This window comes from Escherichia sp. E13S3 (genome assembly GCF_004212325.1).
Taxonomy (GTDB): Bacteria; Pseudomonadota; Gammaproteobacteria; order Enterobacterales; family Enterobacteriaceae; genus Escherichia.
Window position 1 is genome coordinate 173,014 of record NZ_RHJR01000015.1, and the last position, 57,671, is coordinate 230,684.

General features: G+C 50.5%; 54 protein-coding genes (1 of these 54 running past the window's edge). 18 read left to right on the forward strand and 36 right to left on the reverse strand.

All coding sequences use genetic code 11. The annotated features are described in order from the left end of the window. From thiL to nrdR, 5 genes are all read right to left on the reverse strand, one after another. Positions 1 to 766, reverse strand: the 5' portion of a protein-coding gene (gene thiL, locus D9597_RS15375; RefSeq protein WP_130223241.1) for a thiamine-phosphate kinase. The gene continues 212 nt to the left of window position 1, outside the view; 766 of the gene's 978 nt are visible here — the first part of the coding sequence; its start codon is at positions 764 to 766; its stop codon lies off the left edge, out of view. Between the two features lie 78 nt (positions 767 to 844). After that, on the reverse strand, positions 845 to 1,264 hold the full coding sequence (nusB, locus tag D9597_RS15380) for a transcription antitermination factor NusB (RefSeq protein ID WP_000801125.1): 420 nt from the start codon (positions 1,262 to 1,264) through the stop codon (positions 845 to 847). 19 nt (positions 1,265 to 1,283) lie between these two features. After that, positions 1,284 to 1,754 carry a 6,7-dimethyl-8-ribityllumazine synthase gene (gene ribE, locus D9597_RS15385; protein WP_001021161.1) on the reverse strand — a complete coding sequence of 157 codons (471 nt, stop codon included), beginning with the start codon at positions 1,752 to 1,754 and terminating at the stop codon, positions 1,284 to 1,286. A gap of 88 nt (positions 1,755 to 1,842) precedes the next feature. Then, complete coding sequence (gene ribD, locus D9597_RS15390) at positions 1,843 to 2,946, reverse strand: bifunctional diaminohydroxyphosphoribosylaminopyrimidine deaminase/5-amino-6-(5-phosphoribosylamino)uracil reductase RibD (protein WP_130215428.1); 1,104 nt, start codon at positions 2,944 to 2,946, stop codon at positions 1,843 to 1,845. Positions 2,947 to 2,949: 3 nt separating this feature from the next. Continuing rightward, positions 2,950 to 3,399 (reverse strand): transcriptional regulator NrdR, encoded by a 450-nt coding sequence (gene nrdR, locus D9597_RS15395; RefSeq protein ID WP_064527125.1) that lies wholly within the window; start codon positions 3,397 to 3,399, stop codon positions 2,950 to 2,952. A 150-nt stretch (positions 3,400 to 3,549) separates the two neighbouring features. Between nrdR and D9597_RS15400 the strand changes: the two genes are divergently transcribed. Together D9597_RS15400 and tsx are read left to right on the forward strand one after the other, a co-directional pair. After that, positions 3,550 to 4,092 (forward strand): DUF3251 domain-containing protein, encoded by a 543-nt coding sequence (locus tag D9597_RS15400; RefSeq protein ID WP_130223243.1) that lies wholly within the window; start codon positions 3,550 to 3,552, stop codon positions 4,090 to 4,092. A gap of 297 nt (positions 4,093 to 4,389) precedes the next feature. After that, positions 4,390 to 5,274 carry a nucleoside-specific channel-forming protein Tsx gene (gene tsx, locus D9597_RS15405; protein ID WP_116836751.1) on the forward strand — a complete coding sequence of 295 codons (885 nt, stop codon included), beginning with the start codon at positions 4,390 to 4,392 and terminating at the stop codon, positions 5,272 to 5,274. Positions 5,275 to 5,669: 395 nt separating this feature from the next. On the opposite strand, the gene yajD is transcribed toward tsx, so the two are convergent. The 6 genes from yajD to queA all read right to left on the reverse strand — a co-directional run bounded on the left by yajD (position 5,670) and on the right by queA (position 11,610). Next, on the reverse strand, positions 5,670 to 6,017 hold the full coding sequence (gene yajD / locus D9597_RS15410; protein WP_000974823.1) for an HNH nuclease YajD: 348 nt from the start codon (positions 6,015 to 6,017) through the stop codon (positions 5,670 to 5,672). Positions 6,018 to 6,145: 128 nt separating this feature from the next. Continuing rightward, positions 6,146 to 7,117 (reverse strand): protein translocase subunit SecF, encoded by a 972-nt coding sequence (gene secF / locus D9597_RS15415; protein WP_130206230.1) that lies wholly within the window; start codon positions 7,115 to 7,117, stop codon positions 6,146 to 6,148. A 10-nt stretch (positions 7,118 to 7,127) separates the two neighbouring features. Next, positions 7,128 to 8,975 (reverse strand): protein translocase subunit SecD, encoded by a 1,848-nt coding sequence (secD, locus tag D9597_RS15420; RefSeq protein ID WP_130215424.1) that lies wholly within the window; start codon positions 8,973 to 8,975, stop codon positions 7,128 to 7,130. A gap of 27 nt (positions 8,976 to 9,002) precedes the next feature. Continuing rightward, positions 9,003 to 9,335 carry a preprotein translocase subunit YajC gene (gene yajC / locus D9597_RS15425; protein WP_000007629.1) on the reverse strand — a complete coding sequence of 111 codons (333 nt, stop codon included), beginning with the start codon at positions 9,333 to 9,335 and terminating at the stop codon, positions 9,003 to 9,005. A 22-nt stretch (positions 9,336 to 9,357) separates the two neighbouring features. Then, the gene (gene tgt / locus D9597_RS15430) at positions 9,358 to 10,485 is read right to left on the reverse strand and encodes a tRNA guanosine(34) transglycosylase Tgt (protein ID WP_000667317.1); all 1,128 of its coding nucleotides are present in this window, start codon (positions 10,483 to 10,485) and stop codon (positions 9,358 to 9,360) included. A 54-nt stretch (positions 10,486 to 10,539) separates the two neighbouring features. After that, positions 10,540 to 11,610 (reverse strand): tRNA preQ1(34) S-adenosylmethionine ribosyltransferase-isomerase QueA, encoded by a 1,071-nt coding sequence (gene queA / locus D9597_RS15435; RefSeq protein WP_130223245.1) that lies wholly within the window; start codon positions 11,608 to 11,610, stop codon positions 10,540 to 10,542. 92 nt (positions 11,611 to 11,702) lie between these two features. On the opposite strand from queA, the gene acpH reads away from it, so the two are divergent. Beyond that, positions 11,703 to 12,284 (forward strand): ACP phosphodiesterase, encoded by a 582-nt coding sequence (gene acpH, locus D9597_RS15440; protein WP_130223247.1) that lies wholly within the window; start codon positions 11,703 to 11,705, stop codon positions 12,282 to 12,284. A 4-nt stretch (positions 12,285 to 12,288) separates the two neighbouring features. On the opposite strand, the gene malZ is transcribed toward acpH, so the two are convergent. The 5 genes from malZ to phoB form a co-directional block, all read right to left on the reverse strand. Beyond that, positions 12,289 to 14,106 carry a maltodextrin glucosidase gene (gene malZ, locus D9597_RS15445; RefSeq protein WP_130223249.1) on the reverse strand — a complete coding sequence of 606 codons (1,818 nt, stop codon included), beginning with the start codon at positions 14,104 to 14,106 and terminating at the stop codon, positions 12,289 to 12,291. A gap of 154 nt (positions 14,107 to 14,260) precedes the next feature. Next, positions 14,261 to 15,634, reverse strand: coding sequence for a proline-specific permease ProY (gene proY, locus D9597_RS15450; protein ID WP_130223251.1), 1,374 nt, complete (start codon positions 15,632 to 15,634; stop codon positions 14,261 to 14,263). A gap of 76 nt (positions 15,635 to 15,710) precedes the next feature. Next, complete coding sequence (gene brnQ / locus D9597_RS15455; RefSeq protein WP_130206217.1) at positions 15,711 to 17,030, reverse strand: branched-chain amino acid transporter carrier protein BrnQ; 1,320 nt, start codon at positions 17,028 to 17,030, stop codon at positions 15,711 to 15,713. Positions 17,031 to 17,435: 405 nt separating this feature from the next. Then, a complete protein-coding gene (phoR, locus tag D9597_RS15460) occupies positions 17,436 to 18,731 on the reverse strand; it encodes a phosphate regulon sensor histidine kinase PhoR (RefSeq protein WP_130223253.1) in 1,296 nt (431 codons plus the stop codon). A 57-nt stretch (positions 18,732 to 18,788) separates the two neighbouring features. Further along, the gene (gene phoB, locus D9597_RS15465) at positions 18,789 to 19,478 is read right to left on the reverse strand and encodes a phosphate response regulator transcription factor PhoB (RefSeq protein WP_000113933.1); all 690 of its coding nucleotides are present in this window, start codon (positions 19,476 to 19,478) and stop codon (positions 18,789 to 18,791) included. Between the two features lie 189 nt (positions 19,479 to 19,667). Between phoB and sbcD the strand changes: the two genes are divergently transcribed. The 3 genes from sbcD (at position 19,668) to araJ (ending at position 25,320) form a co-directional block, all read left to right on the forward strand. After that, positions 19,668 to 20,870, forward strand: a complete 1,203-nt coding sequence (sbcD, locus tag D9597_RS15470) for an exonuclease subunit SbcD (RefSeq protein ID WP_130223255.1) — start codon at positions 19,668 to 19,670, stop codon at positions 20,868 to 20,870. Next, on the forward strand, positions 20,867 to 24,010 hold the full coding sequence (gene sbcC, locus D9597_RS15475) for an exonuclease subunit SbcC (RefSeq protein WP_130223257.1): 3,144 nt from the start codon (positions 20,867 to 20,869) through the stop codon (positions 24,008 to 24,010). Before sbcD ends, sbcC begins: the two co-directional genes overlap by 4 nt. Positions 24,011 to 24,135: 125 nt before the next feature. Next, entirely contained in the window at positions 24,136 to 25,320 is a 1,185-nt protein-coding gene (gene araJ, locus D9597_RS15480; RefSeq protein WP_130223325.1) for an MFS transporter AraJ, read from the forward strand. Positions 25,321 to 25,458: 138 nt separating this feature from the next. On the opposite strand, the gene mak is transcribed toward araJ, so the two are convergent. Beyond that, on the reverse strand, positions 25,459 to 26,367 hold the full coding sequence (gene mak / locus D9597_RS15485; protein WP_130223259.1) for a fructokinase: 909 nt from the start codon (positions 26,365 to 26,367) through the stop codon (positions 25,459 to 25,461). A 124-nt stretch (positions 26,368 to 26,491) separates the two neighbouring features. On the opposite strand from mak, the gene rdgC reads away from it, so the two are divergent. Further along, complete coding sequence (rdgC, locus tag D9597_RS15490; RefSeq protein WP_130206205.1) at positions 26,492 to 27,403, forward strand: recombination-associated protein RdgC; 912 nt, start codon at positions 26,492 to 26,494, stop codon at positions 27,401 to 27,403. Between the two features lie 144 nt (positions 27,404 to 27,547). Here the strand turns inward: rdgC and D9597_RS15500 are convergent, their stop codons facing one another. The 6 genes from D9597_RS15500 to D9597_RS15525 form a co-directional block, all read right to left on the reverse strand. Then, on the reverse strand, positions 27,548 to 29,827 hold the full coding sequence (locus D9597_RS15500; protein WP_130223261.1) for a DUF2773 domain-containing protein: 2,280 nt from the start codon (positions 29,825 to 29,827) through the stop codon (positions 27,548 to 27,550). A gap of 144 nt (positions 29,828 to 29,971) precedes the next feature. Further along, positions 29,972 to 30,256, reverse strand: coding sequence for a pyrimidine/purine nucleoside phosphorylase (ppnP, locus tag D9597_RS15505; RefSeq protein ID WP_064527100.1), 285 nt, complete (start codon positions 30,254 to 30,256; stop codon positions 29,972 to 29,974). Between the two features lie 71 nt (positions 30,257 to 30,327). Beyond that, complete coding sequence (locus tag D9597_RS15510; protein ID WP_130206197.1) at positions 30,328 to 31,005, reverse strand: AroM family protein; 678 nt, start codon at positions 31,003 to 31,005, stop codon at positions 30,328 to 30,330. A gap of 253 nt (positions 31,006 to 31,258) precedes the next feature. Further along, complete coding sequence (gene yaiA / locus D9597_RS15515; RefSeq protein ID WP_130206195.1) at positions 31,259 to 31,450, reverse strand: protein YaiA; 192 nt, start codon at positions 31,448 to 31,450, stop codon at positions 31,259 to 31,261. A 28-nt stretch (positions 31,451 to 31,478) separates the two neighbouring features. After that, the gene (aroL, locus tag D9597_RS15520) at positions 31,479 to 32,024 is read right to left on the reverse strand and encodes a shikimate kinase AroL (protein ID WP_130223263.1); all 546 of its coding nucleotides are present in this window, start codon (positions 32,022 to 32,024) and stop codon (positions 31,479 to 31,481) included. A 182-nt stretch (positions 32,025 to 32,206) separates the two neighbouring features. Further along, on the reverse strand, positions 32,207 to 32,665 hold the full coding sequence (locus tag D9597_RS15525) for a YaiI/YqxD family protein (protein WP_130223265.1): 459 nt from the start codon (positions 32,663 to 32,665) through the stop codon (positions 32,207 to 32,209). Between the two features lie 119 nt (positions 32,666 to 32,784). Between D9597_RS15525 and proC the strand changes: the two genes are divergently transcribed. Further along, positions 32,785 to 33,594 carry a pyrroline-5-carboxylate reductase gene (gene proC / locus D9597_RS15530; RefSeq protein ID WP_130215404.1) on the forward strand — a complete coding sequence of 270 codons (810 nt, stop codon included), beginning with the start codon at positions 32,785 to 32,787 and terminating at the stop codon, positions 33,592 to 33,594. A gap of 16 nt (positions 33,595 to 33,610) precedes the next feature. On the opposite strand, the gene adrA is transcribed toward proC, so the two are convergent. From adrA to iraP, 4 genes are all read right to left on the reverse strand, one after another. Beyond that, the gene (gene adrA, locus D9597_RS15535) at positions 33,611 to 34,726 is read right to left on the reverse strand and encodes a diguanylate cyclase AdrA (protein WP_130223267.1); all 1,116 of its coding nucleotides are present in this window, start codon (positions 34,724 to 34,726) and stop codon (positions 33,611 to 33,613) included. Between the two features lie 100 nt (positions 34,727 to 34,826). After that, positions 34,827 to 35,147, reverse strand: a complete 321-nt coding sequence (gene psiF / locus D9597_RS15540) for a phosphate starvation-inducible protein PsiF (RefSeq protein ID WP_064527085.1) — start codon at positions 35,145 to 35,147, stop codon at positions 34,827 to 34,829. Positions 35,148 to 35,265: 118 nt separating this feature from the next. Continuing rightward, complete coding sequence (gene phoA, locus D9597_RS15545) at positions 35,266 to 36,681, reverse strand: alkaline phosphatase (protein WP_130223269.1); 1,416 nt, start codon at positions 36,679 to 36,681, stop codon at positions 35,266 to 35,268. A 100-nt stretch (positions 36,682 to 36,781) separates the two neighbouring features. Next, entirely contained in the window at positions 36,782 to 37,042 is a 261-nt protein-coding gene (gene iraP, locus D9597_RS15550) for an anti-adapter protein IraP (protein WP_064527081.1), read from the reverse strand. 462 nt (positions 37,043 to 37,504) lie between these two features. On the opposite strand from iraP, the gene ddlA reads away from it, so the two are divergent. Then, on the forward strand, positions 37,505 to 38,599 hold the full coding sequence (gene ddlA, locus D9597_RS15555; RefSeq protein ID WP_130215396.1) for a D-alanine--D-alanine ligase: 1,095 nt from the start codon (positions 37,505 to 37,507) through the stop codon (positions 38,597 to 38,599). Between the two features lie 205 nt (positions 38,600 to 38,804). On the opposite strand, the gene D9597_RS15560 is transcribed toward ddlA, so the two are convergent. Further along, positions 38,805 to 39,017, reverse strand: coding sequence for a DUF2754 domain-containing protein (locus D9597_RS15560; RefSeq protein WP_130206179.1), 213 nt, complete (start codon positions 39,015 to 39,017; stop codon positions 38,805 to 38,807). A gap of 259 nt (positions 39,018 to 39,276) precedes the next feature. Between D9597_RS15560 and D9597_RS15565 the strand changes: the two genes are divergently transcribed. Further along, positions 39,277 to 39,585: a YaiY family protein gene (locus D9597_RS15565; RefSeq protein ID WP_064527077.1), complete on the forward strand. Its 309-nt coding sequence runs from the start codon at positions 39,277 to 39,279 to the stop codon at positions 39,583 to 39,585. 52 nt (positions 39,586 to 39,637) lie between these two features. Here the strand turns inward: D9597_RS15565 and yaiW are convergent, their stop codons facing one another. Both yaiW and sbmA read right to left on the reverse strand, forming a co-directional pair. Beyond that, positions 39,638 to 40,732, reverse strand: coding sequence for a surface-exposed outer membrane lipoprotein YaiW (gene yaiW, locus D9597_RS15570; protein ID WP_130215392.1), 1,095 nt, complete (start codon positions 40,730 to 40,732; stop codon positions 39,638 to 39,640). A gap of 12 nt (positions 40,733 to 40,744) precedes the next feature. Continuing rightward, positions 40,745 to 41,965: a peptide antibiotic transporter SbmA gene (gene sbmA / locus D9597_RS15575; RefSeq protein ID WP_130223271.1), complete on the reverse strand. Its 1,221-nt coding sequence runs from the start codon at positions 41,963 to 41,965 to the stop codon at positions 40,745 to 40,747. A gap of 351 nt (positions 41,966 to 42,316) precedes the next feature. Between sbmA and ampH the strand changes: the two genes are divergently transcribed. Further along, complete coding sequence (ampH, locus tag D9597_RS15580) at positions 42,317 to 43,474, forward strand: D-alanyl-D-alanine-carboxypeptidase/endopeptidase AmpH (protein WP_130223273.1); 1,158 nt, start codon at positions 42,317 to 42,319, stop codon at positions 43,472 to 43,474. On the opposite strand, the gene iprA is transcribed toward ampH, so the two are convergent. Both iprA and ehaB read right to left on the reverse strand, forming a co-directional pair. Beyond that, the gene (gene iprA / locus D9597_RS15585) at positions 43,475 to 44,098 is read right to left on the reverse strand and encodes a hydrogen peroxide resistance inhibitor IprA (RefSeq protein WP_130215386.1); all 624 of its coding nucleotides are present in this window, start codon (positions 44,096 to 44,098) and stop codon (positions 43,475 to 43,477) included. An 87-nt stretch (positions 44,099 to 44,185) separates the two neighbouring features. Further along, entirely contained in the window at positions 44,186 to 47,203 is a 3,018-nt protein-coding gene (ehaB, locus tag D9597_RS15590) for an autotransporter adhesin EhaB (protein WP_130223275.1), read from the reverse strand. A 525-nt stretch (positions 47,204 to 47,728) separates the two neighbouring features. On the opposite strand from ehaB, the gene hemB reads away from it, so the two are divergent. Beyond that, positions 47,729 to 48,703, forward strand: a complete 975-nt coding sequence (hemB, locus tag D9597_RS15595; RefSeq protein WP_130223277.1) for a porphobilinogen synthase — start codon at positions 47,729 to 47,731, stop codon at positions 48,701 to 48,703. Positions 48,704 to 48,743: 40 nt separating this feature from the next. On the opposite strand, the gene tauD is transcribed toward hemB, so the two are convergent. From tauD to tauA, 4 genes are read right to left on the reverse strand one after another with little or no spacing between them, the layout of a single operon-like run. Continuing rightward, positions 48,744 to 49,595, reverse strand: coding sequence for a taurine dioxygenase (gene tauD / locus D9597_RS15600; protein ID WP_130223279.1), 852 nt, complete (start codon positions 49,593 to 49,595; stop codon positions 48,744 to 48,746). Beyond that, positions 49,592 to 50,419, reverse strand: coding sequence for a taurine ABC transporter permease TauC (gene tauC, locus D9597_RS15605; protein WP_130223281.1), 828 nt, complete (start codon positions 50,417 to 50,419; stop codon positions 49,592 to 49,594). The genes tauD and tauC overlap by 4 nt, the downstream gene beginning before the upstream one ends. After that, a complete protein-coding gene (tauB, locus tag D9597_RS15610) occupies positions 50,416 to 51,183 on the reverse strand; it encodes a taurine ABC transporter ATP-binding subunit (protein ID WP_130223283.1) in 768 nt (255 codons plus the stop codon). The genes tauC and tauB overlap by 4 nt, the downstream gene beginning before the upstream one ends. A gap of 12 nt (positions 51,184 to 51,195) precedes the next feature. After that, positions 51,196 to 52,158: a taurine ABC transporter substrate-binding protein gene (tauA, locus tag D9597_RS15615; RefSeq protein ID WP_130223285.1), complete on the reverse strand. Its 963-nt coding sequence runs from the start codon at positions 52,156 to 52,158 to the stop codon at positions 51,196 to 51,198. 622 nt (positions 52,159 to 52,780) lie between these two features. Between tauA and D9597_RS15620 the strand changes: the two genes are divergently transcribed. From D9597_RS15620 to frmA, 6 genes are all read left to right on the forward strand, one after another. After that, entirely contained in the window at positions 52,781 to 53,452 is a 672-nt protein-coding gene (locus tag D9597_RS15620; RefSeq protein WP_130223287.1) for a PIG-L deacetylase family protein, read from the forward strand. A gap of 9 nt (positions 53,453 to 53,461) precedes the next feature. After that, positions 53,462 to 54,658: a glycosyltransferase family 2 protein gene (locus D9597_RS15625; RefSeq protein ID WP_130223289.1), complete on the forward strand. Its 1,197-nt coding sequence runs from the start codon at positions 53,462 to 53,464 to the stop codon at positions 54,656 to 54,658. After that, the gene (locus D9597_RS15630) at positions 54,624 to 55,217 is read left to right on the forward strand and encodes an acetyltransferase (RefSeq protein ID WP_240780433.1); all 594 of its coding nucleotides are present in this window, start codon (positions 54,624 to 54,626) and stop codon (positions 55,215 to 55,217) included. Before D9597_RS15625 ends, D9597_RS15630 begins: the two co-directional genes overlap by 35 nt. 1 nt (position 55,218) lies before the next feature. After that, on the forward strand, positions 55,219 to 55,992 hold the full coding sequence (locus tag D9597_RS15635) for a YaiO family outer membrane beta-barrel protein (RefSeq protein WP_130223291.1): 774 nt from the start codon (positions 55,219 to 55,221) through the stop codon (positions 55,990 to 55,992). A gap of 188 nt (positions 55,993 to 56,180) precedes the next feature. Then, on the forward strand, positions 56,181 to 56,456 hold the full coding sequence (gene frmR, locus D9597_RS15640; RefSeq protein WP_001141271.1) for a formaldehyde-responsive transcriptional repressor FrmR: 276 nt from the start codon (positions 56,181 to 56,183) through the stop codon (positions 56,454 to 56,456). 34 nt (positions 56,457 to 56,490) lie between these two features. Next, positions 56,491 to 57,600 carry an S-(hydroxymethyl)glutathione dehydrogenase gene (frmA, locus tag D9597_RS15645; RefSeq protein WP_130223293.1) on the forward strand — a complete coding sequence of 370 codons (1,110 nt, stop codon included), beginning with the start codon at positions 56,491 to 56,493 and terminating at the stop codon, positions 57,598 to 57,600. The last annotated feature ends 71 nt before the right edge of the window (positions 57,601 to 57,671 follow it).

Sequence of the window (57,671 nt, forward strand, 5' to 3'; positions counted from 1 at the left end):
GCAGCGCCTGTTCCGGTTCAACGTGGCGAGAAAGTGCGTCAGAAAACGGCAGCAATGCCAGGTCAATGCGTGCGCCGCAGTCGCTGGCTTTCACGATATGCCCGAGATCGGAAATCAAACCGTCAGAGAGATCGATGGCTGAATTTGCCAGATCGCGCAATGCCTGCCCCTGTAAAATACGCGGCGACGGACGGAGGTGACGTTTAATCAAGTAGTCCGCATCTTTAGCATCGGCAACCTGCAAACGGTTTTGCAAAATCGCCAGCCCGGCGGCGCTATCGCCCGGCGTACCGGTCACATAAATCCAGTCACCCGGTTTCGCCCCAGAGCGCGTTAAGGCTCGTCCCATCGGAACAAAGCCGTGGATACCCAACGTCATTGATAATGGCCCACGCGTGGTGTCGCCGCCAATGAGTTGCATATCGTAATAATTGAGAAGATCAAACAAACTGTCGCTGAAGGACTCAAGCCACGATTCGTCTACGTCCGGTAAGGTTAATGCCAGCGTCAGCCAGGCCGGATCGGCGCCCATCGCTGCCAGATCGCTTAGGTTTACCGCCAGTGCTTTGTATGCCAGATCCGCAGGATCGATATCAGGGAGGAAATGGTTGCCCGCCACCAGCGTATCAGTGCTGATCGCCAGGGTCTGTTTCTCGGGGATATTGAGAAGTGCGCAATCGTCGCCAATGCCAAGTTCGACATCAAGACGAGAGCTTCTTACACGGTCAAAATAACGGGCAATCAGGGAGAACTCGCCACATGCCATACGTTATGCCTCAGCAGGTAAAAAAGAAAAGGCCGGCGAGTGCGGAACTGTTTTTCCGTTACTCTGCCGGCCTGGATATCACTTTTTGTTAGGGCGAATCACAGGTGCTGCTTTATCCAGTACGCCATTGACGAACTTATGGCTGTCTTCTGCGCCGAACGATTTCGCCAGTTCGATCGCTTCGTTAATGGCCACTTTGTATGGCACATCGCTACGTTTAGACAGCTCGTACAGCGCAATGCGCAGTACCGCTTTTTCTACCTGACCCAGCTCTTCCAGCAGGCGGGACAGGTATGGCTTCATCAGTCCGTCGAGGTATGCGGTGTTAGTCGCCACCCCGGCCAGCAGCTCACGGAAGTACAGGACGTCAACGTCTTTTACATCCTGTTCAGCCAGGAACTGGTATTCAACATCAGCGATGTCGTTCTGGGACAACTGCCAGGAGTAGAGCGCCTGGACGGCACACTCACGAGCGCGGCGACGAGCAGCAGGTTTCACGGATTTCCCCTTACTAATTTCAGGCCTTGATGGCTTTCAATACATTAATCATTTCAAGCGCGGTCAGTGCAGCTTCTGCACCTTTGTTACCAGCTTTGGTGCCAGCACGTTCGATCGCTTGTTCAATGCTTTCAGTGGTCAAAACCCCAAAAGCAACCGGAATTTCGCTGTCCTGGGCAACATGCGCCAGGCCGTTGCTTGCACCACCAGCGACATATTCAAAGTGGGCAGTGCCACCACGAATAACCGTACCCAGCGCAATCACCGCGTCGTATTTACCGGTTTTAGCCAGTGCACCCGCCGCCAGCGGCAGCTCATAGGCACCAGGCACCCAAACAACGGTAATGTTTTCATCTTTTACCTGACCGATACGTTTCAGTGCGTCAATTGCACCTTCCAGCAGGCTGTCATTGATAAAGTTGTTGAAACGCGCAATGGTGATGGCGACGCGAGCGTCCGGGGTAGCAACGTTAGCTTCAATAATGTTCATTTTCTTCCTTCGGGTTCGAGTATGGCCCCGCAGGGGGGCGGATTTTAGCATAATATTTCGTGCGCTGCTTCCCTTTCGAGCCGGGAGATCATGCACCCACTAAATGCAGGCAAACATCCGGGCCTACATGACGTATCTCTTTGAATTTAAATTGGGGCGCGTCGGCTAATTTCTCAAGCCCCGGCAGCGTACATAATCCGCGGGCGTCGCTGCCTAATAGTTTAGGTGCGATATAGACAATCAGCTCATCGACTAAACCCGCCTGTAGCAATGCGCCAGCGAGCGTTGGCCCCGCTTCCACCCAGATGCTGTTAATCTGCTGTTTACCCAGTTGCATCATCAGAACAACCAGATCCAGATGACCTTTATGCTCTGGAATCAGCAAAGTACGCACCGTTTCCGGCCATGCACGAGAATCTTCCTGCGTACGCGCGAACCAGGTTTCGCCCGGCTGCTGCACGATGCGGTGTTCCGGCGTCACGCGATTTTGGCTATCAATTACAATACGTACCGGCTGACGGAGATTTTGTTGCGGATAGAGAGCCTGAGTTTGTTCATCCAGTTCAGACCAACGCACCGTTAAGGCTGGATCGTCCGCCAGCACCGTGGCGCTGCTGGTTAAAATAGCATGACTTTGCGCGCGCAGACGCTGAACATCGCGTCGAGCCTGAGGTGAAGTGATCCACTGGCTTTCACCGCTGGCCATCGCGGTGCGGCCATCTAGCGACGCGCCGAGTTTCAACTGTATATAAGGAAAGCCGGTGCGCATGCGCTTGAGGAAGCCTTTATTCAATTGCTCGGCTTCGCTCATCATCAGGCCGTGGCTGACGTCAATGCCAGCTTGTTGCAAACGGTAAAGTCCACGCCCAGCGACCTGCGGATTAGGGTCCTGCATCGCAGCCACCACGCGCGCCACGCCAGCAGCAATTAATGCGTCACAACACGGCGGCGTACGACCATGATGACTACAAGGTTCGAGTGTCACATACGCCGTTGCGCCTTTGGCTTTTTCACCTGCCATGCGCAACGCGTGTACCTCGGCATGCGGTTCGCCCGCGCGGTGATGGTAACCTTCACCGACAATTTCGCCATCTTTCACAATGACGCAACCGACATTCGGGTTAGGGTGAGTGGTGAAGCGCCCTCGTTGCGCCAGCTTTAGCGCCCGCGCCATGTATAACTCGTCCTGCACGGTTTAATCCTCCAGGCGCGCAATCTCTTCGCCAAATTCTTTGATATCTTCGAAACTGCGATAGACAGAGGCAAAACGGATATAGGCGACTTTGTCGAGCTTTTTCAATTGCTCCATCACCAGATTGCCAATCATTTTGCTCGGCACTTCGCGCTCACCGGTGGCGCGGAGTTGCGATTTAATATGGTTGATCGCCATTTCGACGTCATCGGAACTCACCGGACGTTTTTCCAGCGCCCGCAGCATTCCGCTACGCAATTTTTCTTCATTAAACGGTTCGCGCACGTCGTTGCTTTTCACGACACGCGGCATAACCAGTTCCGCCACTTCAAAAGTAGTGAAACGTTCATTACACACCAGACACTGCCGACGGCGGCGTACGGAAGAACCCTCGCTCACGAGACGAGAGTCAATTACCTTAGTGTCCACGGCGAAACAGAATGGGCAATGCATACGGCGTCCTGACCAGGTGGTTAATAGAAATCTATTTTACCCTGAACTGGCGATACAACAAAGGCGCAACGCTTTTGAGATAAAGGATCGATGCTTTCACGGCTTTAAGCCTCTACCATTAGGATAATTGTGACGAGAAAGGGACTACCTATGAACATTAAAGTATGTTTTCGACTACTCCTGCTGGGAAGCCTGTTCAGCCTGAGCGCCTGTATGCAGCAAAGCGAAGTGCGACAGATGAAACACAGCGTCAGCACGTTGAATAAAGAGATGACTCAGCTCAACAAAGAAACTGTCAAAATCACCCAGCAAAATACGCTGAACGCAAAATCCAGTAGTGGGGTTTACCTGTTACCAGGTGCAAATACACCGGCACGGCTGGAAAGCCAAATTGGCAATTTACGTATGTCGCTGGTGAATATTACGCCAAATGCAGATGGCACCACTCTGACGTTACGGATTCAGGGCGAGTCCAATGATCCTTTACCCGCTTTCAGCGGAACCGTTGAATATGGACAAATTCAGGGAACAACTGACAACTTTCAGGAAGTCAATGTGCAGAATCAATTGATTAACGCACCTGCCAGCGTCCTCGCTCCGAGCGATGTTGATATTCCGTTACAGTTAAAGGGTATTTCTGTGGATCAGTTAGGTTTTGTACGTATACACGACATTCAACCTGTTGTGCAGTAAACGTATCGCGGGGCGTTTTGTGCGTCCCGCAACATCCTCCCCCGTCATTTTGTTACTCCGCTTACATCACCCAGATTGATAGTAAAAGTTTGCAACAAGGGTGAAAGTCAGTACAATCCCCGCCCGAATATGTGTAAACGTGAACGCAATCGATTACGTAAATGATAGAACTGTGAAACGAAACATATTTTTGTGAGCAATGATTTTTATAATAGGCTCCTCTGTATAGGAAATATTTAGAAACGCAATTTGCGCCTTTTTCACTCCCGTAAGGGATTTTCAAACAGTGGCATACATATGAAAAAAACATTACTGGCAGCCGGTGCGGTACTGGCGCTCTCTTCGTCTTTTACTGTCAACGCAGCTGAAAACGATAAACCGCAGTACCTTTCCGACTGGTGGCACCAGAGCGTTAACGTAGTTGGTAGCTATCACACTCGTTTCGGACCGCAGATCCGTAACGATACTTACTTGGAGTATGAAGCATTCGCTAAAAAAGACTGGTTCGATTTCTATGGTTACGCGGATGCGCCGGTATTCTTCGGCGGTAACTCCGATGCCAAAGGTATCTGGAACCACGGTTCTCCGCTGTTTATGGAAATCGAACCGCGTTTCTCCATCGATAAGCTGACCAATACTGACCTTAGCTTCGGTCCGTTCAAAGAGTGGTACTTCGCGAACAACTACATTTACGACATGGGCCGTAACAAAGATGGTCGCCAGAGCACCTGGTATATGGGTCTGGGTACTGACATCGACACTGGCCTGCCGATGAGCCTGTCCATGAACGTGTATGCGAAATACCAGTGGCAGAACTACGGCGCAGCGAACGAAAACGAGTGGGACGGTTACCGTTTCAAAATTAAATACTTTGTGCCGATTACCGATCTGTGGGGCGGTCAGTTAAGCTACATCGGTTTCACCAACTTCGACTGGGGTTCCGATTTGGGTGATGACAGCGGTAACGCAATCAACGGTATTAAGACACGCAGCAATAACTCCATCGCTTCCAGCCATATTCTGGCTCTGAACTACGATCACTGGCACTACTCTGTCGTAGCTCGTTACTGGCATGACGGTGGTCAGTGGAACGATGATGCAGAGCTGAACTTCGGCAACGGCAACTTCAACGTTCGCTCTACCGGCTGGGGTGGTTACCTGGTGGTAGGTTACAACTTCTGATTATGAAAATGCCGGGATTTATTCCCGGCATTTCAGATTGTCGACAACGTGCGCTTTGTTCATGCCGGATGCGGCGTAAACGCCTTATCCGGCCTACAAAAGCACGTAAATTCAATATATTGCTGAGATAACGTAGGTCTGATAAGCGTAGCGCATCAGGCAATTTTATGTTTGTCATAAAGCTCAAATAACGAATTTTGTATCCGGCATCTCAAATTGTTAACAACATGTGCTTTGTTCATGCCGGATGCGGCGTAAATGCCTTATCCGGTCTACAAAAGCACGCAAATTCAATACATTGCTGAGATTACGTAGGCCTGATAAGCGTAGCGCATCAGGCAATTTTTCGTTTGTCACAAAGCTCAAATAGCGGATTTTGTATCCGGCATTTTTTATTACTTCTTCTTATTCATCATCGCTTTTAAATCAGCAAACGGGTTGTATTTCGCTTCACCGACATCTTTCTGCGCATCTTCCCCTGCGATGACCGTCGTACCATACTGATCCGCTTCGGTATATTTCGAATGCTCATGATCATGGCAATAGAGACAAAGCAATTCCCAGTTACTGCCATCTTCCGGGTTATTGGTATGGTCGTGATCGATATGGTGAACGGTAAGCTCACGCAGGTTGGAATAGACAAACTCGCGGGAACAGCGACCGCAGACCCACGGATAGAGTTTTAATGCTTTTTCACGATAGCCGCTTTCTAACCGCGCATAGTTTTTTGGGATGATAGCCATGAAAAGTTACCTGGATGAAATGTAGGGTTACGCGCAGTTTCCCAAGATGCGGGGATTTTCGCAATCTCCATACATCAAAAAAAATCCCGATCTTCTGACCGGGATTTTCAACATCAACGGGAACTTGATTAAGGCAGAATTGACGGCTGATCCGCCCCTTCTTTTTCCACTTTCTGCTGCAACATGTGTTCGCGCTTCATACCCAGTTTCAGGGCCAGCGCCGATGCTACATAGATGGAAGACGCGGTACCGATGGTTACACCAATCAGCATGGTCAGCGAGAAGCCTTCCAGCACCGGGCCACCGAAGAGATACAGCATCAGGATAACCATCAAGGTGGTACCGGATGTGATCAAGGTACGGTGCAGCGTCTGGGTCAAGGACACGTTAAAGATTTCGTAAGGCGTACCGCGACGGATTTTGCGGAAGTTTTCACGAATACGGTCCGATACCACGATACTGTCGTTAAGCGAGTAACCGATAACCGACATCAACGATGCCACAATGGTCAGGTCAATCTCGATATGGAATAACGACAAAATACCCAGTGTAATGATAACGTCGTGCGCCAGCGCGATTACTACCCCTGCCGCCAGTCGCCACTCAAAGCGGAAACCGACATATACAAGGATAGACAGCAGTGCCGCCATCAGCGCCATCGCACCGGTTTGCGCAAGGTCTGCCCCTACGCTCGGACCGACGAACTCAATACGCTTCACCGCCGCGTTCTGATTGGTAGCTTCGTTAATCACCTTCAGAACTTTGCTGCCCAGCACCTGACCACCGGTTTCGCCTTCAGCTGGCGGCATGCGGACCATGATGTCGTGGCTGCTACCGAAGTTTTGCAGCATCGGCTCTTCAAAGCCCGCTTTCTGCAATGCATCACGCATTACATCAATTTCAGCCGGTTTTTCGAGCGTAATTTCAATAACCGTACCACCGGTGAAATCCAGCCCCCAGTTAAAGCCGCGCACGCCCATAATGACGATCGCGGCGATTAAAAGTAGACCAGAGATGCCGAAAGCCCAGTAGTCCCAGCGCATAAAGTCGTAGACTTTACGGCCGTGGTTTAGTTGTTCAACAGTATATTCCTGTGCCACATCGCACTCCTCAGATTGACAGCTTCTTGACGCGCTTGCCGCCATATAGCAGGTTTACGATGGCACGCGTACCGACAATCGCGGTAAACATCGACGTCGCCACACCGATACCGGTAGTAATCGCGAACCCTTTAATTGCCCCGGTACCCACCGCGTACAGGATGATGACTTTAATCAGCGTGGTGATGTTCGCATCGAAAATGGAACTGAACGCGCCACGATAACCTTCATCAATTGCCTGCTGAACAGTACGCCCGTTGCTTAACTCTTCTTTAATACGTTCGTTGATCAGTACGTTAGCATCGACCGCTACCGCAAGGGTTAAGACGATACCCGCGATACCCGGCATACTCAGCGTTGCGCCTGGCAACAGCGACATAATGCCGACAATCAAGATCAAGTTCGCAATCAGAGCACTGGTCGCAATCAGACCAAACTTCTTATAGAAGAGGATCATGAACAGAATAGAAACCAGCAGGCCAGCCAGACACGCTTCCAGCCCCTGTTCAATGTTCTGCATACCCAGAGTCGGGCCAATGGTACGTTCTTCAACAATCTGAATCGGCGCGATCAACGCACCGGCACGCAGCAGCAGCGACAGCTGACGCGCTTCGTTCGGGTTGTTGATACCAGTGATACGGAAGCTGTTACCCAGACGAGACTGGATATTCGCGATGTTAATCACCTCTTCCTGTTTCACCAGAACCGCACGACCGTTAGCATCTTTCTTACCGCTGTCTTTGTACTCCACAAACAGGGTCGCCATCGGTTTGCCGATGTTGTCCTTAGTGAAGTTAGACATGATGTTGCCACCAGCGCTATCGAGCGAGATGTTAACCTGCGGCTGGTTGTATTCGTCCTGGCTGGAAGTGGAATCGGTGATATGGTCACCGGTCAGAATTACGCGTTTGTACAGCACAACCGGCTGACCTTCGCGGGTCTGTTTCACTTCAGAGTCACCCGGTACGCGGCCAGATGCAGCAGCGGCCTGGTCAACGTTGGTGTTTACCAGACGGAACTCCAGCGTCGCGGTCGCGCCAAGAATCTCTTTCGCGCGAGCGGTATCCTGAATACCTGGCAGCTCAACGACAATGCGGTCTGCGCCCTGACGTTGTACTACAGGCTCCGCCACACCAAGCTGGTTTACACGGTTACGCAGGATGTTAATGTTCTGCTGCACCGCATATTCACGCGCTTCACTGAGACGCGCATCGCTCATGACCGCACGCAGCTGGTTGCTACCCTGGCTGCTAATGACCAGATCGGGATGACGCTTGCTCAGATATGCAATGGCTTCATCACGGGCGTTGCCATCGCGGAAAGTGATGCTCAGACCGTAATTATTTTCTTTACGAACAGTGGTATACGGGATGCCCTTTTCACGCAGATCGCTGCGCAGGCTATCGATATTTTGTTCCTGAAGTTTGCCAAGCGCAGTGTCCATATCCACTTCCATCAGGAAGTGAACGCCGCCACGCAAGTCAAGGCCGAGCTTCATCGGCTCAGCGTGAATAGCTGCCAGCCAGCGCGGCGTAGCCGGGGCAAGGTTAAGCGCCACGACATATTTGTCACCCAGAATGCCCATTAATGCTTCACGAGCGCGTAGCTGGGTGTCAGTGGAGTCGAAGCGCGCAAGAATAGCGCCCTCTTCCAGTGCCACAGACTTAGCAGTTATTTTTTCTTCTTGTAACGTTTTCTGGACCTGGATCAGCGTTTGCTCACTGGCGGCGACTCCGCGCGCGCCAGTGATCTGAACAGCCGGATCCTCACCAAACAGGTTGGGAAGCGCATACAGCAGACCGATGACAATCACCACGATCAGCATGACGTACTTCCACAAAGGATAACGGTTTAACACGGCAATTCCCTTAGGGAAAAATTTTAATTACAGCGCCTTCATGGTGCCTTTCGGCAGAACGGCGGCTACGAAGTCACGTTTAATAACTACTTCAGTGGTGTCATTCAGCGCGATAGCAATGTAGCCGTTTTCTGCTACTTTGGTTACGCGACCGACCAGGCCACCGTTCGTCAGCACTTCATCACCTTTCGCGATGGAGTCCATCAGCTTTTTGTGTTCTTTGGTGCGCTTCTGCTGTGGGCGCAGGATCATGAAATAGAAAATCAGACCGAATACCACCAGCATCAAAATCAAAGACATCGGGCTACCTTGTGCCGGAGCACCCGTTGCCGCTACCGCATCAGAAATAAAAAAGCTCATTAAATTTCCCTCATTATTAATATTAATCAACGTTCAAAGGTGGTACTTCTCGCCCCTGACGCTGGTAAAAATCAGCTACGAAGCTCTCTAATTTACCCTCTTCAATAGCCTTGCGTAAACCCGCCATCAAACGCTGGTAGTAACGAAGGTTATGAATGGTGTTGAGTCGCGCGCCTAATATTTCGTTGCAACGGTCGAGATGATGCAAGTAGGCACGTGAATAATTGCGACAGGTGTAGCAATCACACTCAGGATCGAGCGGGCCAGTGTCGCTCTTATACTTCGCATTGCGGATTTTCACCACGCCATCGGTCACGAACAGATGACCGTTACGCGCATTACGTGTTGGCATTACGCAGTCAAACATATCGATACCGCGGCGCACGCCTTCAACCAGGTCTTCCGGTTTACCAACGCCCATCAGGTAACGTGGTTTGTCTGCCGGAATTTGCGGGCACACATGCTCCAGGATACGGTGCATATCTGCTTTCGGCTCACCCACTGCCAGACCGCCGACAGCGTAGCCATCAAAACCGATATCTACCAGACCTTTAACAGAGATATCACGTAAATCTTCGTAAACGCTGCCCTGAATGATACCAAAGAGCGCATTTTTGTTGCCGAGGCTGTCAAAACGCTCGCGGCTACGCTTCGCCCAACGCAGCGACATCTCCATAGAGCGCTTCGCGTAATCCCAGTCAGCAGGATAAGGCGTACACTCGTCAAAAATCATGACGATGTCTGAGCCAAGATCGTATTGAATCTCCATCGATTTTTCGGGATCGAGGAAAATCGGGTCGCCGTTGATGGGGTTACGGAAGTGCACGCCCTGTTCGGTGATTTTACGGATATCGCCGAGACTGAAGACCTGGAAGCCGCCGGAGTCGGTAAGGATCGGGCCTTTCCACTGCATAAAATCGTGCAAATCGCCATGCAGTTTCATGATTTCCTGACCCGGGCGTAGCCACAGGTGGAAAGTGTTACCCAGAATAATTTGCGCGCCAGTGGCTTCAACTTCTTCCGGCGTCATCCCTTTTACGGTGCCGTAGGTGCCAACAGGCATAAAACAAGGCGTTTCCACTACGCCACGATCGAAGACCAGGCGGCCACGGCGTGCGCGACCGTCGGTGGTGTCCAGTTCAAATTTCATTTTTTCTCCACTACGTCAGAAAAACAGTCCAACGTTTAAACCAGCGCCGCGGAATTACTCCCCGACGCGCTCATTAATTGCCTGCGGATTGTACGTGATAAACATCGCATCACCGTAACTAAAAAAGCGATATTTCTCTTCTACTGCCGCTTTATAGGCGTTCATGGTGTGTTGATAACCGGCAAATGCGGAAACCAGCATAATCAGCGTTGACTCCGGCAGATGGAAGTTAGTCACCAGCGCATCGACCACTTTGTACTGGAAGCCGGGATAGATAAAGATTTGTGTATCATCGAAAAACGGTTCAATCAGATTGTTTTTCGCCGCCTGGGCCGCGCTCTCAAGCGAGCGAACAGAGGTGGTGCCAACCGCAATCACCCGGTTACCACGCGCTTTCGCAGCCAGCACTGCGTCAACCACATCCTGCGGCACTTCTGCATATTCCGAGTGCATGATGTGGTCTTCAATGGTGTCGACGCGTACCGGCTGGAAGGTACCCGCCCCCACATGCAGAGTCACGAATGCCATCTCCACGCCCTTGGCGCGCAATTTTTCCAGCAGCGGTTCGTCAAAGTGCAGTCCGGCGGTCGGTGCTGCTACCGCGCCTGGTTTTTCGCTATAAACCGTTTGATAAAGTTCGCGGTCTGCATCTTCGTCCGGACGGTCGATATACGGCGGCAGTGGCATATGGCCGATGCTGTTGAGAATATCCAGCACCGAGCGCTCATCGTTAAATTCGACTTCAAACAGCGCGCCGTGACGAGCGGTCATTGTTGCTTTGATGCTTTCGTCATCGCCCAGCAGTAGCTCCGCGCCCGGTTTTGGCGCTTTCGAGGCGCGAATATGCGCAAGAATGCGTTTGTCGTCGAGCATCCGCTCAACCAGCACTTCAATTTTACCGCCGCTAGCTTTTCGCCCAAACAGACGCGCCGGGATCACGCGGGTATTGTTAAAAACCAGAAGATCGCCGGGGTTGAGCTTATCGAGTAAATCGGTGAAAGTACCGTGCGTCAGCGCGCCCGTCGGCCCGTCCAGCGACAGTAAACGACAGCTACTGCGTTCAGGCATTGGATAGTGGGCAATCAGGGATTCGGGCAATTCAAAGGAGAAATCGGTAACGCGCATGACACTGACTCAGACTAAAATAAGAGGCGGGTAGTCTAGTGCCGGGGCGCTCTCCCTGCAACCTTTACCCCCCTTTGGATAGAATATAATCGATGAATTTTTTAGCTCACCTGCATTTAGCCCATCTCGCTGAAAGTTCGCTTTCCGGCAACTTACTGGCTGATTTTGTTCGCGGAAATCCTGACGAAAGTTTTCCGCCCGACGTGGTTGCAGGTATTCATATGCATCGGCGTATCGATGTGTTAACCGACAATCTGCCGGAAGTCCGCGAAGCGCGGGAGTGGTTTCGCAACGAAACTCGCCGCGTTGCGCCTATTACGCTGGATGTGATGTGGGATCACTTTCTGTCCCGCCACTGGTCGCAGTTGTCGCCCGACTTTCCGCTACAGGAATTTGTCTGTTATGCCCGCGAACAAGTGATGACGATTTTGCCGGACTCACCGCCGCGCTTTATCAATCTGAATAACTACTTGTGGTCAGAGCAATGGCTGGTGCGCTATCGCGATATGGATTTCATCCAGAGCGTGTTAAACGGCATGGCAAGCCGTCGCCCACGTCTGGATGCTCTGCGTGACTCCTGGTACGATTTAGACACCCATTACGACGCCCTTGAAACCCGCTTCTGGCAATTTTATCCGCGGATGATGGAGCAGGCGTCACGCAAAGCGTTGTAAGGTATTAATTCATCCACACCGTGACTGATATCGCGGGCAACGCCAGGATCCCATCTACCCGTTGTCCGTTCCCTTCTTTGCATTGCCATTGCGCGACATTAAGCAACGGCGATGCGGGTAGCACCACTTCACACGCTTCACCACGGTTGATTGCCACTAGCACACGCTGCTGATTGAGCACACGCACAAACACCACCACGTTATCTTCCGCATACAACACCTGACAGCCGCCACGACGCAATGCCAGGCTCTTCTTACGCAGCGCAATCATTCGCTGGTACAGCGCGAATAGCTCCGTATCTTGTTTTTCCGGGTCCCAGGGAAACGGTTTACGACAAAATGGATCGTTATTGCCGTCCAACCCCACTTCATCGCCGTAATAAATACACGGCACACCAGGCCAGGTGAACAGCCAGACGACCGCCAGTGGCAGACGCGCAACATCCCGTCCGAGTAACGTTTTAAATCGCGCGGTATCGTGACTATCGAGCTGGTTAAACATACGCAGTTGCTGTTGATGAGAAAGCCCGGCACGGTAATTGTCCATCCAGGTCATACAGATTTGAGCGTTAATCTGCTGCGGATCGTAAGAGACATCGGTATTAGCGAGAAAGCCCCACAGCGGAAAAGTAAAGCCGCGATAGTTCATCGATGCATCTTCCACATCGGCCTGTAACCATTGCCGCGCATCGCCAAAATATTCACCGACAATGTACGCTTCTGGCTGGGTTTCTTTCGCCGCCTCAGTGATGCCGGCGACATGCTGCAAATTATTGCACGCCCCGCCCGCTTCCCCCAGCATATGCACCACATCCAGCCGCCAGCCGTCCATATTCCACGGCGCTTTCAGCCAGTGACGGACAATGCTGTCTTCACCGCGATAAATTTCATTCACCAGACTTTCCGACTGATAATCCAGTTTTGGCAGGCTGGCATAGCCCAGCCAATCGAGCGCCGTGCCGTCATCGCGAAACGAGTACCAGTCGCGCCAGGGCGATTCGGGGTTATGGCAAGCGCCGCCCGTCCCGCGATTGTGCCTGTCAAACCAGGCATGAGAATCGCCACTGTGGTTAAACACGCCGTCCAGCATCAGGCGCATTCCTTGCTGCTGCGTGTTGTGTCTCAAACGCAGCAACGCCCCGTCGCCGCCAAACTGCGGATCGACGTGGCGATAATCTTCGGTATCGTATTTATGCACGCTGGGTGCTTTAAACACCGGATTAAGATACAGCGCCGTCACGCCGAGCTTTTTCAGGTACGGCAGTTTTTCGCTTATCCCGTCCAGATCGCCGCCATAGAACGTTGATCCGCCCGCCTGTGCCGTGACCGGTTCATCCCAGTCACGCAATATGATTTCCCGCCCGGCGGCGTGATGATAATAGACATGATCCTGATCGGCATTACGAGGCAGACTCCGGGCAAAACGATCCGGGAAGATCTGATAAAAAATCTGATCCGCCGCCCATTGTGGTCCGATATCCGGCACATCGACGGCAAACTGTTCCAGCCGTGCTGGTGGTATTGGGCTGAAACCTTGCGGCGTAAACCAACGCTGGCGATCGTGCCACAGCAATTTGAAACTGTAGCGCCGCCGTGGTTGCCCGGTGACGAGAGAGAGCGCTCCCCGCCACGCCGTCACACCAGGCTGCGGCTGGCTGCGCTGTTTATGCATCGGTATTGATGTTTCTTCGTTATCGTTTTCCATGCGCAACATAATGCGCTGTGGCGGCTCTTCGCCCGTCAGCCACAGTGTAATGAGCAGTTGATCTTTGCTTTGTTTAACAAATGGGGGCACCGGCAGGTGCCATGCATTTAACATCATAATTCCCCTGTGATGAAAATGTGTTCACCTTGCCATAGCCTAATGCAGGATCACTCATCATCTGAAGGATATTTGGGGGAGGAGGACGGGGGCGGATAATTTTCGGAATAGCCGGATCAGGTTTTGCTCCTGATCCGGCGACAAAAGGCAGGAATTAGTGGTTTTCTGCCAACTGACGATCGTGGCGGCGTTTAAACATCCAGCCAATCAACAGCACCACAATCCACGCAAAACCAACGTACAGAGAGATACGCGTTTCAGGGTGATAACCAATCAGTCCGATGATAAAGACCAGGAAAACCAGCCCCGTGATGGTCGTTGCCACCCCGCCAGGAACTTTAAATTTCAACGCTTTAACTTCTTCTGGCGGCAGGCGGCGACGGAAGGCAATCTGCGACAGCAGGATCATAATCCACACCCACACGGTAGCGAAGGTCGCCAGCGAGGCAATCACCAGGAAGACGTTTTCCGGCATGATGTAGTTCAGATACACAGCAAACAGCAGCGCGGTAGTCATGACCAGCACCGTGACCCACGGAATACCGCGACGCGACGTTTTGCTGAAAATTTTCGGCGCACTGCCCTGCTCTGCCATGCCGTGCAACATACGGCCTACACCAAACACGTCGCTGTTAATTGCCGACAAAGAGGCTGTCAGCACAACGAAGTTAAGAATGCTGGCGGCAAAGGTAATCCCCAAATGCTGGAACGTCAGCACGAACGGGCTACCAGCAGTACCTACCTGATTCCACGGATAGATAGACATAATGACGAACAGCGTACCAACATAGAACACCAGAATACGCATCGGCACTGAATTAATCGCGCGCGGAATAGACTTCTCCGGCTCTTTAGCTTCACCAGCGGTAATACCAATAATTTCAATACCACCGTAGGCAAACATCACCATTTGCAACGACATCACCATGCCAAGCCAGCCGTTACTGAAGAAGCCGCCGTTGCTCCACAGGTTATGGATACCGGTCGGTTGCCCGCCGTTGCCAATCCCCCAAATGATGATACCGAAACCAGCAACGATCATGATGATAATAGTGGCGACTTTAAAGAACGAGAACCAGAATTCCAGCTCACCAAAGACTTTCACGCTCATCAGGTTAATGGCGCAGATAATCAGCACCACGCTCAACACCCATATCCAGTGCGGCACCGTCGGGAACCAGACGCCCATATAGATACCGAAAGCAGTTACATCGGCGATGGCGACAATAAGGATTTCAAAGCAGTAGGTCCAGCCGGTGATATAACCTGCCAGCGGGCCAAGGTTTTCCTGCGCATAACGCGAGAAAGAGCTGGCGGCCGGGTTATGTACCGACATTTCTCCCAGCGCACGCATAATGATATACGCCGCGACACCACCGATAATATAGGCCAACAACACGCTCGGCCCGGCCATTTTGATGGCGTCCGCCGAACCGTAAAACAACCCGGTGCCAATTGCTGAACCCAGTGCCATAAAGCGTATGTGTCGGGTACTTAGCCCACGCTTTAGCTTGTTCTTACTTTCCATCAATTCCTAACCCATCAACACAATAAAAAAACCACGGGGCATCGCAGCCCCGTGGTTAAAACAAATTTACAGTGATTTAGTGGGCGCTGGAGGTCACCTGACGACCTGCTGCGCGATCCCAGATAATGGCCAGAACCACCATCACCACCGTTGGCATTAACCACGCCAGACCTTGTTCGGCCAGCGGTAAACGCTGCGCCCAGGACGGTAAAATATCGCTGAATGCAGATGCTTTGATCCCGTCGAGAATACCAAAAAGCAGGCTGATAAACATCGGCGGAGCAATCACGCGGGACGAATTATGCCACCATGAGCGTGTAAAACTTAATACAACCAGTGCGATACACGGCGGATAAATGGCAGTCAGCACCGGTACAGAGATCTGAATCAGCTGGCTCAAGCCCAGATTAGACACCACCATCGAGAAGCCGCCGAGGATAAACACCAGCGTACGGTATGAGAGCGGGATGTATTGGGCGAAGAATTCCGCACAAGCGCAGGTCAGACCAACCGCCGTGACCAGACAAGCGATGAAGATTAACGCCGCCAGCAGGAAGCTACCGCCGCCGCCAAAGGTGTGCTGAACGTAAGCATGCAGAATAGCGGCACCGTTCGCGGATTGATCAACCAGCGACGCGCTGTCTGAACCCAGACGGAACAGCGCCAGGTACAGCAGAGTCAAACCAACGCCTGCCATCAGGCCAGCCCAGACGGTATAACGGGTCAGCAGACGCGCTTCGGTAACGCCGCGAGAACGCGCCGCATTGACAATAACGATACCAAACACCATCGCGCCCAGCGTATCCATAGTCAGATAGCCGTTAACGAAGCCGTTAGAAAACGCAGCGTTTTGATAAGCCTCAGTCGCCGTGCTGATAGAACCCGCAGGCCAGACAATCGCGGCAACAGACAGGATGACCAGCGCGATAATTTTCAGCGGCGCAAGGAAGTTGCCCACGGTATCCAGCAGCTTGCCCGGATAGAGCGAAACCAGAATAACGATAGCGAAATAGACCAGGCTGTAGATAAACAGCGGCAGTGCGGAGTCACCCGTCAGCGGCGCAATGCCCACTTCAAAGGAGACAGTTGCCGTACGCGGTGTTGCAAACAGCGGCCCTACCGCCAGGTAGCAAACCGTTGCCAGCAGCACGCCTGCAACTTTACCGATTGGTGTACTCAGACTATCGACGCCGCCGCCAACTTTCGCCAGCGCCACTACCGTTAATACCGGCAGACCAACGGCAGTAATAAGGAAGCCGAATGCCGCAGTCCAGACGTGTTCGCCTGCCTGCAAGCCGACCATAGGAGGGAAAATAATGTTACCTGCGCCAACGAACAACGCAAATGTCATAAAGCCCAGAGCGATGATATCGCGCGATCTTAACTGATGGGTCATAAATCATACTGCCTGTGGATGTGGTGTTGTAACGTTAAATTTTGTGCCAATCCCTGGGGATGATACAGCGGTATATTTAAACAATTTTAGCGGGAAATACTCCCAACCAGGCGCGGCGAAGAATAGTTTTTCGATTTACCGCGTGAATGCAGTCAGTATGACAGCACCTGAAGCGCAATTTAAACGCTTATAACGTTTTAAAGCAAGGAGGGATCTAAAAACCAGAGGTATATAGCGATAAGAAATCACCAGCCAGTATAAAACACTATTTCCGTGAAAAAGATATGGCTTATCATGCGAACAAAAAATCACCAGACATTGTAAAATTCAGCGCCCATTTTTTGACTGCAAAGAAAAAAAGCCAGCATCGGCTGGCTTATGGCAACAAAAAATGACAAAGGCGGATTAATCGCTATTTTTGGCAATTAAACGTTCCGGCAGAACAAAACTGAAACGCGTACCTTTGCCCACCGTACTTTCAATATTGAGCCGGCTTTCATGATGATTTACCGCATGCTTCACGATCGCTAACCCCAACCCGCTACCGCCAGTTTGTCGGGAACGCGCTTTATCAACGCGATAAAAACGCTCGGTCAGGCGCGGAATATGCTCCGGTGCGATGCCCGGCCCATTGTCTTCAACACTAAATTCGGCACCGTGCGGCACTCGCTGCCAGCGTACGGTGATATGCGTACCTTCCGGCGTATGATTCACGGCGTTATAGACCAGATTCGAAATCGCACTGCGTAACTGGTCTTCGCTGCCAGACACTTTGAGGCCGTTATCAATCTCAAAGGTAAGTGTCTGTTTTTGCTGGCTCAGCGTCTGAGCTTCACGCTCAACGACGCGCAGCATCATCGGCACATCAACCTTCTCATTCAGCAACTGCGTCGGCGCGGCTTCAATTTTCGACAAGGTCAGCAACTGCTTCACCAGCCCTTCCATCCGCTGAGTCTGCTCACGCATGGTGTGCAAGGCTTTTTCGCGTACCGCGCCTTCCAGCGGCTGCTCATCCATCATCTCCAGGTAACCCTGTAACACGGTCAATGGCGTGCGTAACTCATGACTTACGTTGGCGAAAAAGTTGCGCCGCGCCCCTTCCAGTTGATGCATTTGCGTGACATCTCGCGCCACCATCAGCAGCTGTTTATGGGTATAAGGCATGACGCGAATTTCCAGATGCCGCCCGGTGTTGAGCACCAGATTGAGCGGGCGAGAAAAATCACGCGTTTTCAGATATTGCGTAAACTCCGGGTAACGCAGCAGGTTAAGGATGTTCTGCCCGTTATCTTCCGGCCAGCGCAGACCTAGAATTTGTTGCGCCAGACCGTTACACCAGAAAATACCGCCCTCTTCCGTGGTCAGCACCACCGCGTCAGGCAGCGACTCCGCGCCGCTACGAAAGCGTTTGATAAGATTACCCAGCTCGCGGCGGCGTTTTTTATTACGCAGTTGCATCTGGTGTAAACCGTACAGCAGCGGTTCCCAGCTACCACGCCCCGGTGGCGGGGTCATACTGCGATCCACCCACAGCCACCATGAAAGGCGCAATAAATTCCAGAAATGCCAGATAAGCAGTCCTGTCACCGATGCCAGCAAAAACCAGGGCAGGTAACCAAAAAATGCACCCAGGATGAAAGCCGGGAGGCAGCAAAGTAGCAGCTCCAGCACCAGCCTTTTCCACGACAGCCGTTCCAGCACGTAAGATACTCCAGTTAAGAAATCATAAGCCCTGCTCTGCGTCCGATGAGCAAGGCGTTAAAAGCGGGTTGAAAAACGATATCCTGTACCGCGCACGGTCTGCACCATGCGGTCATGCCCGCCGGGCTCCAGTGCTTTACGCAGGCGGCGAATGTGGACATCGACCGTGCGGTCTTCCACATATACGTTGGTTCCCCAGACGTGATTTAACAGTTGCTCGCGACTGTACACGCGCTCGGGATGCGTCATAAAAAAGTGCAGCAGTTTAAATTCAGTTGGCCCCATCTCCAGCGGTTCTTCGCCCGCCATCACCCGGTGAGATGTCGGGTCGAGACTTAGCCCCTGCATCTCAATCACCTCTTCCACCGCCATCGGCGATATACGGCGCATTACCGCTTTGATTCGCGCCACCAGCTCCTTCGGCGAAAACGGCTTGGTGATATAGTCATCCGCACCGGTTTCAAGGCCGCGCACGCGATCTTCTTCTTCCCCTCTGGCGGTCAGCATCACTACCGGAATATCACGGGTCATCGACTCACGCTTGAGATGTTTGATGAACTGGATACCGGAGCCGCCGGGTAACATCCAGTCGAGGAGAATTAAATCCGGCCAGGGTTCATTCAGTTGGTTCACAGCACTGTCATAATCTTCCGCTTCGACCGGCTGGAAGCCATTTTGCTCGAGCACGAAGCAGACCATTTCGCGAATTGGAGCTTCATCTTCTACGACCAGAATACGTCTCGCCATGATTTGCCCTGTTGTAATAAATAGATTGCGATCATTAATGCGACGTCATTATGCGTCAGATTTATGACAGATTTATGAAAAGCTCGTCGCACATATCTTCAGGTTATTGATTTCTGTGGTGCAGAAAAAAGCAAATAGCGCACCTGTTTGGGTATAATCGCGCCCATGCTTTTTCGCCAGAGAATCGTTATGCGCATCCTTCACACTTCAGACTGGCATCTCGGCCAGAACTTCTACAGTAAAAGCCGCGAAGCTGAGCATCAGGCTTTTCTTGACTGGCTGCTGGAGACAGCACAAACCCATCAGGTGGATGCGATTATTGTTGCCGGTGATGTTTTCGATACCGGTTCGCCGCCCAGTTACGCCCGTACTTTATACAACCGTTTTGTTGTCAATTTACAACAAACGGGCTGTCATCTGGTGGTACTGGCAGGAAACCATGATTCGGTCGCCACGCTGAATGAATCGCGCGATATCATGGCGTTCCTCAATACTACCGTGGTCGCCAGCGCCGGACATGCGCCGCAAATCTTGCCTCATCGCGACGGGACGCCAGGCGCAGTGCTGTGCCCCATTCCTTTTTTACGCCCGCGTGACATTATTACCAGCCAGGCGGGGCTAAACGGTATTGAAAAACAGCAGCATTTGCTGGCGGCTATTACTGATTATTATCAACAACACTATGCCGATGCCTGCAAACTGCGCGGCGATCAGCCTCTGCCCATCATCGCCACGGGACATTTAACGACCGTGGGCGCCAGTAAAAGTGACGCCGTGCGTGACATCTATATTGGCACGCTGGACGCGTTTCCGGCACAAAACTTTCCGCCAGCCGACTACATCGCGCTCGGGCATATTCACCGCGCGCAGATTATTGGCGGCATGGAACATGTTCGCTATTGCGGCTCCCCCATTCCACTGAGTTTTGATGAATGCGGTAAGAGTAAATATGTCCATCTGGTGACATTTTCAAACGGCAAATTAGAGAGCGTGGAAAATCTGAACGTACCGGTAACGCAACCCATGGCGGTGCTGAAAGGCGATCTGGCGTCGATTACCGAACAGCTGGAACAGTGGCGCGATGTATCACAAGAGCCACCTGTCTGGCTGGATATCGAAATCACTACCGATGAGTATCTGCATGATATTCAGCGCAAAATCCAGGCATTAACCGAATCATTACCTGTCGAAGTATTGCTGGTACGCCGGAGTCGTGAACAGCGCGAGCGTGTGTTAGCCAGCCAACAGCGTGAAACCCTCAGCGAACTCAGCGTCGAAGAGGTGTTCAATCGCCGTCTGGCACTGGAAGAACTGGATGAATCGCAGCAGCAACGTCTACAGAATCTTTTCGCCACGACGTTGCAGACCCTCGCCGGAGAACACGAAGCATGAAAATTCTCAGCCTGCGCCTGAAAAACCTGAACTCATTAAAAGGCGAATGGAAGATTGATTTCACCCGCGAGCCGTTCGCCAGCAACGGGCTGTTTGCCATTACCGGCCCAACCGGTGCGGGGAAAACCACCCTGCTGGACGCCATTTGTCTGGCGCTGTATCACGAAACCCCGCGCCTCTCTAACGTTTCGCAATCACAAAATGATCTCATGACCCGCGATACCGCCGAATGTCTGGCGGAAGTGGAATTTGAAGTGAAAGGTGAAGCGTATCGCGCGTTCTGGAGCCAGAATCGGGCGCGTAACCAGCCGGACGGTAATTTGCAGGTGCCACGCGTAGAGCTGGCGCGCTGCGCAGACGGCAAAATTCTCGCCGACAAAGTGAAAGATAAGCTGGAACTGACGGCGACGTTAACCGGACTGGATTACGGGCGCTTCACCCGTTCGATGCTGCTTTCGCAGGGGCAATTTGCTGCCTTCCTCAATGCGAAACCGAAAGAACGCGCGGAATTGCTCGAGGAGTTAACCGGCACCGAAATCTACGGGCAAATCTCCGCGATGGTTTTTGAACAGCATAAATCGGCCCGTACTGAGCTGGAGAAACTGCAAGCGCAGGCCAGCGGCGTCGCGTTATTAGCGCCAGAACAGCTGAAATCGCTGACAGAAAGTTTGCAGGTACTCACTGACGAAGAGAAACGGTTACTCACTACGCAGCAGCAAGAACAACAATCACTTAACTGGTTAACGCGTAAGGACGAGTTGCAGCAGGAAGCCAGTCGCCGTCAGCAGGCACTGCAACAGGCGTTAGCCGAGGAAGAAAAAGCACAACCGCAACTGGCGGCCCTCAGCCTGGCGCAACCGGCACGAAATCTTCGTCCGCACTGGGAACGCATCGCAGAACACAGCGCGGCGCTAACGCATACTCGTCAGCAGATTGAAGAAGTAAATACTCGCTTACAGAGCACAATGGCGCTTCGCGCGAGCATTCGCCACCACGCGGCGAAACAGTCAGCAGAATTACAGCAGCAGCAACAAAGCCTGAATGCCTGGTTACAGGAACACGACCGCTTCCGTCAGTGGAACAACGAACTGGCGGGTTGGCGTGCGCAGTTCTCCCAACAAACCAGCGATCGCGAGCATCTGCGGCAATGGCAGCAACAGTTAACCCATGCTGAGCAAAAACTTAATGCGCTTGCGGCGATCACGTTGACGTTAACCGCCGATGAAGTTGCTAGCGCCCAGGCGCAACATGCTGAGCAACGCCCACTGCGTCAACGCCTGGTTGCGCTGCATGGGCAGATTGTTCCCCAACAAAAACGTCTGGCGCAGTTACAGGTCGCTATCCAGAATGTCACTCTGGAACAGACGCAACGTAATGCCGCACTTAACGAAATGCGCCAGCGTTATAAAGAAAAGACGCAGCAACTTGCCGATGTCAAAACAATTTGCGAGCAGGAAGCGCGCATTAAAACGCTGGAAGCCCAGCGCGCGCAGTTACAGGCAGGTCAGCCTTGCCCACTTTGTGGTTCCACCAGCCACCCGGCGGTCGAGGCGTATCAGGCGCTGGAGCCTGGCGTTAATCAGTCTCGATTACTGGCGCTGGAAAACGAAGTGAAAAAGCTCGGTGAAGAAGGTGCGGCGCTACGTGGGCAACTGGATGCATTAACGAAGCAGCTTCAGCGCGATGAAAACGAAGCGCAAAGCCTCCGACAAGATGAGCAAGCACTTACTCAACAATGGCAAGCCGTCACGGCCAGCCTCAATATCACCTTGCAGCCGCAGGACGATATTCAACCGTGGCTGGATGCACAAGATGAGCACGAACGCCAGCTGCGGTTACTCAGCCAACGGCATGAATTACAAGGGCAGATAGCCGCGCATAATCAGCAAATTATCCAGTATCAACAGCAACTTGAACAACGCCAGCAGCAACTCTTAACGGCATTGGCGGGTTACGCACTGACATTGCCACAGGAAGAGGAAGAAGAGAGCTGGTTGGCGACACGTCAGCAAGAAGCGCAGAGCTGGCAGCAACGCCAGAATGAATTAACCGCGCTGCAAACCCGTATTCAGCAGCTTACGCCGATTCTGGAAACGTTGCCGCAAAGTGATGAGCTCCCGCACAGCGAAGAAACTGTGGCGCTGGAAAACTGGCGGCAAGTTCACGAACAATGCCTCGCGTTGAAAAGCCAGCAGCAAACGTTGCAGCAACAGGAGGTTCTGGCAGCGCAAAGTCTGCAAAAAGTTCAGGCGCAGTTTGACACCGCGCTACAGGACAGCATTTTTGACGATCAGCAGGCATTTCTTGCGGCGTTAATGGATGAACAATCACTAACGCAGCTGGAACAGCTGAAACAGAATCTGGAAAACCATCGTCGTCAGGCGCAAGCGCTGGCCACTCAGACAGCTGAAACGCTGGCACAGCATCAGCAACACCGACCTGGCGGGCTGGATCTCACGGTGACGGTGGAACAGATTCAGCAAGAGTTAGCGCAAACTCACCAAAAGTTGCGTGAAAACACCACTCGCCAGGGGGAAATTCGCCAGCAGCTGAAGCAGGATGCAGACAACCGTCAGCAACAACAAACCTTAATGCAGCAAATTGCACAGACGACGCAGCAGGTTGAGGACTGGGGATATCTTAATTCGCTGATTGGCTCCAAAGAGGGCGATAAATTCCGTAAATTCGCTCAGGGGCTGACGCTGGACAATCTGGTCCATCTGGCTAACCAGCAACTTACCCGGCTGCACGGTCGCTACCTGTTACAGCGTAAAGCCAGCGAGGCGCTGGAGGTCGAGGTTGTTGATACCTGGCAGGCAGATGCGGTACGCGATACCCGTACGCTTTCCGGCGGCGAAAGTTTCCTCGTGAGCCTGGCACTGGCGCTGGCGCTTTCGGATCTGGTCAGCCATAAAACGCGTATTGACTCGCTGTTCCTCGATGAAGGTTTCGGCACGCTGGATAGCGAAACGCTGGATACCGCCCTTGACGCACTGGATGCCCTGAACGCCAGTGGTAAAACCATCGGGGTGATTAGCCACGTTGAAGCGATGAAAGAGCGTATTCCGGTGCAGATTAAAGTGAAGAAGATCAACGGACTGGGCTACAGTAAACTGGAAAGCGCGTTTGCGGTGAAATAACTATTCAGCAGGATAATGAATACAGAGGGGCGAATTATCTCTTGGCCCGACTGGTCGTTATCCTGCAAGCTATCACTTTATTGGCTACGGTGATTCGTAGCTGCTCTGTTGGTTGTGATGGTGGTATGAAAAAAGTTATTTTATCTTTGGCACTCGGCACATTTGGCCTGGGGATGTCTGAATTTGGCATTATGGGGGTGCTCACGGAGCTGGCGCATAATGTGGGGATTTCGATTCCTGCCGCCGGGCATATGATTTCGTATTATGCGCTGGGGGTGGTAGTCGGTGCGCCGATAATCGCGCTTTTTTCCAGTCGCTACTCACTCAAACATATCTTGTTGTTTCTGGTGGCGTTGTGCGTCATTGGCAACGCCATGTTCACGCTCTCTTCGTCTTACCTGATGCTCGCCATTGGTCGGCTGGTATCCGGCTTTCCGCATGGCGCATTTTTTGGCGTCGGCGCGATCGTGTTATCGAAAATTATCCAACCCGGCAAAGTCACCGCCGCCGTGGCGGGGATGGTTTCCGGGATGACAGTCGCCAATTTGCTGGGCATTCCGCTGGGGACGTATTTAAGTCAGGAATTTAGCTGGCGCTACACCTTTTTGTTGATCGCTGTTTTTAATATTGCGGTGATGGCATCGGTCTATTTTTGGGTGCCGGATATTCGCGACGAGGCGAAAGGAAAGCTGCGCGAACAATTTCACTTTTTGCGCAGCCCGGCCCCGTGGTTAATTTTCGCCGCCACGATGTTTGGCAACGCAGGCGTGTTTGCCTGGTTTAGTTACGTTAAACCTTACATGATGTTTATTTCCGGTTTTTCGGAAACGGCGATGACCTTCATTATGATGCTGGTCGGACTGGGGATGGTGCTGGGGAATATGCTAAGTGGCCGGATTTCCGGACGTTACTCGCCGCTACGCATTGCGGCAGTGACTGACTTTATTATTGTGCTGGCACTGTTGATGCTCTTTTTCTGCGGCGGCATGAAAACAACGTCGCTTATTTTTGCTTTTATTTGTTGCGCGGGATTATTTGCCCTTTCAGCACCGCTGCAAATATTGTTACTGCAAAATGCCAAAGGTGGGGAGTTATTAGGTGCCGCAGGTGGGCAAATAGCGTTTAACCTCGGTAGCGCCGTCGGCGCATATTGCGGTGGTATGATGCTGACGCTGGGGCTGGCATATAATTACGTGGCGCTGCCCGCCGCCCTGCTTTCGTTTGCTGCGATGTCCTCATTGCTGCTGTATGGTCGCTATAAGCGCCAGCAAGTAGCGGAGAGTCCGGTGCTGGCGAAACCACTGGGATAGGTTGCAGTCACGGTGCACGTTACTTGTTGCCGGATGCGGCGTGAACGCCTTATCCGGCCTACGGGCTGCTTATTTTGTAGGCCTGATAAGACGCGGCAAGCGTCGCATCAGGCATGATGCACCAGTTGCCTGGTTTTTTTACTCTTGTGGCCATAACCATGCGGCGCCGCGTACGCCGCTGGAATCACCATGCTTCGCCTTACGCACGGGCGTTTCACATTCGCCACCGAAGACAAATTGTTTAATCAGCGGTGGAACTGTTTGATATAAACGGTCAACATTGCTCATCCCTCCGCCCAGGACAATCACATCCGGGTCGAGAATATTCACCACATGCGCCAGCGACTTCGCCAGTCGTAGCTCATAACGACGTAATGCCAACTCAGCAACCGGATCGTTTTCTTCAACCAGGCGGATAATTTCACTGCCTTTCAGCGCATGTCCGCTCAAATGACGATAATCCGTCGCGAATCCCGTGCCCGAAATAAAGGTTTCAATACAGCCTTGTTTACCGCAATAACAAGGGACTTCCTCGCGATAACGCAGTTCGTCTTCGTCCATCCACGGTAGCGGATTGTGTCCCCACTCGCCTGCCGTGCCATTGCCGCCAATATGCGCCCGCCCATTGAATGCCACGCCCGCGCCGCATCCCGTGCCGATAATCACAGCAAATACCGTCTGCGCTCCCGCTGCTGCGCCATCTACCGCTTCCGAAACCGCCAGACAGTTGGCGTCATTTGCCAGCCGCACTTCCCGCTGCAACCGCGCGCTTAAGTCTTTATCGAATGGCTGACCGTTAAGCCAGGTTGAATTGGCATTTTTCACCACGCCGGTGTAAGGCGAAATCGAGCCTGGGATCCCCATCCCCACTGTTCCACGCTGTCCTGTCGCCTGCTCCGCCATCTCTACCAACGTGGCGATCGTTTCTATGGTCTGCCGGTAATCATCACGCGGCGTAGGCAGACGATGACGGTACAACTGCTCCCCTGCATCGCCCAGTGCAATCACTTCAGTTTTGGTGCCGCCTAAATCGATACCTATACGCACGGTACTCTCCTTATTTTTTTCAATATCAATAGCGTAGAGACGGACAACCGGATTGGCAATGCAAGGCCGCCGACAATTCGTTATCATGCCCGCTAAATTTAACGACAAGGCCGTGGAAATTATTATGCTGTGGTTCAAAAATTTAATGGTTTACCGTCTTAGCCGCGAGATTTCGCTGCGTGCAGAAGAGATGGAAAAACAGCTAGCCTCGATGGCATTTACCCCATGCGGCAGCCAGGATATGGCGAAGATGGGCTGGGTTCCTCCGATGGGATCGCACAGCGATGCGTTAACGCACGTTGCCAATGGTCAAATTGTTATCTGCGCGCGCAAAGAAGAAAAAATTCTCCCATCTCCGGTCATTAAACAGGCGCTGGAAGCGAAAATCGCCAAACTGGAAGCTGAACAAGCGCGTAAGCTGAAGAAAACCGAAAAAGATTCGCTGAAAGACGAAGTGCTGCACTCTCTGCTGCCGCGTGCTTTCAGCCGTTTTAGCCAAACCATGATGTGGATCGACACGGTGAACGGTTTGATTATGGTGGACTGCGCCAGCGCCAAAAAAGCGGAAGATACGCTGGCACTGCTGCGTAAAAGCCTGGGGTCGTTACCGGTTGTACCATTGAGCATGGAAAACCCGATTGAACTGACGCTTACCGAATGGGTACGCTCCGGTAGCGCGGCACAGGGCTTCCAGCTGCTTGATGAAGCCGAGCTGAAATCGCTGCTGGAAGATGGCGGTGTGATCCGCGCGAAGAAACAAGATCTGACCAGCGAAGAGATCACCAATCACATTGAAGCCGGAAAAGTGGTGACTAAACTGGCGCTCGACTGGCAGCAGCGCGTTCAGTTTGTGATGTGCGACGATGGTTCGCTCAAGCGCCTGAAGTTCTGCGACGAACTGCGCGATCAAAACGAAGACATCGACCGCGAAGATTTTGCCCAGCGCTTTGACGCCGATTTCATCCTGATGACCGGCGAACTGGCAGCGTTAATTCAAAACCTGATCGAAGGATTGGGTGGCGAAGCGCAACGTTAATAGCTGGTTTGCCTTCAATGCCGGATGCGACGCCTGGGTGCGTCTTATCCGGCGTACGAAGCCATGCCAGGCATTAATCTAATCATTCGCTACGTCGGGTAATGATTTTTAACGCTGCAATATTGTGTGTTTTACGCCGTAACCTCATTTTAATTCCTCAAGCTTATTGCGCGCTTCACTACGAATTTGCCGTGTCGATCCGGTTTTAACTAATTCACGTAATTGTTGTGGATCCGGATGATCGGCAAATAACAGTAATGACGGATCCTCTTTTAACCACGCCGTTTTCACCTCAGCAGGCAGTTGCGGATTGGCAATCGCTCCCTGACGATCCTGCGGTGTAACCAATGCTGTGAATGCGGAAGTCGGCGTATGCGCATTAATCAACGCCGTTTTACGTAATTGTTCATGCCGACTTTGCAGTAATGCCAGCCAAAACTCATCATCAGGCTTATCTGTCAGCTTATCCAGCTCGATTAAAATAACGCTATCATCATCATTCCAGCGACGTAATCCTCTATCACACTGCCTACGATTACTATTTGTCATGTCTGTAACAGACAGCGCCCAGTCAGCATTAAAGCGATATTGCTTATCAAGACGGGCAATAATCTCTGAGGGTAAATCATTTTTATCAAATAACTGATTGCGCATCCGGTAACGATATTCAGCTGGTAAATCAGGCAGCAAATCGATGGCGTCATTGAGCATTGCTTCATCTACTATGCCATTATCAATCAGTTCCAATTGTATATCATACGCCTGCTCCTGATCTTCTTGCCGTTTGCTCATCATTAATTGCAATGTGCGCTGCCACAATTTTTTCTTGTATTCCAACGGCAGCAGTTTATCGTGTGCTAATTCATTCCAGACAGCGGGGTTATCATGATGTGTCAGGAGATAGTTAATCACTTCAGTTGACGTCAGATAACGCGCACCTTCACGTAAATATTGTATATCTTCTTTTGCCAGCGACAGTTGGCGCGCTTCAGGTAAAGCAATAAATAATGCCATAACGATATTTTTATGGTCTTTATTATCGAGATACATTTGATCTGCAATACGTTCAATATCGGGAATACTCATGTTTGCAGAAAGCCGCGTAACTTTGAGTTCCGCAAGGGCATGAGCTACGGCTTCACGGACCTTAAGTGATTGATCGTTACTCAGCACCACGGCTTGTCGTGTAGTCAAATCGGCACCAGCAATTCGTTCGCGTAGTTCATCATCATCGCTATTTATCAGCTCATCCACTACGGATGCTGGCGCCAGCCACGCGTAATCGTACTGGCTGACTAACGTCTTACGCACAATCGGAAACGGACTCTGACTTAATAGGGCAATGATTTCCGGAGAAAGATTATCCTGTCTGGCCTGCTCGAGTTGGACGCTCTCGACAGGAGTCGACATTAATTTTTCATTCACTTCTGGTGAAATATCGCTGTTTTTAATCAGTCCTTTCGCCACTGCCTGGTCTTTAATAAAAGGTGCGGTGAGTAAATGCATTTGCCTGGCGGGCCAACGCTGCGCCATATATTCTCGTGTCTGGTCATCAGGATGCTGTAGCAATTGCAGCATAACATCGGTTGGCAGACTCTCCATGCGAGTCAGAAAACGCGCCACCAGCGGATCTTCATGCTTAACGTTGCCTGCCGCAAATTTTTCGACCTTGCCCTGTTCAATCCACTGCAATTTTTCACTTAACCCCGATACAGGTTTATCGCGAAACAACGGCAATCCCTGGACAATACTGGCCGCTACGCTGTCATAATCAGGATAGGCATTTAAAACATTGTCGGTTTCAATTTCAGTAATCTCATAGAGATCGGGCTCAAACAGCGAATACGCTTTTCGAATATTCGCATCCCAGTCATAATTTTCATTGCTGGTATCTTCGTTGATATAAAACTCAGCGTTATTAACCTCAAATTGCGTCGCCTTGTCTGAAACAATAATTCCGCGAGCTGTAATACCTTTCATTACTTCAAAGTTATGATCATTATAATCAGCATAGACTAAACCTTTCGCTTGCATCTCACCTTTGACGTATGCGAAATCATGATTAATAAAGTTGTCGACAATTACATTGCCTAACACAATGAGTTGACCATCACCTGCCGAATAATCATCATAATCACCATTAATGGTTAAATTCCCCTTGACCACCAGGGTATGCTTATTACTAAAATTGCTGGGTATTGATAAATCTCCATTATGATAATACCAACGAATGTTATTTTTAAGCATATAAGAGGCTTCCATACTATCATCGGTTTCCTCTTTCACTCCATTACGTTCTTCTGCGGTCATGATATGGAAATCTGACTTAATAAGATCATCGCTAGTGATCCACTCAGCAGCGTAAACATTTTCGGTGGCAATAAATACAACCATACAGATGATCAATATTTTTATTTTATTCATAATCTTCACTGATATTAATATCAACCTTGATAGATTATGAATATATCGAAAATAGAAAAATTAGTAGCAACGGAGATTTTATTATTCGTGAAATAAGGAATATTTCAGAAAAATGCCCTCCCATTCAGACGGGAAGGCGCGATATTACAGATAGCGGCACAGATAGGAGGTCGGTTCGGCAACTTGCAGATGGAACTCGCTGTGGCCGGGAACATTAAATACTTCACCAGCTTCATACACGCGCCAGTCGGTAGCGCCAGGCAGTAAAACATTCAGCGCCCCGCTGACCACCGTCATCTCTTCGGGTTCCGCAGTACTGAACGTGTATTCACCTTCAACCATCACACCGACGCTGGCGCGGCCAGTATCGCTGCTGGTAAAGCCGATCGATTTCACTTTTCCGGAAAAGTATTCGTTACTTTGAAGCATAAACTGGCCCTGTCAGGTGGTTTAACATCTTCTTCACTATAGGGGCCAAAGGTGCTAACTGTCACGTAAAATTACACCAGCAATTCCGCCGCCAGCCTTGCAATCAATACGTTAGAGAGCAAAACAGGTACATCGAGCTTTTTTTGCAGTAAATCGCGATGACGCTGATTAAATCCTAAACAATCCAGCATGATGACATCCGCCCCATTCGCCAGCAATTCTTTCCCGGCATCAACGATTTTCTGCTCAGAATCGTGAATGGGATTTCCCAGCGAAAATAGTGGTGTTCTCTGCAAAATTTGCCATTTTTGCGCCTGAACGGCCAAAAGCTCTTCTACTGGAACAATAACACCGACCTGGTGACCTTCAACAATGGAGGAAACCAGCGGTGGGAGAATGCGCAAAGGTTCGAGGAAGATCGTATTTCGCGCTGTCATATTGCTAATGTTGGCCGTACTCATTAGCAAAATAACGTCATAATCCTGATTATCGAGTACCTCAATCACGCTTTGTAGATCACGCTCCACTTTACGGCGTGAAACGTGGGCCAGCTGGTTGTCATTTAATAATGTAAGAATAGTTTCTTCGCCTGCTTCTGGCGCATACTCCGCCATCACCTCTTCGCGGCTTAACTTCCCCAGCAGGCTATGATGGGAAATATTATTTTCGTCAATGTACTCCGTCAGAAGCGGCAAAACTTCATGCATTGGTACAATGCCGATGGTCAGAATCGCCAACGACGCGCTCATTGTCTTCCACCTTTCTTTTTCGTCGTTAATTACCGGGCAAATACTAAGCACCACAGCGGGCGCTTGCCGATGCTACAAATGCAAAAAAGCGTAGCAGCAGACGCGCACGGCATAATGTAAAGATTCCCAATAGTTCCAGTAATGGATTGTTATTGTTTAATATTCTAATTATTTGAAAAACATGAATTGTGAAAAGTGTGATGCAGGTCCGTTGTAATAGCACTCAGAGTCCCTTCCGAGCAGTCTGATGCGGTCACTCTTTATCAGGATCCTCATAGCGTTTTTTAGCATCCATCGCCTCCTGGGCCGTAGGATGTTCGCTGATCAAAGAGTCTGGTTTGGGATGATCGGCTCGCAGCTGATACCAGGTCACAGTCTGTCCTTGCTGGCCTTTTTCTACCGTAACAATTCTGGCTTCTCGGGGATAAGGCGGTTTCGTTGGCATTGTTCTTCCTTATTTCACGGGATGAACATTAAGTATAGGTGCCAGGACAATGACAGTTTGCCGTTTGTGCCAAAGCGGTTCGAATTTCAGAGATCACCTGACTGGGTTCGTTGTTAGCATCGACGATAATATGCGCAACTTCACGATATAATGCATCGCGTTCTTCCAGTACTTCCTGAACTTCTTCACTTAACGGTTTTCCTGTGAGTGTTGGCCGTAAATCCTCTTCTGGCGCTGCTTGCAGACGATTTACCAGCACTGACACCGGCGCGCACAAGTAAACCACAATCCCGTTATTACGCATGTAGTGGCGATTAAATTCCGTCAGAATAATACCGCCACCCGTCGCGATAACGGTGGATGGTGCAGTTACTGCTTCCAGAGCTGCGCTCTCCCTGGCGCGAAATCCTGCCCACTCTTCCCTTTCGACGATCTCTGCTACCGTCATATTGAGTTGTGATTGCAACCATTGGTCGGTATCAACAAACCGACAGTTGAGCGAATCGGCAAGGGCCATTCCGACCGTTGTTTTACCACAGCCCCGAGGCCCGATCAGAAAAAGAGGTTGTGTCATCGTGGGTTTTCCCCAAAAGGTCGCAATGCGGCGAAAGCCGGTTTCGTAAGAATAACGATCATACCATCAAACTAGTACAATTTCGATTGTAAAGAAATAATTCCACTTAAGGAGTGAACTTCAATACATTCCTTACTATAACAAGAAATGAGTGATAAAGAAGTGTAAATAATAAATTACATTTACGAACGGTTACGCTGAACTTCCAGCCACCATTTTTCAAGTTCAGCCGCAAATGCCTGGCGGTCACGTTGCGAAAGACTATCTGGCCCTCCGGTCTGGATCCCGCTGGCTCTAAGGGTATCCATAAAATCGCGCATCGTCAGACGTTCACGAATAGTCGCAGGTGTGTACCGTTCGCCACGCGGATTAAGTGCTGCTGCACCTTTCTCGATGGCTTCAGCTGCCAAAGGAATATCTGCGGTTATCACCAAATCGCCCGCCTCACACTGACGTACAATTTCATTATCGGCCACGTCAAAACCTGCCGCGACGCGCAGCGTGCGAATAAACCGCGATGGCGGCACGCGTAAACTCTGATTTGCCACCAACACCAGCGGCATCTGCATACGTTCTGCCGCGCGATACAGAATCTCTTTAATTACATTGGGACACGCATCGGCGTCCACCCATATTGTCATAAGGCTATCCTCTGTTGGGTAATCTTCTATTGTGTCGCGCTTTTGCCTTCCGGCATAGTTCTGTTTATGCTTCTGACCAGGCGCTTTTCAAAATAATGAATTCACGGCAGGAGTGTGCAATGGAAAAGAAAATCGGTTTTATTGGCTGCGGCAATATGGGAAAAGCCATTCTCGGCGGTCTGATTGCCAGCGGTCAGGTCCTTCCAGGGCAAATCTGGGTGTATACCCCCTCCCCGGATAAAGTTGCCGCCTTACATGAACAGTTTGGTATCAACGCTGCAGAATCGGCACAGGAAGTGGCGCAAATCACCGATATCGTCTTTGCTGCCGTCAAACCGGGCATCATGATTAAAGTCCTTAGCGAAATCACTTCCAGCCTGAATAAAGACTCTCTGGTGGTTTCTATCGCCGCAGGCGTTACGCTCGACCAACTTGCCCGGGCGCTGGGTCACGACCGGAAAATTATTCGCGCCATGCCGAATACCCCCGCGTTGGTCAATGCCGGGATGACATCCGTAACGCCAAACGCGTTGGTCACTCCCGAAGATACTGCCGATGTGCTGAATATTTTCCGCTGCTTTGGCGAGGCGGAAGTCATTGCTGAGCCGATGATCCACCCAGTGGTTGGCGTGAGCGGTTCTTCGCCAGCCTATGTCTTTATGTTTATCGAAGCGATGGCCGACGCCGCCGTGCTGGGCGGGATGCCACGCGCGCAAGCATACAAGTTTGCCGCCCAGGCGGTAATGGGTTCCGCGAAAATGGTGCTGGAAACCGGCGAACATCCGGGCGCCTTGAAAGATATGGTCTGCTCACCAGGAGGCACAACCATTGAAGCGGTACGCGTTCTGGAAGAGAAAGGATTCCGTGCCGCGGTGATCGAAGCGATGACGAAGTGTATGGAAAAATCAGAAAAACTCAGCAAGTCCTGATGACTCTCGCCGGACGTCAGGCCGCCACTTCGGTGCGGTTACGTCCGGCTTTCTTTGCTTTGTAGAGCGCCATATCGGCCGATTTCAGCCACTCACGGTAGTGACTCATTTGCGGATTCAGCGGCGCGATACCGACACTTATCCGTAATATCACCTGCGGCGTATTTGGCAGGCGTAATGCATTTAATCCTTCATGCACACGTAACATGGCGGTAATGGCGTTTTCGGCTGGCGTACCTGACATAATTACCGCAAATTCATCACCACCAAAACGACCAATCACATCGCTGCCACGCAGGGTAATTTGTAACTGTCGGGTAAGGGCAACGATGGCTTCATCACCCACATCGTGACCCCATGTATCGTTGATGCTCTTAAAATGGTCGATATCAATAATCAATAGCGTCGCATCGCGATTGTGTCGGCGACAGTTATCAAACTCATTACGTAGCATGATTTCCCAGTGACGTCGGTTGTAAACGCCCGTCATGCCGTCGCGGGTACTCATGACCTGCAATCGTCGTTTATGTTCAGCCAATTTGGTCGCTGTCTGGTAGCTGACCCAGCCAAACAGCAGAGGATAAATGACGATAATGGGAAGGGAGAGCCACCATTCCAGCGGCGCACTCTTGAGCGACACCGTGATCCCCGTGAGTTCGAGTGTGACAAGGCAGGAAACTACCATCAACACCAAACCGGCGACAAACAGACGGGGGCCGCCTGCCCCCATCAAATTCAGGCACATAATCATCAGCATTGCGATCGAAGGCAGCACGTTTACGCCCATCACGCCTACCCACATACCGGCTAACACTGCATCAGTTTTTAAGTTGTATATTTCCCGGCCAAGCGGATCAACGGCCCTGCTAGCCAACTGCCAGGCTAAATGCGGCCAGACAAATGCCCAGCCAACCAACACCAGCCACCACCAGCCTGACAGCGGGTGCGAAACCAACGTCGAGGCGATTGGTAAGAACATCCCAGCCAGTCCTACCGCCCGCGGTAGTCTGACGCGACGGGCGAAGCGCAGCCCGGATCGCTGATGTTCGTTTTGAGGAGTTATTGGTGGTATCTCCCCGTGTGTCGCCGCTTTTTTGTAAAAATTTTCATCATTCATTATTTTTGGGAACATTCAGAAACAATTTTCCCAAATTATAGAGATGGGGCGAAAGGCGGGAGTATGATATTTCGGGTGAGCCATTTTCTTAACTCACCCGTTAGCACTATAGGTATTACGCGGCTTTCTTGAGGCAGGCACTCATAAACTTATTACGATCATCACCTTTCAGAGATTGCTGCGTCGCCTGACTATTACATTCGCGCATCTTCTGCTGCTGCGGTGTCAAACTCTTTTCACCGGGCGCAGATTTGCTGTTCTTCAGGCAATCACTCATGTATGTCTTACGGGCATCCCCTTTCAACGCCTGCGCTGTCGCCTGTTGATTACAGGAGGTCATACGCTGTTGTTGTGGGGTTAACGTTCTCTCGGCAGCGCCGACAGTGGTTAAAAAAACCAGGCCGAATAGCAGGGTAACCAGTAATGTTATTTTCATAGCACCATCCCTCTTCACATTTTAACCAGGAGCGTTTGCGCCCTTGATCTGCTTTTAAGTCTGGTTGCTAACAGCAAAAAAACCACCCGACAGCCAAAATTAGCCGCCGGGTTCGGTGTTATTTCAGCCCCAGTGCAGCTTTCATGGTGTAGAAGAGATCGGTCTGATCGGTCAAACCAACCACATTCGCAGCCTGCGGACCATATGCAGCAATACGCAACTGGCTACCGGTATGCTCTTGTGAATCCTCTTCGGAGTTCCCGTAACTCATCACCATCACTGCGCCATCTTTGGTGTTTAACGCCTGAGTCAGACCCGGCGCTTTGGTATCTGGCGCGACAATCTGGCTGGCGTGGGCGTGGTCAGCGGTGACCACCACCAGTGTGTTGCCATCCTTTTTGGCAAATTCCAGCGCCCGCTGTACGGCTTCATCGAGATCGACCGTCTCGCCAATTTGGCCACAAGGATTCGCGGCGTGATCCTGTTTATCGATCGACGCACCTTCAACTTGCAGGAAGAATCCTTTCTCATTTTTGCTCAGTAGTTCAATGGCTTTATCGGTCATCTGCGCCAGCGTAGGCACACTGTCATTGCGTTGCGGATTCGGGGTACAGGTGACTGCGGGCTTATCGATATTACCGTGGTACGTTGCTTTCGGTCCTTGCCAGCGCACTGGCATATTGCCGTCAGCAAACAGTCCAAGCAGGGGTTTTTGCTGGTTCGCTTCCGTCACCGCATTCAGCGATGCGGTATCGCTGACTAACTGATAACCACGCGCCTGTGCCTGTTCACGCAGCGTTTTTCCCTGCCATTCACCGGCGGTTGCCGTTTCAGCAAAGGTTTTTGCGCCGCCGCCAAGCGTAACATCGGCACGGGCGTTAAGCAGTTGTTCAGTAATCGATCCTTTTCCACCTTTTTCCAGCGCGTTGCTCGGGCATTTTTCGCTGGTAACGCTCGGGCCATAGCATTTGCGCGAGGTCACATGCGCCACTAGCGCGGCGGGAGTGGCATCCTGTATTTCAGCCGTTGAAACGTTGCCGGTCGCCAGCCCTGCGGCTTTTGCCAATTCCAGAATCGTTGGATGATCTTTTTCATGAATATCGACACCCAGCGCGCCGTTATACGTTTTGACGCCAGTTGACCAGGCCGTTGCTGACGCTGCGGAGTCGGTCACGTAGTCTGGTTTTCCGGTATTTTTATCCAGCGCATAATGGGTGTATTGTCCGGTAAGCGGCAAGGCATCGATCCCTTTAAAAAAACCGCCCGCGCCTTCAGCATAATTGCGTGCGGCAGTGATTTCCGAATCCCCCATCCCATCACCAATCAATAAAATAATATTTTTCGCGGGTTTATCGCTAAGAGAATCGCGTAAGGCAGCGGTCTGATCGCTCGTTAATCGGCGAGCGCCGCCAGGCGCGGTAATATCCCCCTGTGCCGCCCGGTTTTCCAGAATTGGCATCTCTGGGGTCCGGGCTTTAGTAACAGGGGTAAACAGTAACGGCAAGAGAGCCAGTGCAATAGTGCTTTGTTTCACTTTATTTTCTCCATGTACAAATACATTAAAAAATAAAAACAAAGCGACTATAAGTCTCTGGCATGACAGCATTATGACAACGGTTGGAGGGCTTAACTTTTTACTGACGAGGATGCCTCAATAACTTCTTTACGTAATCGCGCAGCAGCTCCGTATCGTCATCAGGAATGCTGGCATCGGGCTTTACCGAGTATAGCGCCCCTTCAACCTGATCAATCAACCGCTGTTGGTCATTTTGCGCCATATTGCGAAGCATCGCAGTAACGATAATCTCTAGTGCTTCGACCTGCGCGCACAATTCTTTCGACTCCTCTTCCTTTTGGGCAAGCTTAAATAACAACTCAGCAATGAGATTTTTCATATCTGTATTTCCTTATCCAAAGTATGGAGAAGTTAACATTATGTTTCACAACTGCATAGAGTCTTGATGTAGTATTTTTATGACAGAGGAAATAATTTTAGCAAATATTTTTTTCACATTTATCAGCGAAACGTTTCTCTATTTTTAAATAATTCCACACATAAAATATAGGTATACAATTATTAATGTTTTTTATAATAAAAAGTTATGGAATATATCCTCTTGGTTAACTTATTATTACGTATAATAACCATCCGGGCAGCAATTCACACCAGGAATAAATTAGTTTCCCGTTCATCATTTTTGTGATCTTACGCACATAATTTAGTCAGCGATGAATCTTACCCCGCAAGCTGCACGGTTTATCAGCAGAAGATTGCAACAAACTGTCAGAAGGCCGCGAATCCCCCGTTTTGTCGTGGTAATGTATGCTCTTTGTGTTCTACGGGATAGGTTTTTAAGATGGAAAAACTGCGGGTAGGAATCGTTTTTGGTGGAAAGTCAGCAGAACATGAAGTGTCTCTGCAATCGGCAAAAAACATTGTCGATGCCATTGATAAAAGTCGCTTTGACGTTGTGCTGCTGGGCATTGATAAACAAGGGCAATGGCACGTCAGCGATGCCAGCAATTATTTGCTGAACGCAGACGATCCTGCCCATATTGCGCTGCGCCCTTCGGCCACCAGTCTCGCGCAGGTGCCGGGTAAACATGAACAGCAACTTATTGATGCGCAGAACGGCCAGCCGTTGCCGACGGTGGATGTCATTTTCCCAATTGTCCACGGTACGTTGGGTGAAGATGGTTCCTTGCAGGGAATGCTGCGGGTCGCCAATCTACCGTTTGTCGGTTCCGATGTTCTGGCTTCTGCTGCATGCATGGATAAAGACGTCACCAAACGTCTGCTGCGTGACGCTGGATTGAACATCGCGCCATTTATTACCCTGACGCGCGCCAATCGCCACAAAATCAGCTTCGCCGAAGTGAAGTCTAAACTTGGGTTGCCGCTGTTTGTAAAACCAGCTAATCAGGGTTCCTCTGTTGGCGTCAGCAAAGTGACCAGCGAAGAGCAGTATGCCCTTGCTGTCGATCTAGCGTTCGAATTCGATCACAAAGTGATCGTTGAGCAAGGGATCAAAGGTCGTGAGATCGAATGCGCGGTATTGGGTAATGACAATCCGCAAGCCAGTACCTGTGGCGAGATCGTACTGACCAGCGATTTCTACGCCTACGACACCAAGTACATTGACGAAGATGGCGCGAAAGTGGTGGTTCCGGCGGACATCGCGCCGGAAATCAACGATAAGATTCGGGCGATTGCCGTTCAGGCTTACCAGGCGTTGGGATGTGCTGGCATGGCGCGTGTAGACGTCTTTTTAACGCCGGAAAACGAGGTGGTGATCAACGAGATCAACACGCTGCCAGGCTTTACCAACATCAGTATGTATCCGAAGCTGTGGCAAGCCAGTGGCCTGGGCTACACCGACCTGATCACGCGTTTGATTGAGCTGGCGCTGGAGCGTCACGCAGCGGATAACGCATTGAAAACCACCATGTGATTTTTGGATGCCCAATAACTTTTTTGTTGGGCATTTCAGGCTGATGGCAAACGTAAGATTGCCTGATGCGCTTCGCTTATCAGGCCTACCAGATAATTGCAATATACTGATTTTGCACGATTTTGTAGACAGGACAAGGCGTTTACGCCGCATCCGGCATAAACAACGAGCACTTTGCCAGCACTCCAGAACGCCCAATCTTCTGTTATTGGGCGTTTTCAGTATCGTCATCGCGACGACGAATAATCAGCCCCGCCAGCCAGAAACTCATCACCCACGTCACCAGACCGACGGCATAGGTCTGCCAGCCTTTAGCTTCAAACCCCAGCAACCCCACCACGCCATTAAGAATGAATATAAGGCCAATGGCGAACGCATAGTAATGCCAGTCGCGGCGGATTTTTACAGGCAGATTCATGGCAGCTCCGTTAACGAAAAACAACATCCTTGCATATTCTGCAACATCCGTCTGTGGTGTAGACAGCATTTCCAGAATCGTTAAGAAATTTAACTTAAGGTTGCAATTTTGTGACTCATAACGAAGATTCTCGCTTCGGGAATATTCCCAACATCAATTTACCATGATTCTGATATTGACAATCCCAATGACCTGTCAGACTTGCCATAAGCCGCTGGTATCACACCAGAAGAGAAGCAGATGACTTCCGGAGGTTTTTATGGCTGATTTCACCCTGTCAAAATCGCTGTTTAGCGGAAAATATCGCGATGCCTCTTCAACGCCTGGCAACATTGCCTATGCATTGTTTGTGCTGTTTTGCTTTTGGGCTGGGGCGCAATTACTGAATTTGTTGGTGCATGCGCCAGGTGTCTATGAGCGTTTAATGCAGGTCCAGGAGACAGGCCGCCCACGGGTGGAAATTGGTCTGGGAGTCGGCACCATTTTCGGGCTGATCCCGTTTTTGGTTGGCTGCTTCATCTTTGCGGTGGTTGCGGTGTGGCTGCACTGGCGACATCGCCGCCAGTAAGATTTATTTTGCCAGATGCGACGTAAACATCTGGCCTATGATTACCCATTGGTCACGGCTTCATACAGCGCGCTCGTCTTTCATCGACGCGCTTCGCAAACCATGCGGTGGTAAGGTTACGGGTGATTTTCGGGCTTTCCAGTTGAATACCGGGCAACATTTCACGCGGTAGCGATTTACCCGTTTTCGCTTCGGCGAGTTGATAAACCTTCTTATACAACGCCGTCTCTTCAAAAGAGAAACTATCCCCTTTCTCGAGCTGACGACGAATTTCGCTGTCGCTCATTCCCAGTTTGCCCGCCAGCTTACGCGTCGCCAGTTCTGTTTTACCCGGCTCTTTACTGTCATAACGAATCAAATCACCATCCAGCGCCAGCTTCACGCCGCTGGCTTTGCTGACCGCATTCTGAAACGCGGCATTACGACTGGCGTACCAACCGGCATTAAAATCGGCGAAACGGAAAATCGGCGCGCTATAGCTGGCAGGATAATTGAGTAAATGGTAAGTCCCGAACCATAATCCGCCGCGACGACTGAAGACCTCCTGACGTACCGTACCGTCCATTTTCCACGGATACCCCCTGGTATGCTGTTCGGCAAAAGCAATGCTGACCTGCATCGGCCCACCGGTGCGCACCGGGTTAAGCGAACCAAACAGCGTCTGCCCCATCGGCACCATGCTGATCAGATCGTCAAAAATTGCACTCAGCTGCTTTTCCGTGCGCACGGAATCTAACCGTTCGCTGTAGCTTTTACCATTTGGCGATTTGATTTTTAGCGCGGTATGAACCAGAAAAGCAGGAATGTGCATTCGTTCGGCGCGGCGATCAATCTCTTGCCAGGCGATTTTACTTAATCCAGGAACGACCGGATCTGCCTGATAATTTGACTCCTGCTGCGCCACCGCCAGCACCGAGCAGACATTTTCCAGTGTCGGTGCCAGCCCCTGGCTTTCAAAAGTGGTGGCAAGATCTTTCGCCCAGGCATCGCGGTCTTTTACGCTGGCGGGTAACTTCTGCCGCACCACGCTCGCCACATCTATCGCTTTTTCGCCCTTTTTCAACGGCTGTGGCGCCTGACTGCTACACCCCGCTAAAACCAGAACCGCCAACAATGAAAGCGAAGACAGATGATTGACTCGCGACATTACCTCTCCTTTTTAACTCAATGTATGGGTTACTTCCTGAATTTTGTCATTATCCAGTTCATGTTCAAAGCTGCGCAGACGTTTGTAGATCGACATCAACTCGACCAGCGTGGTCCATGAGTTAATCAGATACTGGAAAGCGCCGCGAACCTGACCAAAAACGTTGGTTATTTGGGTCATCAGGCCGAGCGTAATCGTACCGGCAACAATCGACGGAAACAGCAAGAACAAACCGAAAACGTTATCGACCTGCAGGTAGAGAATGCGGGCGATGTTGAAATACATATAGTGAAAATAGAGGCGGAAATAGTTCTTCCGTACCGCGCTGAACAACTCGCGCACCGTTGGCGGTGTCGCACGCGTGGCGTCGTCTTCACCATAGACCAGCTCTTTACGGTAAGCTGCTTCTACTCGCTGGTTTTTAAACTCAAGTCCCGGCAGTTTGATCCCCACTACCGCCAGTAATCCGGTCCCCATCAGCGACCAGATAATCGCAGCAATCACCAAACCATACGGAATGTGCCCCACAATCGGCAACTCTGGCACGTGCGCGGAGAGCGTCACCAACACCGGCAAGAAGGCGATCAGCGTCATGATGGCGTTAATAAAGCTGACGCCCATATTCTCAAGCGTTGAAGCAAAACGCATGGTGTCTTCCTGCACACGCTGCGCGGCCCCTTCGATATGGCGCAGTTGCTGCCAGTTCGCCATGTAGTATTCGTTCATCGCCGTACGCCAGCGGAACACGTAGTGGCTGACAAAGAAATTGTTCAACACACTGATAACCACCGCGATCAGCGCAATCCCCAGAAAGACGCCCACTTCGCGATAAAACTGTTCGATGGTCACTTTATGCGGCGAACTGAGCGCGGTTTGAATCAAGTCATAAAACGGTGCATACCAGGCGTTGACTGCAACCCCAACTTCCACCAGAAACCAGGTCACGAAGATAATTAGCGCAGTGCCGAGTATTGACCAGTATTGCCAACGATGTGGGCTGTAGATAAACCAGAACAGCGCGAAAAGTCCTACGCAAACAATGTAATAAGCGTAAAAAACCAGGAAGTCTAACGACCAGAAACGGGCGGCGCTAATCGGGATCTGCCCAGAGGCCCCGGTGATGCGGGCAACCCAGTCACCGCCTCCCGCTTGCCAGAAGATTACGGCAATCAATGCCCAAACAAAGGCCGAGAGAAAAAAGGCTCCCGGTTTTGGGAAAAAAGACTTAAACATATGCTCTCCTGCTAGCTTCTTATCGTTTTAGCAACTGCTGTGTATTAACCGCATGGCCGCTTCAAAGAGTCAGCCAAATGAAACCGCCCATTGTGACCAACCGCAGAGCGCTTAGTTCGTCTTCCTGACCGGAAGAATTGTTTCGACGGATTTCACAAACAAAGGATTGTTTACATAAGCGCATTAACACGTACAGGATCACAAATGCAGACATTGGTGAGCAGGAAAAAGAACGTGTTTACGCGCCGTTACGTTTTTAACACTATTATTGCACTAATTTGCGCTTTGCAATCCATCAACGAGTAGTATAAATACGCTCAGTTACCTTCATTTAATTTATGGACACCACCGTTGAAACGTAGTCTGCTTTTTTCTGCCGTGCTGTGTGCGGCGTCATTGACCTCTGTCCACGCGGCGCAACCTATCGCCGAACCTGAATTCGCCTCTGATATTGTTGATCGCTATGCCGATCATATTTTTTACGGCAGCGGTGCCACCGGGATGGCGCTGGTCGTTATCGACGGTAATCAGCGTGTCTTTCGCAGTTATGGCGAAACTCGCCCTGGTAATAACGTTCGCCCGCAGTTGGATTCAGTAGTACGTATTGCTTCGCTCACCAAGTTGATGACCAGTGAGATGCTGGTGAAATTGCTGGACCAGGGGACAGTGAAGTTAAACGATCCACTGAGTAAATATGCCCCGCCAGGCGCACGCGTGCCAACTTACAACGGAGCCCCCATCACATTGGTGAATCTGGCAACCCACACCAGCGCCCTGCCCCGTGAACAGCCCGGCGGCGCGGCAAATCGTCCGGTGTTTGTCTGGCCGACGCGAGAGCAACGCTGGAAATACCTTTCTACAGCAAAACTAAAAGCCGCGCCAGGCAGCCAGGCCGCGTACTCCAACCTTGCGTTCGACCTGCTGGCGGATGCGCTGGCGAATGCATCCGGCAAGCCTTATACCCAGTTGTTTGAAGAGCAGATCACCCGTCCGCTGGGGATGAAAGACACCACCTACACACCATCACCGGACCAGTGCCGCCGTTTGATGGTTGCCGAGCGCGGCGCCAGTCCGTGTAACAATACGCTGGCGGCCATTGGCAGCGGCGGCGTTTATTCCACACCTGGCGATATGATGCGCTGGATGCAGCAATATTTGTCTTCTGATTTTTATCAGCGCAGTAACCAGGCGGATCGCATGCAGACGCTGATTTATCGGCGTGCACAGTTTACGAAAGTGATTGGCATGGATGTGCCAGGCAGAGCGGATGCACTCGGTTTAGGCTGGGTGTATATGGCACCGAAGGATGGACGTCCGGGTATTATTCAGAAGACCGGTGGTGGCGGTGGTTTCATTACCTATATGGCGATGATCCCGCAAAAAAATATCGGTGCGTTTGTGGTCGTGACCCGCTCACCATTAACACGGTTTAAAAATATGAGCGATGGCATCAATGATTTGGTGACCGAACTTAGCGGGAATAAACCGATGGTCATTCCCGCTTCCTGATTAATACTCTGAAGGCAAACGGTTGATAGCGACCAGTTTGCCTTTATTCATTTCGATATAACCGCCCTTGCGTAAAGCCGCAAGAACTTCTGCCACAACGGAACGTGATATGCGTGTACGTTGATGGATATAATTCATTACGCCAATGCGTGATCGTAATTCATCATTCCAATCAATCATTGATAATAACGTCGCACGGATTTGCTCGTAGGAATTATGCCCAATGAGCTGAACGTCGCGTAATTCCAGGATTTTATTTTGCCAGGCTAACCAGTAAAAAGCGTCGCGCCAGAGTTGATGTTGTTCAATAAGAGTAATGGTTTGTTTGGCTGGTAGATGATATCCCGTACAGTTTCCTTCTGATATTAATTTGTATGGTATATCGTTTTTCATTAAACCATCAGTCAGTCCCATAATATAAGGGGCTTGCGTAATACCGATAAGTACGTTTTCTTCTCTACGGAGAGAGATAACACCTTCTAAAATAACGAATGTGTCTTCGCTGTTTACATCACTGGAGAATATGACTTGTTTTTCATTATTAAACTCGAAGCGCGTGCCGTATCTGGACAAACATTTATCGAGCTTACCAAATTCCTGAAGAGGTTTAACTACAGATAACATTTGCGCGTCCTTTGCAGTAATGCCCGTCAAATCCTTGACGGGCATTATTTAGATTAAATTACCAGTATTTCTTCAGAGTGAAGAATATTACCAGGTATATTTAACACCCACGTTCGCGGACCAATCTTGATCTACGTCACCACCACCGAGGTAGCTAGCATCGGTATAGGCGCTGAAGTTCTTGGTGAAGCTGAACTGAGTACCCAGACCAACACGTACCGCAGACCCTTCAGTACCGTTATCGATGGAATCGCCGTTCACATCGTTATCGTTGTTAGAGTCGTCGTAGACGTAAGCCAGTTTGAAGTACGGAGTCAGAGCCTGGTCTTCGCTGTAAGTGAAGGTATAACCTGCATCTACACCCAGTTCATAACGCATGCTGTCGTAAGACTGACCGTCAACTTTCATGTCGTTGCTCAGCTGGTAGTCATCACCAGACTGGAACAGACCAGAAATGCTACCGTAAGGAGTTACGTAACCAGCATCACCCAGTTTGAAGTCGTAACCGGCTTTCAAACCGAAGCCCCATGCGTCAGAGTTGGTGCTACCGTCAACGTAAGTACCGTTGCTCATGGTTGCAGACAGATCGTTGTTGAAGTGAGAGTAGCTCAAGCTACCATCAACAAAGATGTTGTTCGCGAAGCGAGCAGAAGAGTAGATGTAGGCAGACTGGCTGTCTTGATCCACCTGACCAGAACGGTCATTCATGTCGCCTTTACCGAAGCCTGCAGCCGCACCGACGATCCACTTAGCGTTGTTACCATCAATTTTGGTATCAACACCGACCATGATGCCGTTAACATCCTGATCGTAGTCAATGGTACCGTTGTTGCCGTTGAAGTTACCACCGAAGTAGCTTACCCATGCGCCGCCGTTATCAGCCAGACCATGACGAGAGTTGGTCAAACGAGTACCAACGGTGTCTTGTTCCAGGTTCCAGATATTGGTGTTTGCAGACGGGATGCTCAGCGCCATGTTAGCGTAGTCAGTCAACTCGGTCTGATGCAGAACAACGGTGTTACCTTCCTGACGAGCTTCGTAGGTGTATGCACCCAGGTCAGCTTTGTTAGCAGCAGAGAAGGTCGCGTCGCTGTTTTTGTCGTTAACGTAGATCAGCTCGTTGCCGTTGTAGTCAGCGATAGAACCAGCACCAGTAGCGTTGTCGATACGAACTTTGTAGTTACCGGTTGCAGCTGCAACATGGTCACCATTGTTATCAACTTCGTTCTGACCAGCTTCGATAGAAGCAGTGTTATCGTTATCGCCGTTACCGTTAATGGTCAGGTGACCATCAGAGTTCATTGCGATTAAGCCATAACCGTAGTTTGACTTGGTAGTGTCGTTGGTACGGTCGTTGGTCAGGTCTGCATCAAGTACGAAGCGGTTGCTTTCGATGTTGAATACACCAGCGTGAATGTTACCACTGGTATCAGTGGTGCTGGTCAGGTTCAGAGTATCAACCTGAAGAGCATTAGCTGCTGTGTTACCTACATCCAGAATACCGTCGTTAGTAACGTTGATGGTATTCGCATACAGAGCGGCATCACCTACAGCCCAACCAGCAGTAACTTCATCAGAGATAGTTACGGTACTGTTATCGATAGTCAGTGAATCAGTTGCAACGTGACCATCTTCGTTGATGTTCAGCGCAGAAAGACCTGTCAGAGAGATAGAATCAGAAATCAGCGTTGAATCAGCAACATTAACAGTTGAACCACTGTTGATGCTCAGAGTATCAATCAGAGAAGTTTTGGTGGTATCCCACTGTGAACCGGTATTCAGGGTCACATTGAACAGACCGCTCTGGTAAACTTCGTTACCGATGATGTGATCAAATTCGCTGTATTCAGAGTCGCTGTTTTCTACACCAACAGTTGATGAAGGCCACAGGCTGTTAGCTGCGATGTCGATCAGAGTTGCAGTGGCATCGGAACCCATCGCATAAGCATCGTAAATGCCATCCAGCGGACTGTCTTTATCGATCTTACCATCGAGGGTATCGTTATCAGCATAACCATCGCCATTAAGATCTGTCCCAATATCTGAACCCAGATCAACCTGATGCGCAGACATTGCTGCACCAACCCACTTGCTGCCATTGTTCAGGGTCAGATCCAGGCGATCAGTACCATCCCAACCGTTAGTATCTACATCACCGTCAGCATCACGGTAGCTATCACGACCATGTGGGAAGAAGTTCTCATCAAAGTTGCTTGAGAAGAAAACATCACCCATCAGTGTGGAGTTATCGAATGTTGCAGTAGTCTGCATTGCGTTATCAGCATCAGGATGTGCAATAACAGCTAATGCGATATCGTCAGCATTCCAGCCATTACCGTTGTAATCACTGGCATTGCTGGTATTACCAAACCAACCAGTAGTACCTTCATCAGTCCATGAACCAGAGGTCACGGTAGAATCTTTAACAGTGATGGTGTTATTAAACACTTCGCTGCTATTTACACCGGTGCTGACAGTGTTGTCGTCGATATCTTCCCACTCATAACCCTGAGTCAGCGTAATACCTGCTACGTGAGAGTTATTAGAGATGGACAGATCAACTTCCTGATCCAGAGTGATGGCAGTACCGATGTTATAAACGTCTACAACATGAGTATCAGCGGCATTATTGTAGGTGCCGTTATATGTGTAGTGTTCGTAGTTGTCGTCGATCGTTGAATTATCAACAGTCAGCGCCAGACGGTCATGGTAGTAATCATCCGCACGATCAGCACAATCTGTTGTCATGCACTCGGAATAAATCATACCGTGAATAGTGCTGTTTTTGATTGTCAGACTATTGGCGTTGGTATTGGTAGAAATACCGTCGTCCAGATAGTAGGTAGAAATTACGCCGTTAACGGTAGCGTTATTAATGACCGGGTAGATATCGCCGTTGTAATAGCTATCAGCGGCATAGTTGTTCCAGCCTACATAACCATCATAGTAAACGTCATCAGCATAAGTGGTGTCGTTGTAGTGATGAAAAGTATTGTAAGTTTGACCAGAAATATCGTTGGTCGCTGCATTAGCCTGAGAGGTGATAGCCAGAGTGCAAGCCAATGCTAATTGTGATACTACAAGTTTCTTTTTCCAGGAGTGCATTTGTCATCCCTCCTCAGGGACGTAATAAGTTGATCCATCAATTATCAATGCATAGAAAACATCTTATGTTTCGCGTTTACGATTATGCGGCGTTATAGAGGAATGGTTCAATTATTCTTTCCCCTAAGTCCGATTGTGGACATATATAAAAAACATCTACACACGCAAAGAAAAAACTGACAAAAACACAGTTTTTCAACACGTTAATGAAAGCGTTAATTTTGAATTATAGCTTCTAAAAATATCAAACCAACAAATCAGATAAATAATTTATCAATAAACAATGAACTTTAAGCCATTCAATTTTTGACAGCTCAACCAAATCAACAAAAACAATAATTGAAGATTATAAATAAAAATTAAAAATATTTGCAGTGAATATAAAATCATTGCTATTTCTATTACAAAGATGTCCTGACCTCTCTTTCGTTCTCTTCTTATCAACATCGCGACAACTTTCGTAAAACACTCCCGCCCAGCATCAGGTATACTGTGCACCTTAATTCCACAAACATCAGGCAGACCATGACAGACTTAATCCAACGCCCTCGTCGCCTGCGCAAATCTCCTGCGCTGCGCGCTATGTTTGAAGAGACAACACTTAGCCTTAACGACCTGGTGTTGCCGATCTTTGTTGAAGAAGAAATTGACGACTACAAAGCCGTTGAAGCCATGCCTGGCGTGATGCGCATTCCAGAGAAACATCTGGCACGCGAAATTGAACGCATCGCCAACGCCGGTATTCGTTCGGTGATGACTTTCGGCATCTCTCACCATACTGATGAAACCGGCAGTGATGCCTGGCGGGAAGATGGTCTGGTGGCGCGTATGTCGCGCATCTGCAAGCAGACCGTGCCTGAAATGATCGTCATGTCAGACACCTGTTTCTGTGAATACACTTCTCACGGACACTGCGGCGTGTTGTGCGATCACGGCGTCGACAACGACGCGACTCTGGAAAATTTAGGCAAACAAGCGGTGGTTGCAGCTGCTGCAGGTGCAGACTTCATCGCCCCTTCCGCTGCGATGGACGGACAGGTACAGGCGATTCGCCAGGCGTTGGACGCTGCAGGCTTTAAAGATACGGCGATTATGTCGTATTCCACCAAGTTCGCCTCCTCCTTTTATGGCCCGTTCCGTGAAGCTGCCGGAAGCGCATTAAAAGGCGATCGCAAAAGCTATCAGATGAACCCAATGAACCGTCGTGAGGCGATTCGTGAGTCACTGCTGGATGAAGCCCAGGGCGCAGACTGCCTGATGGTTAAACCAGCTGGTGCGTACCTCGACATCGTGCGTGAGCTGCGTGAACGTACGGAATTGCCGATTGGCGCGTATCAGGTGAGTGGCGAGTACGCGATGATTAAATTCGCCGCGCTGGCAGGTGCTATAGATGAAGAGAAAGTGGTGCTCGAAAGCTTAGGTTCGATTAAGCGTGCGGGTGCGGATCTGATTTTCAGCTACTTTGCGCTGGATCTAGCTGAGAAGAAGATTCTGCGTTAATGATCATTATGCCGGGTTATCCCAACCCGGCATTTCCCCTTCACCCCGCCCGATAAAATGGTTTATCCCCGAGAATCGTTGCGCGATGCATAATCCGCCGCTGTGGCAAATAATCGGCATTCGCATAATGCTGAGTCACGCGGTTATCCCAAATCGCAATATCATTCGGTTGCCAGCGCCAACGCACCTGAAACTCCGGTTTGGTGATATGGGCAAACAAAAAGCCTAACAAGGCTTCGCTCTCTTTCTCGCTGACATCGACAATTCGCGTGGTAAATCCTTCATTAACAAACAGTGCCTGTTTGCCGCTCACCGGATGAGTACGCACCACTGGATGTAACAACGGCGGATTCTTCGCGGCCGCCTCGCGCCAACGTTGATGTTCCTCTTCGGTTTTGCGGTACTTGTATTCCGGGAACGATTTACGGAAATCATGCTCCGCGCGCAGCCCGCTCAAAAGCTGGCGGAAGGGAACAGAGAGCGCCTCATAGGCGGCAATACCGCTGGTCCAGAGCGTATCGCCACCGGTCGATGGCAACTCTTTCGCTGCGAGAATCGCCCCTGCTGGCGGCGTCTCAATAAATGTCACATCGGTGTGCCAGTTGTCGTTATCCGGCGGATTATCGTTATGGGTGTCCAGTACGATGATCTCGTCAACCCCTTCAGCATGAGGGTAAACAGGGTGAATATGCAGCTCGCCAAAACGCTGGGCCAGCGCGCGTTGCTGCTGCGGCGTAATAGCTTGATCGCGCAGAAACACCACCTGATGGCGCAGCACCGCATGGTAAAGCTGTTCAAACTGATTATCGCTTAACGGGCGCGTCAGGTCGGCACCCGAAATTTGTGCGCCAATATACGGCCCCAGCGGGGTAATGCTCAGACGTTCACTCATTGTACTTCTCCATGCCAGGGCGTCAGGCGGCGTTGTAACGCACGCAGACCCAGTTCTAAAAGAAATGCGATAATCGCAATCACCGCGATCCCCGCCAGCACCACGTCAGTCGCGAGGAATTCACCTGCTGACTGGACCATAAAACCTAAGCCTCGCGTTGCGGCAATCAACTCCGCCGCCACCAACGTAGACCAGCCCACACCCAGACCAATGCGTAATCCGGTGAGGATTTCCGGCAGCGCGCCAGGCAAAATGACAAACCACAGCACCTGTATACGGCTGGCCCCCAGCGACTGCGCGGCACTAATGCGAACCTGCTGGACGCTTTTCACCCCCGCCAGCGCCGACATCGCCACCGGTGCAAAAATCGCTAAATAGATCAGTAAGATCTTCGACGTTTCGCCAATACCAAACCAGATCACCATCAGCGGCAAATAGGCCAGCGGCGGCACCGGACGATAAAGCTCGATTACCGGATCCAGAATGCCGCGTACCGTAGGGCTAAGTCCCATCGCGATCCCGACCGGAATACCGATCAACACCGCTGCAAATAGCGCCAGCATAATGCGCGTCAGGCTGGCAGCCAGATGCTGCCACAGGGTGGCGTCCATAAATCCCTGCGGTCCGGCAATGGTGAGCAGTTTTGCCAGTACTTGTTGCGGCGGCGGCAAAAATAGCGGGCTAATCAGTTGCAGCGTCGCCACCGTCCACCATACGGTGAGTAAAACCGCTAACGTACCAATGCTTAAGGTCACTTGCCGTGAGAGCGGCCAGCGCCATTTCAACCGACTCGAATGCAGTTTTTCGTTAATGAGCACACTCATGAGAACGCCTCCCGTTGCTCAAATACGCGGCTTAAAACATATTCGCGAATGGCAATAAACTGTGGATCGGACTTGATGCTGCGACTCGATTCTCCCGCAACAAAGCGGCGAGCGAAGTCGAGCGGAAGACGCTCCAGCACACGCCCTGGCCCTGGCGAAAGCAGAACCAGCTCGGTCGCCATAAACACCGCTTCCTCTATATCGTGAGTAATCAACAGTACCTGCTTGCCCGTCTCCTGCCAGAGTTTCAGCAACAAGGTTTGCATCTGGTCGCGGGTAAAGGCGTCCAGCGCGCCAAACGGCTCGTCGAGTAATAACAGTTGGGGATTTGCCGCCAGCGCGCGGGCAATCCCCACTCGCTGACGCTGGCCTCCAGAAAGCTGCCAGATGAAGCGTTTTTCTGCGCCTTCCAGACCTACTTTTTTCAGCATCTGGAGAGCAATTTCCAGACGCTGCATTTTCTCTATCCCCGCCAGTTGCAGACCGAACGCCACGTTATCCTGCACATTGCGCCACGGTAGCAATCCTTCATTCTGAAAAACCACGCCGCGTTCTGCTCCCGGTCCTTGAATGTGTTTGCCCGCCAGTTGAATGCTGCCGTGCTGATAAGGCACAAAACCAGCAATTAAATTCAGCAACGTGGTTTTGCCGCAGCCGGACGGTCCCAGCACTACCAGCAGTTCGCGGCTTTCCAGCGTCAGGTTGATATCTTCCAGTGCTGGTTTGCCGCCATAATCGGCGTAAAGATGAGAGATTTGCAGCATCTGCGCCTCCTTTTATTGCACGAATCGAGAGGTAACGTACTGGCTGTAATCATTCGCTACAGCCGGGACTTTGCCCTGCTCTTTCAAAAACTGCGCGGTGTCGATGATCGCTTTGTTCACCGGTCCGGTCAGTTCTACCGTTTGCTGCTGCGGCGTCAGATAGGTGTTTCCCTTCACCAGCCCCGGCACATTGCCTTCCGGCACGCCGCTTAAGCGCGCCAGTTTGCTGATGTTTTCCGGCTGTTTCAGCCACGCGTCTGGGTTAGCAATGTATGGTTGCTGAGCATCGATGGCGCTTTTAGCGAACGCTTTCACGACCTCAGGATGTTTCTCGGCAAAATCTTTCCGCACTACCCAGACGTCCAGCGTCGGCGCGCCCCACTGCCCGACCTGTTCAGAATCGGTCAGCACCTTGCCGTCTTTTTCCAGGGCGTTAACCGCCGGTGCCCAGACATAAGCGCCATCGATATCTCCCCGTTGCCAGGCGGCGATAATCGCGGGCGGCTGCAGGTTCACTATCTCCACTTGCCCAGGTTTAATGCCCCAGTGTTTCAGCGCCGCCAGCAGGCTGTAGTGTGTCGTGGAGATAAACGGCACGGCGATACGTTTACCAATCAAGTCTTCCGGTTTGCTGATGGTTTTCTTCACCACCAACGCCTCAGAGTTGCCCAGTTTTGACGCCAGCAAGAAGACTTCAATCGGCACCTGTTGGCTGGCAGCTACCGCTAACGGACTGGAGCCGAGGTTGCCGATTTGCACATCGCCCGAGGCCAATGCCCGCACGATGCTGGCCCCGCTGTCAAACTTGCGCCAGTCCACCGTCGCCCCGCTCTCTTTGGCAAAGGTGTTATCAGCTTGAGCGACTTTCGCCGGTTCGGCGGAGGTTTGATAGGCCACGGTGACGTTCACCGCCTGCGCCTGAAAAGCGATGAATGCCAGTGCGGCAAGAAGTGTGTTACGCGATGAAATTGCCATGATTGTCTGCTCCCCTGTCTTGTTATGGGAGCAGTATTCGCGGACAAAGACATTTGATAAAAGAATTAGTCGTTATGGTACAGATGATTTTATTCTTAGCAAAAAAACAGCAAAGGAAAGGTTAATTATGCAATTGGCATCATCTCACAACTCGGGGAAATTGCTGCACTGTATTTTATTGATGCATAAAAAGTCAGATTACGAGATTTACTATCTTCTTATTTTTATTAAAACCAAAATATATGATAAAGTTATTATATTCGCATTAAATATACTATTGTATTGTTTTTCGCCCACAGCATATTACATTCACAATATTTATATAAACAATATCCGTTCATTGAACATATTTTTTAAATGCAATTAATTGACAAACTAATTCACATCTAAATACAATGCGCAAAAGAAAATAACTATACATAGCAAACACACAAAAACCTAACATATGAACTACGTAAAAAAAACTTTACCCTGTCGATTTTCAGCCCCTCATAGCATCCTGGCACTAAGTTATTAGCAACTTTCATTACGTATAAATTTTAACGTCTGCTTGCGCCAGAGATTACCTCTCTGCGCGTATCGCTGCGCTTGCAGTATAATAATTAAAATGGAGTGTCATTAAATGGATAAGGTTTTAAATTCTGCGCTCCTTTCTTCAAAAAATAAAAAGAAAGGTATTCTTGCTATTGGCGCACACCCTGACGATATAGAATTAGGCTGCGGCGCATCGCTCGCTCGTCTTGCGCAAAAAGGGATTTATATCGCTGCCGTAGTTATGACTACCGGCAATTCTGGCACCGATGGATTAATCGATCGCCACGCAGAGTCACGCGAAGCCCTAAAGATATTAGGATGCCAGCAGACTATTCATCTTAATTTTGCTGATACCCGTGCTCATTTACAGCTCAATGATATGATTACCGCCCTGGAAAATATCATTAAGTCTCAAATTCCGTCTGATGTTGAAATCATTCGTGTCTATACCATGCATGATGCCGACCGCCATCAGGATCATCTGGCCGTTTATCAGGCGTCAATGGTGGCCTGTCGGGCAATTCCTCAAATTCTCGGCTACGAAACGCCAAGTACCTGGCTTTCATTTATGCCCCAGGTTTTTGAATCCGTGGAAGAGAAATATTTTTCTATAAAACTAAACGCGTTACAAAAACATAAAAGTCAGAGTCTGCGTGATTATATGCGCCCAGAACGTTTGCGTGCTGTCGCACAATTTCGCGGACAACAGGTCAATAGCGACCTGGGTGAAGGCTTTGTTATTCATAAAATGATTCTTTGAGCAGATTGCATGAAAACCTGGATCTTTATATGTATGGCCGTAGCAATATTACTATGGTTCCTGAGTACGTTAAGGCGTAAGCCCAGCCAAAAAAAAGGCTGCATTGACGCAATTATTCCTGCCTATAACGAAGGCCCTTGTCTGGCTCAGTCGCTGGAAAATCTGCTACGCAACCCTTATTTTTGCCGGGTAATTTGCGTTAACGACGGCTCCACTGATAATACCGAAGCAGTCATGGCAGAAGTAAAACGTAAATGGGGCGACCGCTTTGTTGCCGTCACGCAAAAAAATACCGGTAAAGGTGGTGCGCTAATGAATGGCCTCAACTACGCCACCTGCGACCAGGTTTTTTTAAGCGATGCCGATACTTACGTCCCGCCCGATAAAAACGGCATGGGCTATATGTTGGCGGAAATTGAGCGCGGCGCTGACGCCGTAGGCGGCATTCCCTCCACCGCGTTAAAAGGCGCTGGCCTGCTGCCGCACATCCGCGCGACGGTGAAGTTGCCAATGATCGTTATGAAACGCACGTTACAGCAACTATTGGGTGGTGCACCGTTTATCATCAGCGGTGCCTGCGGGATGTTCCGTACTGATGTATTGCGTAAGTTCGGTTTCTCGGATCGTACTAAAGTCGAAGACCTTGATCTCACCTGGACATTGGTGGCAAACGGCTATCGTATTCGGCAGGCGAATCGCTGCATCGTATACCCACAGGAATGCAACAGTCCGCGTGAGGAGTGGCGACGCTGGCGGCGCTGGATTGTGGGCTACGCGGTATGTATGCGCCTGCATAAAAGGCTTTTATTTAGCCGCTTTGGCATATTCAGTATTTTCCCCATGCTGCTGGTTGTGCTTTATGGCGTTGGGATTTATCTCACTACCTGGTTTAATGAATTCATCGCCACCGGTCCACATGGCGTAATATTGGCAATGTTTCCACTTATCTGGGTCGGCGTAGTTTGTGTTATTGGTGCTTTTAGCGCTTGGTTTCATCGTTGCTGGTTATTGGTGCCTTTAGCGCCTTTTTCCGTTGTGTATGTATTATTAGCTTATGCCATCTGGATTATTTATGGACTTATTGCCTTTTTTACTGGACGCGAACCTCAGCGCGACAAACCCACCCGTTATTCCGCACTGGTGGAAGCGCCAACCGCTTATTCCAACTCTTCTGTCGCAGGAACTGAAAAGTTATCTGAAGCTTAATGTTAAAGAGAAAAATATTCAGATTGCAGACCAGGTAATTATTGATGAGAGTGCCGGTGAAGTTATTATTGGCACCAATACCAGTATTTGCCACGGTGCAGTGATTCAAGGACCGGTAGTGATTGGCGCAAATTGCCTGATTGGCAATTATGCTTTTATTCGCCCCAACACGGTAATCAGCAATGGTGTAAAAATTGGTTTTGCCACAGAAATAAAAAATGCGGTTATTGAAGCGGAAGCAACGATTGGTCCGCAATGTTTTATTGCCGACTCGGTGGTAGCAAGCGGGGCATATTTAGGCGCGCTGGTGCGTACCAGTAATCATCGTCTGGATGAACAGCCAGTATCGGTTCGCACCGCGGAAGGTACTATCGCTACCGGATGCGATAAATTAGGTTGTTATATTGGTCGGCGTTCACGACTTGGCGTGCAGGTTATTATTTTACCGGGGCGAATTATTTCTCCGAATACACAGCTTGGTCCACGCGTTATTGTAGAACGTAATTTACCTACCGGAAATTACTCACTCCGGCAAGAATTTATCCGTACAGGAGATTAAAATGATAAAACGGACGTTATTAGCGGCAGCAGTCTTTAGCGCATTGCCCGCTTATGCCGGGTTAACATCTATTACCGCAGGCTACGATTTTACCGATTATTCTGGCGATCATGGTAACCGTAATTTAGCGTATGCCGAACTGGTTGCAAAAGTTGAAAACGCAACACTGCTTTTCAATCTTTCCCAGGGACGTCGAGATTACGAGACTGAAAGTTTCAATGCCACACGCGGCCAGGGTGCTGTCTGGTATAAATGGAATAACTGGCTGACGACCCGAACGGGTATTGCATTTGCGGATAATACGCCGGTCTTTGCCCGCCAGGATTTTCGTCAGGATATTAACCTGGCCCTGCTGCCAAAAACGGTGTTCACGACCGGTTATCGCTACACCAAATATTACGATGACGTTGACGTTAATGCCTGGCAAGGTGGCGTTTCGCTTTATACCGGCCCGGTGATTACCAGCTATCGCTATACCCATTATGACTCAAGCGATGCGGGCGGCAGTTACAGCAATATGATTTCCCTGCGCCTGAACGATACGCGCGGCGGTGGTTATACCCAGCTTTGGCTAACTCGCGGGACCGGAGCTTACACTTATGACTGGTCGCCAGAGACACGACACGGCAGTATGAAGAGCGTCAGTTTACAGCGTATTCAGCCTTTAACAGAGCAACTTAATTTGGGGCTGACGGCAGGTAAAGTGTGGTACGACACCCCAACCGATGATTATGACGGCTTGCAACTCGCAGCTCATCTGACCTGGAAATTTTGATTCCGTCTGCCGCCCGCTATCCAGGGCGGCCTTCCCTGCCGATTAGCGCCCAAACACTTTCCTTTTCGTTTTCCGCCCAAATTCACCGGATAAATTTTATTCTCCAGTGTTATATACTATAGGGGGGTATGCATTGACATATAGCATACCCCCCTATAGTATATTGCGTGCAGATGATGAGGTGCGAAATGCCCAGTACTCCGGAAGAGAAGAAAAAGGTCCTTACTCGAGTTCGTCGTATTCGGGGGCAGATTGATGCTCTGGAACGGTCGCTGGAGGGTGATGCCGAATGCCGTGCCATACTCCAACAGATAGCCGCCGTTCGGGGCGCGGCTAACGGGCTGATGGCAGAAGTGCTTGAAAGCCATATCCGGGAAACGTTTGACCGAAATGACTGCTACAGCCGTGAAGTCAGCCAATCCGTTGACGACACTATTGAACTGGTTCGAGCCTATCTTAAATAGCTGAATCTATTACCATATTGAGGAAGAGCGAAAGATGAAATCACGTGCTGCCGTTGCATTTGCTCCCGGTAAACCGCTGGAAATCGTTGAAATTGACGTTGCACCACCGAAAAAAGGTGAAGTGCTGATCAAAGTTACCCATACCGGCGTTTGCCATACCGACGCATTTACCCTCTCCGGCGATGACCCGGAAGGTGTGTTCCCGGTGGTTCTTGGTCACGAAGGGGCTGGCGTTGTGGTTGAAGTCGGTGAAGGCGTAACCAGCGTCAAACCTGGCGACCATGTGATCCCACTTTATACCGCAGAGTGCGGCGAGTGTGAGTTCTGTCGTTCCGGCAAAACCAACCTCTGTGTCGCGGTTCGCGAAACCCAGGGCAAAGGCCTGATGCCAGACGGCACCACCCGTTTTTCTTACAACGGGCAGCCGCTTTATCACTACATGGGCTGTTCTACATTCAGTGAATACACCGTGGTCGCGGAAGTGTCTCTGGCCAAAATTAATCCAGAAGCAAACCATGAACACGTCTGCCTGCTGGGCTGTGGCGTGACCACCGGTATTGGCGCGGTACACAACACCGCTAAAGTCCAGCCAGGTGATTCTGTTGCCGTGTTTGGTCTTGGCGCGATTGGTCTGGCTGTGGTTCAGGGTGCACGTCAGGCGAAAGCGGGACGGATTATTGCTATTGATACGAACCCGAAGAAATTCGATCTGGCGCGTCGTTTCGGTGCCACCGACTGCATTAATCCGAATGACTACGACAAACCGATTAAAGATGTCCTGCTGGATATCAACAAATGGGGTATCGACCATACCTTTGAATGCATCGGTATCGTCAACGTGATGCGTGCGGCGCTGGAAAGCGCACACCGCGGCTGGGGTCAGTCGGTAATCATCGGGGTAGCAGGTTCCGGTCAGGAAATTTCAACGCGCCCATTCCAGTTGGTCACCGGTCGCGTATGGAAAGGTTCTGCGTTTGGTGGCGTGAAAGGTCGTTCCCAGTTACCGGGTATGGTTGAAGATGCGATGAAAGGTGATATCGACCTGGAACCGTTTGTCACGCATACCATGAGCCTGGATGAAATTAATGACGCCTTCGACCTGATGCATGAAGGCAAATCCATTCGAACCGTAATTCGTTACTGATTTCCCGCAGGTTTGCCCCGTCCAGTTCAGACGAGGTTCTTAATACCGTCCCCGGGCAGCCGTCCGGGGAA

What these genes read in the sequence shown, in the direction of transcription:
- D9597_RS15620 (WP_130223287.1), top strand. Translation starts at nt 52,781, where the DNA reads ATGGATAAGGTTTTAAATTCTGCGCTCCTTTCTTCAAAAAATAAAAAG.
- tauA (WP_130223285.1), bottom strand. Translation starts at nt 52,158, where the DNA reads ATGGCAATTTCATCGCGTAACACACTTCTTGCCGCACTGGCATTCATC.
- proC (WP_130215404.1), top strand. Translation starts at nt 32,785, where the DNA reads ATGGAAAAGAAAATCGGTTTTATTGGCTGCGGCAATATGGGAAAAGCC.
- hemB (WP_130223277.1), top strand. Translation starts at nt 47,729, where the DNA reads ATGACAGACTTAATCCAACGCCCTCGTCGCCTGCGCAAATCTCCTGCG.
- tauC (WP_130223281.1), bottom strand. Translation starts at nt 50,419, where the DNA reads ATGAGTGTGCTCATTAACGAAAAACTGCATTCGAGTCGGTTGAAATGG.
- frmR (WP_001141271.1), top strand. Translation starts at nt 56,181, where the DNA reads ATGCCCAGTACTCCGGAAGAGAAGAAAAAGGTCCTTACTCGAGTTCGT.
- queA (WP_130223245.1), bottom strand. Translation starts at nt 11,610, where the DNA reads ATGCGCGTTACCGATTTCTCCTTTGAATTGCCCGAATCCCTGATTGCC.
- D9597_RS15500 (WP_130223261.1), bottom strand. Translation starts at nt 29,827, where the DNA reads ATGAATAAAATAAAAATATTGATCATCTGTATGGTTGTATTTATTGCC.
- yajC (WP_000007629.1), bottom strand. Translation starts at nt 9,335, where the DNA reads ATGAGCTTTTTTATTTCTGATGCGGTAGCGGCAACGGGTGCTCCGGCA.
- sbmA (WP_130223271.1), bottom strand. Translation starts at nt 41,965, where the DNA reads ATGTTTAAGTCTTTTTTCCCAAAACCGGGAGCCTTTTTTCTCTCGGCC.
- D9597_RS15525 (WP_130223265.1), bottom strand. Translation starts at nt 32,665, where the DNA reads ATGACAATATGGGTGGACGCCGATGCGTGTCCCAATGTAATTAAAGAG.
- proY (WP_130223251.1), bottom strand. Translation starts at nt 15,634, where the DNA reads ATGGAAAGTAAGAACAAGCTAAAGCGTGGGCTAAGTACCCGACACATA.
- frmA (WP_130223293.1), top strand. Translation starts at nt 56,491, where the DNA reads ATGAAATCACGTGCTGCCGTTGCATTTGCTCCCGGTAAACCGCTGGAA.
- D9597_RS15565 (WP_064527077.1), top strand. Translation starts at nt 39,277, where the DNA reads ATGGCTGATTTCACCCTGTCAAAATCGCTGTTTAGCGGAAAATATCGC.
- D9597_RS15625 (WP_130223289.1), top strand. Translation starts at nt 53,462, where the DNA reads ATGAAAACCTGGATCTTTATATGTATGGCCGTAGCAATATTACTATGG.
- tauD (WP_130223279.1), bottom strand. Translation starts at nt 49,595, where the DNA reads ATGAGTGAACGTCTGAGCATTACCCCGCTGGGGCCGTATATTGGCGCA.
- malZ (WP_130223249.1), bottom strand. Translation starts at nt 14,106, where the DNA reads ATGATGTTAAATGCATGGCACCTGCCGGTGCCCCCATTTGTTAAACAA.
- nrdR (WP_064527125.1), bottom strand. Translation starts at nt 3,399, where the DNA reads ATGCATTGCCCATTCTGTTTCGCCGTGGACACTAAGGTAATTGACTCT.
- yaiW (WP_130215392.1), bottom strand. Translation starts at nt 40,732, where the DNA reads ATGTCGCGAGTCAATCATCTGTCTTCGCTTTCATTGTTGGCGGTTCTG.
- adrA (WP_130223267.1), bottom strand. Translation starts at nt 34,726, where the DNA reads ATGTTCCCAAAAATAATGAATGATGAAAATTTTTACAAAAAAGCGGCG.
- brnQ (WP_130206217.1), bottom strand. Translation starts at nt 17,030, where the DNA reads ATGACCCATCAGTTAAGATCGCGCGATATCATCGCTCTGGGCTTTATG.
- tsx (WP_116836751.1), top strand. Translation starts at nt 4,390, where the DNA reads ATGAAAAAAACATTACTGGCAGCCGGTGCGGTACTGGCGCTCTCTTCG.
- ribE (WP_001021161.1), bottom strand. Translation starts at nt 1,754, where the DNA reads ATGAACATTATTGAAGCTAACGTTGCTACCCCGGACGCTCGCGTCGCC.
- ppnP (WP_064527100.1), bottom strand. Translation starts at nt 30,256, where the DNA reads ATGCTTCAAAGTAACGAATACTTTTCCGGAAAAGTGAAATCGATCGGC.
- D9597_RS15400 (WP_130223243.1), top strand. Translation starts at nt 3,550, where the DNA reads ATGAACATTAAAGTATGTTTTCGACTACTCCTGCTGGGAAGCCTGTTC.
- yajD (WP_000974823.1), bottom strand. Translation starts at nt 6,017, where the DNA reads ATGGCTATCATCCCAAAAAACTATGCGCGGTTAGAAAGCGGCTATCGT.
- D9597_RS15560 (WP_130206179.1), bottom strand. Translation starts at nt 39,017, where the DNA reads ATGAATCTGCCTGTAAAAATCCGCCGCGACTGGCATTACTATGCGTTC.
- aroL (WP_130223263.1), bottom strand. Translation starts at nt 32,024, where the DNA reads ATGACACAACCTCTTTTTCTGATCGGGCCTCGGGGCTGTGGTAAAACA.
- iprA (WP_130215386.1), bottom strand. Translation starts at nt 44,098, where the DNA reads ATGTTATCTGTAGTTAAACCTCTTCAGGAATTTGGTAAGCTCGATAAA.
- ddlA (WP_130215396.1), top strand. Translation starts at nt 37,505, where the DNA reads ATGGAAAAACTGCGGGTAGGAATCGTTTTTGGTGGAAAGTCAGCAGAA.
- araJ (WP_130223325.1), top strand. Translation starts at nt 24,136, where the DNA reads ATGAAAAAAGTTATTTTATCTTTGGCACTCGGCACATTTGGCCTGGGG.
- rdgC (WP_130206205.1), top strand. Translation starts at nt 26,492, where the DNA reads ATGCTGTGGTTCAAAAATTTAATGGTTTACCGTCTTAGCCGCGAGATT.
- D9597_RS15510 (WP_130206197.1), bottom strand. Translation starts at nt 31,005, where the DNA reads ATGAGCGCGTCGTTGGCGATTCTGACCATCGGCATTGTACCAATGCAT.
- sbcC (WP_130223257.1), top strand. Translation starts at nt 20,867, where the DNA reads ATGAAAATTCTCAGCCTGCGCCTGAAAAACCTGAACTCATTAAAAGGC.
- sbcD (WP_130223255.1), top strand. Translation starts at nt 19,668, where the DNA reads ATGCGCATCCTTCACACTTCAGACTGGCATCTCGGCCAGAACTTCTAC.
- phoB (WP_000113933.1), bottom strand. Translation starts at nt 19,478, where the DNA reads ATGGCGAGACGTATTCTGGTCGTAGAAGATGAAGCTCCAATTCGCGAA.
- tgt (WP_000667317.1), bottom strand. Translation starts at nt 10,485, where the DNA reads ATGAAATTTGAACTGGACACCACCGACGGTCGCGCACGCCGTGGCCGC.
- D9597_RS15635 (WP_130223291.1), top strand. Translation starts at nt 55,219, where the DNA reads ATGATAAAACGGACGTTATTAGCGGCAGCAGTCTTTAGCGCATTGCCC.
- ehaB (WP_130223275.1), bottom strand. Translation starts at nt 47,203, where the DNA reads ATGCACTCCTGGAAAAAGAAACTTGTAGTATCACAATTAGCATTGGCT.
- acpH (WP_130223247.1), top strand. Translation starts at nt 11,703, where the DNA reads ATGAATTTTTTAGCTCACCTGCATTTAGCCCATCTCGCTGAAAGTTCG.
- tauB (WP_130223283.1), bottom strand. Translation starts at nt 51,183, where the DNA reads ATGCTGCAAATCTCTCATCTTTACGCCGATTATGGCGGCAAACCAGCA.
- iraP (WP_064527081.1), bottom strand. Translation starts at nt 37,042, where the DNA reads ATGAAAAATCTCATTGCTGAGTTGTTATTTAAGCTTGCCCAAAAGGAA.
- psiF (WP_064527085.1), bottom strand. Translation starts at nt 35,147, where the DNA reads ATGAAAATAACATTACTGGTTACCCTGCTATTCGGCCTGGTTTTTTTA.
- yaiA (WP_130206195.1), bottom strand. Translation starts at nt 31,450, where the DNA reads ATGCCAACGAAACCGCCTTATCCCCGAGAAGCCAGAATTGTTACGGTA.